Annotated in this window: 66 protein-coding genes and 1 pseudogene; 20 read left to right on the top strand and 47 right to left on the bottom strand. The window is 31.1% G+C overall.

Annotation, left to right across the window (positions count from 1 at the left end; all coding sequences use genetic code 11):
- Positions 1-227 (bottom strand): transposase (locus tag B8978_RS12805; protein WP_084116440.1); only part of this gene is annotated, 227 nt, incomplete at its 3' end.
- Positions 228-301: 74 nt separating this feature from the next.
- On the opposite strand from B8978_RS12805, the gene B8978_RS12810 reads away from it, so the two are divergent.
- The gene (locus tag B8978_RS12810) at positions 302-631 is read left to right on the top strand and encodes a hypothetical protein (RefSeq protein ID WP_084116441.1); all 330 of its coding nucleotides are present in this window, start codon (positions 302-304) and stop codon (positions 629-631) included.
- 106 nt (positions 632-737) lie between these two features.
- Here B8978_RS12810 and B8978_RS12815 read toward each other — a convergent pair whose 3' ends face one another.
- Positions 738-2,258 (bottom strand): sensor histidine kinase, encoded by a 1,521-nt coding sequence (locus B8978_RS12815; protein WP_084116442.1) that lies wholly within the window; start codon positions 2,256-2,258, stop codon positions 738-740.
- Complete coding sequence (locus B8978_RS12820; protein ID WP_084116443.1) at positions 2,255-2,935, bottom strand: response regulator transcription factor; 681 nt, start codon at positions 2,933-2,935, stop codon at positions 2,255-2,257. Before B8978_RS12820 ends, B8978_RS12815 begins: the two co-directional genes overlap by 4 nt.
- A 214-nt stretch (positions 2,936-3,149) precedes the next feature.
- On the opposite strand from B8978_RS12820, the gene B8978_RS12825 reads away from it, so the two are divergent.
- Entirely contained in the window at positions 3,150-3,875 is a 726-nt protein-coding gene (locus tag B8978_RS12825) for a polysaccharide deacetylase family protein (protein ID WP_423236722.1), read from the top strand.
- A 38-nt stretch (positions 3,876-3,913) separates the two neighbouring features.
- Here the strand turns inward: B8978_RS12825 and B8978_RS12830 are convergent, their stop codons facing one another.
- The 6 genes from B8978_RS12830 to B8978_RS12855 form a co-directional block, all read right to left on the bottom strand.
- Complete coding sequence (locus B8978_RS12830; RefSeq protein ID WP_084116444.1) at positions 3,914-4,078, bottom strand: zinc-ribbon domain-containing protein; 165 nt, start codon at positions 4,076-4,078, stop codon at positions 3,914-3,916.
- A 191-nt stretch (positions 4,079-4,269) separates the two neighbouring features.
- Entirely contained in the window at positions 4,270-5,346 is a 1,077-nt protein-coding gene (gene mnmA, locus B8978_RS12835; protein WP_084116445.1) for a tRNA 2-thiouridine(34) synthase MnmA, read from the bottom strand.
- Positions 5,347-5,358: 12 nt separating this feature from the next.
- A complete protein-coding gene (nifS, locus tag B8978_RS12840; protein ID WP_084116446.1) occupies positions 5,359-6,510 on the bottom strand; it encodes a cysteine desulfurase NifS in 1,152 nt (383 codons plus the stop codon).
- A gap of 116 nt (positions 6,511-6,626) precedes the next feature.
- A complete protein-coding gene (gene cysK, locus B8978_RS12845; RefSeq protein ID WP_084116447.1) occupies positions 6,627-7,556 on the bottom strand; it encodes a cysteine synthase A in 930 nt (309 codons plus the stop codon).
- 18 nt (positions 7,557-7,574) lie between these two features.
- The gene (locus B8978_RS12850; protein ID WP_084116448.1) at positions 7,575-8,009 is read right to left on the bottom strand and encodes an RrF2 family transcriptional regulator; all 435 of its coding nucleotides are present in this window, start codon (positions 8,007-8,009) and stop codon (positions 7,575-7,577) included.
- Positions 8,010-8,094: 85 nt separating this feature from the next.
- Positions 8,095-9,285 (bottom strand): YibE/F family protein, encoded by a 1,191-nt coding sequence (locus B8978_RS12855; protein ID WP_084116449.1) that lies wholly within the window; start codon positions 9,283-9,285, stop codon positions 8,095-8,097.
- A gap of 161 nt (positions 9,286-9,446) precedes the next feature.
- Here B8978_RS12855 and B8978_RS12860 point away from each other — a divergent pair, with 161 nt between their 5' ends.
- Positions 9,447-10,022 (top strand): flavin reductase family protein, encoded by a 576-nt coding sequence (locus B8978_RS12860; protein ID WP_084116450.1) that lies wholly within the window; start codon positions 9,447-9,449, stop codon positions 10,020-10,022.
- Positions 10,023-10,058: 36 nt separating this feature from the next.
- Here B8978_RS12860 and B8978_RS12865 read toward each other — a convergent pair whose 3' ends face one another.
- From B8978_RS12865 to B8978_RS12875, 3 genes are all read right to left on the bottom strand, one after another.
- Complete coding sequence (locus B8978_RS12865; RefSeq protein WP_084116451.1) at positions 10,059-11,306, bottom strand: glycosyltransferase family 4 protein; 1,248 nt, start codon at positions 11,304-11,306, stop codon at positions 10,059-10,061.
- A gap of 14 nt (positions 11,307-11,320) precedes the next feature.
- Positions 11,321-12,505, bottom strand: coding sequence for an enoyl-ACP reductase FabV (gene fabV / locus B8978_RS12870; protein ID WP_084116452.1), 1,185 nt, complete (start codon positions 12,503-12,505; stop codon positions 11,321-11,323).
- A gap of 90 nt (positions 12,506-12,595) precedes the next feature.
- A complete protein-coding gene (locus B8978_RS12875) occupies positions 12,596-13,531 on the bottom strand; it encodes an SPFH domain-containing protein (protein ID WP_084116453.1) in 936 nt (311 codons plus the stop codon).
- Positions 13,532-13,942: 411 nt separating this feature from the next.
- Here B8978_RS12875 and B8978_RS12880 point away from each other — a divergent pair, with 411 nt between their 5' ends.
- A complete protein-coding gene (locus tag B8978_RS12880; RefSeq protein WP_084116454.1) occupies positions 13,943-15,853 on the top strand; it encodes an NAD(+) synthase in 1,911 nt (636 codons plus the stop codon).
- A 291-nt stretch (positions 15,854-16,144) separates the two neighbouring features.
- Here the strand turns inward: B8978_RS12880 and B8978_RS12885 are convergent, their stop codons facing one another.
- The 4 genes from B8978_RS12885 to B8978_RS12900 all read right to left on the bottom strand — a co-directional run bounded on the left by B8978_RS12885 (position 16,145) and on the right by B8978_RS12900 (position 18,427).
- Entirely contained in the window at positions 16,145-16,567 is a 423-nt protein-coding gene (locus B8978_RS12885) for a YaaR family protein (RefSeq protein WP_084116455.1), read from the bottom strand.
- A 27-nt stretch (positions 16,568-16,594) separates the two neighbouring features.
- Positions 16,595-17,083, bottom strand: coding sequence for a GAF domain-containing protein (locus tag B8978_RS12890; RefSeq protein WP_423236724.1), 489 nt, complete (start codon positions 17,081-17,083; stop codon positions 16,595-16,597).
- Positions 17,084-17,162: 79 nt separating this feature from the next.
- On the bottom strand, positions 17,163-17,663 hold the full coding sequence (locus tag B8978_RS12895) for a gamma carbonic anhydrase family protein (protein WP_084116457.1): 501 nt from the start codon (positions 17,661-17,663) through the stop codon (positions 17,163-17,165).
- 176 nt (positions 17,664-17,839) lie between these two features.
- Positions 17,840-18,427, bottom strand: coding sequence for a TetR/AcrR family transcriptional regulator (locus B8978_RS12900; protein ID WP_084116458.1), 588 nt, complete (start codon positions 18,425-18,427; stop codon positions 17,840-17,842).
- Positions 18,428-18,682: 255 nt separating this feature from the next.
- Between B8978_RS12900 and B8978_RS12905 the strand changes: the two genes are divergently transcribed.
- From B8978_RS12905 to B8978_RS12920, 3 genes and pseudogenes are all read left to right on the top strand, one after another.
- Positions 18,683-19,258: a nitroreductase family protein gene (locus B8978_RS12905; RefSeq protein ID WP_084116459.1), complete on the top strand. Its 576-nt coding sequence runs from the start codon at positions 18,683-18,685 to the stop codon at positions 19,256-19,258.
- A 119-nt stretch (positions 19,259-19,377) separates the two neighbouring features.
- Positions 19,378-20,067 (top strand): annotated as a pseudogene (locus tag B8978_RS12915) (DsbA family oxidoreductase).
- Between the two features lie 167 nt (positions 20,068-20,234).
- Positions 20,235-20,405 carry a hypothetical protein gene (locus B8978_RS12920; RefSeq protein WP_341435476.1) on the top strand — a complete coding sequence of 57 codons (171 nt, stop codon included), beginning with the start codon at positions 20,235-20,237 and terminating at the stop codon, positions 20,403-20,405.
- Between the two features lie 115 nt (positions 20,406-20,520).
- Here B8978_RS12920 and B8978_RS12925 read toward each other — a convergent pair whose 3' ends face one another.
- The gene (locus B8978_RS12925) at positions 20,521-21,861 is read right to left on the bottom strand and encodes an APC family permease (protein ID WP_084116462.1); all 1,341 of its coding nucleotides are present in this window, start codon (positions 21,859-21,861) and stop codon (positions 20,521-20,523) included.
- A 409-nt stretch (positions 21,862-22,270) separates the two neighbouring features.
- Here B8978_RS12925 and B8978_RS12930 point away from each other — a divergent pair, with 409 nt between their 5' ends.
- Both B8978_RS12930 and B8978_RS12935 read left to right on the top strand, forming a co-directional pair.
- Entirely contained in the window at positions 22,271-22,777 is a 507-nt protein-coding gene (locus B8978_RS12930) for a GNAT family N-acetyltransferase (protein WP_084116463.1), read from the top strand.
- 84 nt (positions 22,778-22,861) lie between these two features.
- Positions 22,862-23,314, top strand: coding sequence for a hypothetical protein (locus B8978_RS12935; RefSeq protein WP_084116464.1), 453 nt, complete (start codon positions 22,862-22,864; stop codon positions 23,312-23,314).
- 431 nt (positions 23,315-23,745) lie between these two features.
- Here the strand turns inward: B8978_RS12935 and B8978_RS12945 are convergent, their stop codons facing one another.
- The 4 genes from B8978_RS12945 to B8978_RS12960 all read right to left on the bottom strand — a co-directional run bounded on the left by B8978_RS12945 (position 23,746) and on the right by B8978_RS12960 (position 27,045).
- Positions 23,746-24,198 carry an NUDIX hydrolase gene (locus B8978_RS12945; protein ID WP_084116466.1) on the bottom strand — a complete coding sequence of 151 codons (453 nt, stop codon included), beginning with the start codon at positions 24,196-24,198 and terminating at the stop codon, positions 23,746-23,748.
- A gap of 215 nt (positions 24,199-24,413) precedes the next feature.
- Positions 24,414-24,623 (bottom strand): (2Fe-2S)-binding protein, encoded by a 210-nt coding sequence (locus tag B8978_RS12950; RefSeq protein ID WP_084116467.1) that lies wholly within the window; start codon positions 24,621-24,623, stop codon positions 24,414-24,416.
- Positions 24,624-24,672: 49 nt separating this feature from the next.
- Positions 24,673-26,547: an anaerobic carbon-monoxide dehydrogenase catalytic subunit gene (gene cooS / locus B8978_RS12955; protein ID WP_084116468.1), complete on the bottom strand. Its 1,875-nt coding sequence runs from the start codon at positions 26,545-26,547 to the stop codon at positions 24,673-24,675.
- Between the two features lie 84 nt (positions 26,548-26,631).
- Positions 26,632-27,045, bottom strand: coding sequence for an Rrf2 family transcriptional regulator (locus B8978_RS12960; RefSeq protein ID WP_084116469.1), 414 nt, complete (start codon positions 27,043-27,045; stop codon positions 26,632-26,634).
- A 292-nt stretch (positions 27,046-27,337) separates the two neighbouring features.
- Here B8978_RS12960 and B8978_RS12965 point away from each other — a divergent pair, with 292 nt between their 5' ends.
- Complete coding sequence (locus tag B8978_RS12965) at positions 27,338-30,286, top strand: vitamin B12-dependent ribonucleotide reductase (RefSeq protein WP_084116470.1); 2,949 nt, start codon at positions 27,338-27,340, stop codon at positions 30,284-30,286.
- 106 nt (positions 30,287-30,392) lie between these two features.
- Here the strand turns inward: B8978_RS12965 and B8978_RS12970 are convergent, their stop codons facing one another.
- The 6 genes from B8978_RS12970 to B8978_RS12995 form a co-directional block, all read right to left on the bottom strand.
- Complete coding sequence (locus B8978_RS12970; RefSeq protein ID WP_084116471.1) at positions 30,393-31,298, bottom strand: PhzF family isomerase; 906 nt, start codon at positions 31,296-31,298, stop codon at positions 30,393-30,395.
- 41 nt (positions 31,299-31,339) lie between these two features.
- Positions 31,340-32,200 carry an EamA family transporter gene (locus tag B8978_RS12975; protein ID WP_084116472.1) on the bottom strand — a complete coding sequence of 287 codons (861 nt, stop codon included), beginning with the start codon at positions 32,198-32,200 and terminating at the stop codon, positions 31,340-31,342.
- Between the two features lie 2 nt (positions 32,201-32,202).
- Positions 32,203-32,625, bottom strand: a complete 423-nt coding sequence (locus tag B8978_RS12980) for a helix-turn-helix domain-containing protein (RefSeq protein WP_084116473.1) — start codon at positions 32,623-32,625, stop codon at positions 32,203-32,205.
- 118 nt (positions 32,626-32,743) lie between these two features.
- Positions 32,744-33,937 carry an MFS transporter gene (locus B8978_RS12985; protein ID WP_084116474.1) on the bottom strand — a complete coding sequence of 398 codons (1,194 nt, stop codon included), beginning with the start codon at positions 33,935-33,937 and terminating at the stop codon, positions 32,744-32,746.
- An 86-nt stretch (positions 33,938-34,023) separates the two neighbouring features.
- Positions 34,024-34,410: a helix-turn-helix domain-containing protein gene (locus tag B8978_RS12990; RefSeq protein WP_084116475.1), complete on the bottom strand. Its 387-nt coding sequence runs from the start codon at positions 34,408-34,410 to the stop codon at positions 34,024-34,026.
- Between the two features lie 142 nt (positions 34,411-34,552).
- Entirely contained in the window at positions 34,553-35,092 is a 540-nt protein-coding gene (locus B8978_RS12995) for a DUF4865 family protein (protein ID WP_084116476.1), read from the bottom strand.
- A gap of 130 nt (positions 35,093-35,222) precedes the next feature.
- On the opposite strand from B8978_RS12995, the gene B8978_RS13000 reads away from it, so the two are divergent.
- Positions 35,223-36,113, top strand: a complete 891-nt coding sequence (locus B8978_RS13000; RefSeq protein ID WP_084116477.1) for a LysR family transcriptional regulator — start codon at positions 35,223-35,225, stop codon at positions 36,111-36,113.
- Here the strand turns inward: B8978_RS13000 and uvsE are convergent.
- From uvsE to B8978_RS13015, 3 genes are all read right to left on the bottom strand, one after another.
- Entirely contained in the window at positions 36,048-37,277 is a 1,230-nt protein-coding gene (uvsE, locus tag B8978_RS13005) for a UV DNA damage repair endonuclease UvsE (RefSeq protein ID WP_242950557.1), read from the bottom strand. The two genes, B8978_RS13000 and uvsE, sit on opposite strands and share 66 nt — an antisense overlap.
- 62 nt (positions 37,278-37,339) lie before the next feature.
- Entirely contained in the window at positions 37,340-37,633 is a 294-nt protein-coding gene (locus B8978_RS13010; RefSeq protein ID WP_084116478.1) for a YciI family protein, read from the bottom strand.
- A complete protein-coding gene (locus B8978_RS13015) occupies positions 37,630-38,238 on the bottom strand; it encodes a flavodoxin family protein (RefSeq protein ID WP_084116479.1) in 609 nt (202 codons plus the stop codon). Before B8978_RS13015 ends, B8978_RS13010 begins: the two co-directional genes overlap by 4 nt.
- A 94-nt stretch (positions 38,239-38,332) precedes the next feature.
- Between B8978_RS13015 and B8978_RS19870 the strand changes: the two genes are divergently transcribed.
- Positions 38,333-38,485 carry a hypothetical protein gene (locus B8978_RS19870; RefSeq protein ID WP_176212697.1) on the top strand — a complete coding sequence of 51 codons (153 nt, stop codon included), beginning with the start codon at positions 38,333-38,335 and terminating at the stop codon, positions 38,483-38,485.
- A gap of 104 nt (positions 38,486-38,589) precedes the next feature.
- Here the strand turns inward: B8978_RS19870 and B8978_RS13020 are convergent, their stop codons facing one another.
- The gene (locus B8978_RS13020; RefSeq protein WP_084116480.1) at positions 38,590-39,234 is read right to left on the bottom strand and encodes an MBL fold metallo-hydrolase; all 645 of its coding nucleotides are present in this window, start codon (positions 39,232-39,234) and stop codon (positions 38,590-38,592) included.
- 52 nt (positions 39,235-39,286) lie between these two features.
- On the bottom strand, positions 39,287-40,717 hold the full coding sequence (locus B8978_RS13025) for an MFS transporter (RefSeq protein ID WP_207651888.1): 1,431 nt from the start codon (positions 40,715-40,717) through the stop codon (positions 39,287-39,289).
- Between the two features lie 138 nt (positions 40,718-40,855).
- Here B8978_RS13025 and B8978_RS13030 point away from each other — a divergent pair, with 138 nt between their 5' ends.
- Positions 40,856-41,455 (top strand): TetR/AcrR family transcriptional regulator, encoded by a 600-nt coding sequence (locus tag B8978_RS13030; RefSeq protein WP_084116481.1) that lies wholly within the window; start codon positions 40,856-40,858, stop codon positions 41,453-41,455.
- A 158-nt stretch (positions 41,456-41,613) separates the two neighbouring features.
- Here the strand turns inward: B8978_RS13030 and B8978_RS13035 are convergent, their stop codons facing one another.
- The 4 genes from B8978_RS13035 to B8978_RS13050 all read right to left on the bottom strand — a co-directional run bounded on the left by B8978_RS13035 (position 41,614) and on the right by B8978_RS13050 (position 44,875).
- Entirely contained in the window at positions 41,614-42,423 is an 810-nt protein-coding gene (locus B8978_RS13035; RefSeq protein WP_084116482.1) for a nitroreductase family protein, read from the bottom strand.
- Between the two features lie 122 nt (positions 42,424-42,545).
- On the bottom strand, positions 42,546-43,124 hold the full coding sequence (locus tag B8978_RS13040; RefSeq protein WP_084116483.1) for a TetR/AcrR family transcriptional regulator: 579 nt from the start codon (positions 43,122-43,124) through the stop codon (positions 42,546-42,548).
- A gap of 184 nt (positions 43,125-43,308) precedes the next feature.
- The gene (locus tag B8978_RS13045) at positions 43,309-43,824 is read right to left on the bottom strand and encodes a GNAT family N-acetyltransferase (protein WP_084116484.1); all 516 of its coding nucleotides are present in this window, start codon (positions 43,822-43,824) and stop codon (positions 43,309-43,311) included.
- Between the two features lie 172 nt (positions 43,825-43,996).
- On the bottom strand, positions 43,997-44,875 hold the full coding sequence (locus tag B8978_RS13050; protein ID WP_084116485.1) for a LysR family transcriptional regulator: 879 nt from the start codon (positions 44,873-44,875) through the stop codon (positions 43,997-43,999).
- A gap of 116 nt (positions 44,876-44,991) precedes the next feature.
- Between B8978_RS13050 and B8978_RS13055 the strand changes: the two genes are divergently transcribed.
- Genes B8978_RS13055 through B8978_RS13060 form a run of 3 tightly spaced genes read left to right on the top strand, consistent with a single transcriptional unit; the run spans position 44,992 to position 45,765 of the window.
- Positions 44,992-45,300 (top strand): tautomerase family protein, encoded by a 309-nt coding sequence (locus B8978_RS13055; protein ID WP_207651889.1) that lies wholly within the window; start codon positions 44,992-44,994, stop codon positions 45,298-45,300.
- Positions 45,257-45,382: a tautomerase family protein gene (locus tag B8978_RS20550; RefSeq protein ID WP_423236723.1), complete on the top strand. Its 126-nt coding sequence runs from the start codon at positions 45,257-45,259 to the stop codon at positions 45,380-45,382. Before B8978_RS13055 ends, B8978_RS20550 begins: the two co-directional genes overlap by 44 nt.
- Positions 45,383-45,420: 38 nt before the next feature.
- Positions 45,421-45,765, top strand: coding sequence for a carboxymuconolactone decarboxylase family protein (locus B8978_RS13060; protein WP_084116486.1), 345 nt, complete (start codon positions 45,421-45,423; stop codon positions 45,763-45,765).
- A gap of 110 nt (positions 45,766-45,875) precedes the next feature.
- On the opposite strand, the gene B8978_RS13065 is transcribed toward B8978_RS13060, so the two are convergent.
- Entirely contained in the window at positions 45,876-46,445 is a 570-nt protein-coding gene (locus B8978_RS13065) for a TetR/AcrR family transcriptional regulator (RefSeq protein WP_084116487.1), read from the bottom strand.
- A gap of 195 nt (positions 46,446-46,640) precedes the next feature.
- Between B8978_RS13065 and B8978_RS13070 the strand changes: the two genes are divergently transcribed.
- Entirely contained in the window at positions 46,641-47,150 is a 510-nt protein-coding gene (locus tag B8978_RS13070) for an HXXEE domain-containing protein (RefSeq protein ID WP_084116488.1), read from the top strand.
- A gap of 107 nt (positions 47,151-47,257) precedes the next feature.
- Here B8978_RS13070 and B8978_RS13075 read toward each other — a convergent pair whose 3' ends face one another.
- A complete protein-coding gene (locus tag B8978_RS13075) occupies positions 47,258-48,022 on the bottom strand; it encodes an SDR family NAD(P)-dependent oxidoreductase (protein ID WP_084116489.1) in 765 nt (254 codons plus the stop codon).
- Positions 48,023-48,249: 227 nt separating this feature from the next.
- Here B8978_RS13075 and B8978_RS13080 point away from each other — a divergent pair, with 227 nt between their 5' ends.
- Positions 48,250-48,672: a MerR family transcriptional regulator gene (locus B8978_RS13080; protein WP_084116490.1), complete on the top strand. Its 423-nt coding sequence runs from the start codon at positions 48,250-48,252 to the stop codon at positions 48,670-48,672.
- Here B8978_RS13080 and B8978_RS13085 read toward each other — a convergent pair.
- The 4 genes from B8978_RS13085 to B8978_RS20555 all read right to left on the bottom strand — a co-directional run bounded on the left by B8978_RS13085 (position 48,617) and on the right by B8978_RS20555 (position 50,761).
- The gene (locus B8978_RS13085; protein WP_242950558.1) at positions 48,617-49,213 is read right to left on the bottom strand and encodes an EFR1 family ferrodoxin; all 597 of its coding nucleotides are present in this window, start codon (positions 49,211-49,213) and stop codon (positions 48,617-48,619) included. The two genes, B8978_RS13080 and B8978_RS13085, sit on opposite strands and share 56 nt — an antisense overlap.
- Before the next feature lie 65 nt (positions 49,214-49,278).
- Entirely contained in the window at positions 49,279-49,770 is a 492-nt protein-coding gene (locus B8978_RS13090; protein ID WP_084116491.1) for a GNAT family N-acetyltransferase, read from the bottom strand.
- Positions 49,763-50,368, bottom strand: a complete 606-nt coding sequence (locus B8978_RS13095) for a DUF1847 domain-containing protein (RefSeq protein WP_084116492.1) — start codon at positions 50,366-50,368, stop codon at positions 49,763-49,765. Before B8978_RS13095 ends, B8978_RS13090 begins: the two co-directional genes overlap by 8 nt.
- Positions 50,369-50,479: 111 nt before the next feature.
- Positions 50,480-50,761: an aspartate/glutamate racemase family protein gene (locus B8978_RS20555; RefSeq protein ID WP_084116493.1), complete on the bottom strand. Its 282-nt coding sequence runs from the start codon at positions 50,759-50,761 to the stop codon at positions 50,480-50,482.
- 378 nt (positions 50,762-51,139) lie between these two features.
- Here B8978_RS20555 and B8978_RS13105 point away from each other — a divergent pair, with 378 nt between their 5' ends.
- Positions 51,140-51,616, top strand: a complete 477-nt coding sequence (locus B8978_RS13105; RefSeq protein WP_084116494.1) for an NUDIX hydrolase — start codon at positions 51,140-51,142, stop codon at positions 51,614-51,616.
- 126 nt (positions 51,617-51,742) lie between these two features.
- On the top strand, positions 51,743-52,366 hold the full coding sequence (locus B8978_RS13110) for a hypothetical protein (RefSeq protein WP_242950559.1): 624 nt from the start codon (positions 51,743-51,745) through the stop codon (positions 52,364-52,366).
- A 410-nt stretch (positions 52,367-52,776) separates the two neighbouring features.
- On the opposite strand, the gene B8978_RS13115 is transcribed toward B8978_RS13110, so the two are convergent.
- The 5 genes from B8978_RS13115 to B8978_RS13135 all read right to left on the bottom strand — a co-directional run bounded on the left by B8978_RS13115 (position 52,777) and on the right by B8978_RS13135 (position 56,370).
- The gene (locus tag B8978_RS13115) at positions 52,777-53,262 is read right to left on the bottom strand and encodes a cysteine hydrolase family protein (protein ID WP_084116495.1); all 486 of its coding nucleotides are present in this window, start codon (positions 53,260-53,262) and stop codon (positions 52,777-52,779) included.
- A gap of 425 nt (positions 53,263-53,687) precedes the next feature.
- Positions 53,688-54,080, bottom strand: coding sequence for a hypothetical protein (locus B8978_RS13120; RefSeq protein ID WP_084116496.1), 393 nt, complete (start codon positions 54,078-54,080; stop codon positions 53,688-53,690).
- A gap of 45 nt (positions 54,081-54,125) precedes the next feature.
- Entirely contained in the window at positions 54,126-54,362 is a 237-nt protein-coding gene (locus B8978_RS13125; RefSeq protein WP_084116497.1) for a hypothetical protein, read from the bottom strand.
- Between the two features lie 285 nt (positions 54,363-54,647).
- A complete protein-coding gene (locus B8978_RS13130; protein ID WP_084116498.1) occupies positions 54,648-55,502 on the bottom strand; it encodes a lipase family protein in 855 nt (284 codons plus the stop codon).
- A gap of 16 nt (positions 55,503-55,518) precedes the next feature.
- Complete coding sequence (locus B8978_RS13135) at positions 55,519-56,370, bottom strand: lipase family protein (RefSeq protein WP_084116499.1); 852 nt, start codon at positions 56,368-56,370, stop codon at positions 55,519-55,521.
- Between the last annotated feature and the right edge of the window lie 94 nt (positions 56,371-56,464).

Here is a 56,464-nt window from a genome sequence, read left to right on the forward strand (position 1 = left end):
ATTAGTTCTTTAAGTTTTCGGTTTTCATCTTCCAATGCTTTTTCTTTAATACTTGATTTATAATCTTTAGGCTCTGTAGCATTAATTACACCAAGTTGATTCTTAAAGGTACATAGAGTGGATGATGTCAATTCATATTTCTTACAGACTTGAGCATGAGTTAAACCATTATTCAACTCATCAACAATCTTAATTTTATCTTCTAGTGTAAACTTTCTTCTAGCCATATTTCTAACCTCCATCGTATATTCTTATATTACCATGCTCGTTAGAAACTGTCGAAGACTGTTATGGGGTCAGAATGAAAGCAAAAAAACTATGTGTTAAGCTCGTTATAATATTAATAATTGTTGCCTTCTGTGTGCCATTACTAAATAGAATTATTTATGGAACTTTCAATGTATATGGCAATCCAAATAGACTTTATATCAATGGCGTGCGTTATACCACTAATGGTCATATATTAACTTTAAAAGATAAGCCTATGATTGAAATTTCTGGAACATTAGATAAACTTACCGGAAAAAGAGTTTATTCTACAGTTCCAAATTATTACAAGATTGGAAATTTAATTTATCTACATTTGTATGGAGATAAATATTTAGGCTATAGTTGGGGTGGAGGTCCATAATGAATTTTATTGTACACAGAACTTTTTCAAAGTAAGGAGTTAAAAGGTTTAGTCTCAACTTTTCAATATACCTCTCCCTCTTGTTTTGTCCATCTGAGTGCAAGTTTCACTTTATTATGTCTAACGAAAAATAGAAATACACTCCTTCTTCGTAATTCTTTACTCCAAAATCACTTTTATGAAGCATTAAAATATTTTTACTTATTGCAAGTCCAAGTCCAGTACCACCTAATTCTCTATTTCTTGACTTGTCGATTTTAAAAAACTTATCCCATATCTTAATTAAATTTTCTTCTTCAATATTTTTCCCAGAATTTTTAACAAACACATATGCCCTATCTACTTCCTTTTTCATTGAAACTTCTATGGTTCCATTTTCATTTGTATGCCTAATTGCATTTGTTATAAAATTTGTGAGTACTTGCTCTATTCTCATTGTGTCTCCAAACACAAGTGTGTCCTTAGCTAAATTTAATTGAACATCAATTTTTTTGTTATTAAAAATATTATAATATTTTTTTACAGTTACATTTATAAGCTTATCAATATAAAATTCTTCACTTTTAAGCTTAAAGTTTCCATTTTCAAGTTGGGCTAAGTCTAACATATCAGATACAAGAATCCCCATTTTTTTTGCTTCATCTATAATTACATCAAGATAATAATTTTTATCATCTTCTTCAAACACATCATCTTTAATTCCTTCTGCATAACCCTCTATTAAACTTATTGGAGTTTTAAGTTCATGAGAAATTCCACCTACAAACTCTCGTCTCATTTTTTCAACATTTCTTTCCTTCTCAATATCACTTTTTAATTTTAAGTTTGCCGATTTTAAGGACTTTAGAGCACCATCTAGATTCTCTGATAAAAAATTTAGAGTTGCTCCAAGACTACCTATCTCATCCTGACTATTAACTACATACTGTTCTGTAAAATCAAAATTTGACATTTTACTGGCAGTTTTATTTAACTTTATTAATGGCTTTGCTATCATATTTGAATATATTATTGATAATAATATTGTAATAATAAACGCCACTATATAAACATATATAAATATTTTTTGTATAACCACAGATGCCTCATTTACTGGTTGCAATGAAGAAACTACAAAAATCATTTCATTTTTCTTTTGGTTTGGTAATACACTTACTATGGTTTTCATATCAGATGTTTTCATATCTAACATTTCATTTTTAAATATATATGTCTTTATTTTCCCACTTCTTTTCAAATCTACAAAAGCACCGGGTGTAGCTAACAGCTCATTCAATGCATTTCTAATGATTCTTTCATTTAACGATTGCTCTCTTAAGTCGTTACTAGAAGCAAATTTTAAATAACCATTTTTATCTAAAATACCAATCCTACTATTGTTACTATCTTGAAAATCTACAATTAATTTAGAGACTGCTTCATCATTTGTAGCCTTATTGTAATCACTTTCAAAATTTTGTGCATTTTTTTCAAGCGTGTTCATCTTCCAACTAGTATAAAATTTTTGGAAGAATAAAGTTTCAAACACTAATATACATGTAGTAAATATCATAAAAAATATTAAACTTATTAAAAGAATCTTCATAGGTATACTTTTATTTATTCTGTTTATTTTTTTTATATTCATTTTTTTACCTCTAACTTATAACCACTTCCTCTTATTGTTGCTATCAGATATGCCTTATTAAGAAGTTTCTCTCGTAATCTTTTAACATGTGTATCTACAGTTCTTGCGTCCCCAAAATAATCCATCCCCCATACACCATCAAGAATTTTATCCCTACTTAAAGCTATACCTTTATTTCTAGCAAGATATAACAACAAATCATATTCTTTAGGTGACAAATATATTTCTTTATCATCTATTAAAACTTCATGACTCAACTCATCTATTATTAATCCATCCAAATTTGTTTTAGGACCATTATGAGTTTGATCTGGATAATATCTTTTTAATAAGGCTTTTACTTTAGCCATTAATACTTTAGGACTAAAAGGTTTGGTTATATAATCATCCGCACCTATTTCATATCCAAGTAATTTATCGTCTTCTTCACTTCTTGCTGTCAATATTATTACTGGCACATCTGAATTTCTTCTTATGTATTTACAAACATCAAAACCATCCATAAACGGCATCATTATATCTAAAATTACTAAACTTACCTTATTGGTATCAAAAATCTTAATTGCTTCCAAACCGTTTTTTGCCATTAATGTAGAGAATTTTTCCTTTCTAAGATAAGCTTCAATTAAATCTCTCATCCTTTCTTCATCTTCTACAACTAAAATACTTTCTTCCATAATCGGTTCTCCTTAACTCTTTAGGATTCTAATTGCTACCATTATATCACAATAAAGTGTTTCAAGTTAACTACACTTTGTTAGTTAATACATATTTAATTTATCTATGTTAATACTATACTTATTAAATAATTTTATTCACAATATAAAGAAATTCCGAATTTAATTATAATTTATTTAAAATGACTTAAATAATAAAAAGGAAGATGAAACAATGTCAAACATGTTCAAACTAAAAAAAGACCTATACATTTTATTTATAGCAGTAAGTTTTAGTATTTTTTCCTATTCTACTTGCTATGCAGAACCCTCTTCACAAGATTCAAATGAAAAGATTGTATATCTGACTTTTGACGATGGTCCTAGTGTTATAACTAATAGTCTACTTGATACCTTAAAAAAATGTAATGTTAAAGCTACCTTTTTTATAGTTGGAAAAGAAGTCGATGGAAGAGAAGACGTGCTTAAAAGAATCTATGATGAAGGTCATAGCATTGGGCTTCATACCTATTCACATGATTTTAAAAAAATTTATAAAAGTGACGATATATTCATAAATGAGATGCTTTTAGATCAAAAAAAGATTTTTGATATTATTGGATATTCTCCAAAAATAATTAGATTTCCAGGAGGTAGTTGTAAACATCTAAATAAAAATTCTCTAGAAAAAATCCATAAAAACAATTTAAAAATTTATGACTGGAATTCAAGTTTAGAAGATGGAGTTAATCCAAATCTTTCAGTGGATGCTTTAATAAAAAACGCAACGAAATGTAGATCTTGTGATTCTAAAATAATTCTACTTATGCATTGTAATTCAAACAATACAAATACCATAAAGGCATTACCTAGAATAGTTGAGTATTACAGATCTTCAGGCTATAAAATAAAGCCATTAACAGATTCAACACCTGAATACTATTATAAATTAAGAAAATAGCTACTGAATAAATCAGTAGCTATCTTAAAACTAATTAACTATCTTCTAAAACCTCTGTTGTTTTGAGATTTTCTTGCTTTTCTACATTCAGGACATCTTACAGGATCGTTTTCAAATCCTTTTTCTTTGTAAAATTCTTGTTCACCTTCAGTGAATACGAATTCTTTACCACAGTCTTTACATACAATTGTTCTATCTGCCATATCAAACATACCTCCTTCTTCAGAATTAGGGATCTAACAAATCATAAAGTACACTTCCTAATAAAGGAGAATGTTCGTTTAGTGATATTAAATCTCTCGATTACAGTTTAATTGTAGCATACATGCATATATAACACAAGAAAAAAATAATTTATTCTAGTACATTGATTTTTCTATAATATTTTAAAAATCTACAATATTTCCTCTATGATTCCCCCACCAATCAACAGATCGTCATCATAAAAAACTACAGATTGACCTTTGGTTATAGCTCTAACTTGATTGTCAAATACAACTTTTACTTTATCATCTCCATATGGATAAATAGTGGCTTCTGTAGCTTTTGCTGAATATCTTATTTTAGATAAAACTTTTAAAGGTTCGTTAAACTTATCAAATGGAATAAAATTCAAATTTCCTGCAATAAGTTGATTTTTAAATATGTCTTCTTCACTACCTAAAACAACTTCATTTCTATCAGGTATTATATCCTTAACAAATACTGGTTTTCCAAGTGCTATACCAAGCCCTTTTCTTTGTCCAATTGTATAATAAACCACTCCCTTATGCTTTCCAAGAACATTTCCTCTACTATCAACAAAATTTCCTGGTTTAACATTTTCAGGCCTTTCCCTTTTTATATATGATCCATGATCATTATCCGGTATAAAGCAAATTTCTTCGCTATCCTTTTTATTATGAACATTTAACCCTATTTCTTTTGCTATTTCCCTTATTCTATCTTTATTATAATCTCCACAAGGCATTAGAATATGTTTCAATTGATGTTGTGTCATATTATACAAAACATACGTCTGGTCCTTTTTATCATCTCTAGATCTTTTTAATAAATATCTGCCATTCTCTTCATAGATATTAGCATAATGACCTGTTGCAATATAATCTGCACCTAGTGTTTTTGCCTTTTTTAAAAATGCATCAAACTTTATAAATTTATTGCATGCTATACAAGGATTTGGTGTCTGCCCCATTAAATACTCATCTATAAATGGTTCTATTACTTTTTCCTTAAATACATCTTTAAAGTTCATCACATAAAATGGTATATCAAGTTTGTACGCAACTCTCCTAGCATCTTCTACTGAAGAAAGCGAACAACATCCACCTTCTCGCTCTTCAAATTGTTCATCCTCAGGCCATACTTGCATTGTTATTCCAATAACATCATATCCTTGTTCTTTTAAAAGATAAGCTGTTACAGAACTGTCAACTCCACCGCTCATTCCAACCACTACTTTTTTATTCATAAGTTCACCTTTTTAACCCTCTTTAATATTATTTATTATATCTTTTAGCATTGTTATTGTATAATTAATCTCTTCTTCAGTAGTCCATTTACCAAAACTAAATCGTATAGAGCTTTTTGCCTTTTTTTCGCTTAGTCCTAATGACATAAGAACATGAGATGGCTCAAGTGAACCTGCTGAACATGCGCTGCCAACTGAAGCACAAATACCACGCAAATCTAGTGCCATAAGCAAAGTTTCTGCTTCTACACCATTAAAACATATGTTTACATTACCAGGTAATCTATTATTCATATCACCATTAAGTTCAGTGTCCTTAATCTTTAAAACCTCTTGTATAAATCTGTCCCTAAGTCCTATTAATCTTATATTTTCATTAGGCATATCCAAATTTGATTTTTCAATTGCCTTTCCAAGTCCTACAATTGCAGCTGTATTTTCCGTACCTGCTCTCTTTGCTCTCTCTTGTTCTCCACCATGAAGATAGTTATCTATTTTTATGCCCTTTTTTATATACAATACACCAATTCCCTTTGGTCCATAAAATTTATGTGCTGACATAGATAACATATCAATTTTCAGTTCTTCCACATCAACTGGAACATGACCAATAGCTTGAACTGCATCTGTATGAAATACTATGTTGTTGTTTTTACAGATTTCTCCTATCTCTCTTATAGGCTCAATACTTCCAATTTCATTATTTGCAAACATAACAGAAACTAAAATTGTTTTAGTCGTAATAGCTCTTTTTATATATTCTAAATTTACTATACCATACTTGTCAACCGGGGCATATGTTATCTTAAATCCAAGTTTTTCTAGGTACCTACATGTATTTAATATTGCAGGATGTTCTATTGTTGAAGTTATTATATGATTACCTTTTTCTCTTTTAGCAATAGCTGTACCAATAAGTGCCCAATTATCACTTTCAGTTCCGCCACTTGTAAAAAACACTTCTTCTCTTTTACAATTTATAGCTTCTGATACTTTTCCTCTTGCTACATCTATTGCCATTTTTACTTCTTTAGAAAATTCTGACACTGATGAAGGGTTACCATAAAACTCAGAGAAATAAGGTTGCATTTCATCAAGAACTTCTTTGTCTATTGGTGTTGTAGCAGAATAATCTAAATATATAATTTTTTTATTTTCATTCATGTTTTCACTACCTTTTTCTTCTACTAAAATAAATAATTACGGCACAAATAAAATTTGTGCCGTAATTATACTATACCCTGCTTCTTTTAAAGAAGCAATATTATTTAAACTTTATTTTAATCAAAAACTGGTGTTGATAGATATCTCTGACCTGTATCAGGAAGTATTACAACTATGTTTTTACCTTTAAATTCTGGTCTTTTTGCAATCTGTATTGCCGCATAAGTTGCTGCTCCTGATGAAATTCCAACTAATAAACCTTCCACTCTTGCTAGTTTCTTAGTCACTTCAAAAGCATCTTCATTTTTTACAGGTACTATTTCATCAACTAAATCCATTTTTAGAACGTCTGGCACAAAACCTGCTCCTATACCTTGAAGTTTGTGTGGTCCCGGTTTTCCACCTTCTAAAACTGGTGAATCACTTGGCTCTACAGCAATTATCTTCACTTTAGGATTTCTTTCTTTCAATACCTTTGCTACACCTGTAAGTGTACCACCAGTACCAACACCTGCAATGAACACATCTACATTTCCATCAGTATCATTCCAAATTTCTTCTGCTGTAGTTTTTTCATGATACGCAGGATTGGATGGATTTTTAAATTGTTGTGGAATAAATGCATTTTTGTGCTCTTCAGCTAACTCTTCAGCTTTTTGTATAGCACCTTTCATTCCATCTGGTCCAGGAGTTAATACTAATTCTGCACCATAAGCCTTTAAAAGTTTTCTTCTTTCAATACTCATTGTTTCAGGCATTGTAAGAATAAGTTTATATCCTTTAGCTACAGCTACAAGTGCAAGACCTACTCCTGTATTACCGCTTGTTGGTTCAATTATAACTGTATCTTTGTTTATTAATCCCTTTTTTTCTGCATCTTCAATCATAGCAAGACCAATTCTGTCCTTTACACTTCCTGCTGGATTAAAATATTCTACCTTTGCAAGTATCTTAGCTTCTAATTTTTCAATTTCTTCATATTTAGAAAGTTCAACTAATGGAGTGTTACCGATTAACTCTGTAACATTTTTATATATTTTTGACATAAAACCACCTCATCATCTTTAAATATAATACATGAAAACATCATTTGCAAGAGTGTTATACTTCATTACTAAATCTTCTAAGGTAATAGAGTCCACAATATCGTTTATACTTTTATTGATTTTATTCCAAACATTATAATTAACACATTGATCCATTCTGTCTTCACTATTTTCATCTGCGTCAACTACACTTAAGTCACCCTCTAATGCTCTTAGAATATCGCCAACATAAATATCACTTGCGGAATTTCCTAAAATATATCCACCTTGAGATCCTTTTTTACCTTGAATGATACCCTTTTTTCTAAGTGAAGCAAAAATTTGCTCTAAGTATCCTTCTGATATATTTTGTCTTTCGCTTATGCTTTTTAGAGTAACACTGTCATTTACAGAATTTAAAGCCAAATCTATCATAGCCTTCAATCCATATCTACCTTTTGTGGAAATTTTCATTTGCTCACCTCTTAATTACTTAGTAATTCTATCTGTTTACTAAGATTATATTATTATTATCTTTATTTGTCAATGATTTTTTATTTTAATTTTCTTGAATTGTCTTTTCTTCTACATTATGCCCATAATCATCCTTTTTAACATTTCTCTTAAAAAGAACTGCTGCCACAACAGCAGTTATGGGTATTGTAAATATTAGTCCAATACTACCTGCAATTGAATTTAACACCGCAGATGCAATTGCATCTTGATCTAAAACCCTATACATTGGCAGATTATATGAATAAACTAACATTATGAGATACATAGAACCTCCTGCATAAGCAAGTATTAAAGTGTTAGCCATTGTTCCCATTATATCTCTACCTATATTCATTCCTGATTTAATAAGTTCCCCTATAGTGCTGCTTGGATTATTTTCTTCTACTTCATTTATAGATGATGCAATTGAAATACTAACATCCATTACCGCACCTAAAGCTCCCATTAAAATTCCTGCAAACATAAGTCCTCTGAAATTAAACTGTGCATTTTGAGCTATGTAAATTGTCATTTGTATTTCTTCATCAGTAAGTCCTGTAAGGTTCAATTTACTGCTAACATATATTCCTATGATTGCTGCTATTAAAACTCCACCAATTGTTCCTATTATAGCCGCTAATGTTTTTTTATTTTTGCCTCCGATTATAAGTAAGTTTATAATACTGATACCAATACATAATATTATTGAGGTACTAGTTGGATTAAAACCTGCTATTATAAGTGGAATTAATATTTTAAGTATAACTACTCCTGTTAAAAACAATGCCAATACGGACTTCAATCCTTTTATACCACCAACAACGCCTAGTAGCACTATAAATACTAATATTAATAAATATAAATATTCATATCTATCGAGTTCATATATGTATGCTGACTTAACAGTACCATTTGCATTTTCAGTTATATTAACAAGAACGTTATCTCCTTTATTTGCGGTTGTCTCACGATATGTTTTGTCGTTAATAAGATTATCCAAAGTCAAAATTTCGCCTTTATGATCTCCTGAAGTAATCTTAACCTTTACTTTACCGTGACTAATTCCATTTTTAGTTTTGCTAGAACTTGAATTGGTTCCTTCCGATATTATTTTACCATGAATGGGTTGGCTTTCATCATTGCTATTGATAAAACCTTTAAGACTAAAAGCTAGGACTATTAATATTAAAACCACTGCTGTAATAATAATTTCTTTCTTTTTTTTATTCACGTTCTTCACCTCTGTAAAATACATCCCCTTAATAATAGTACGGTAGCAAAACAAATTAATCAATACATATTAAAATAATTCATATTAAGTTAACTATACAGACTTGTTTAGTGCACGTATTGTATTTATATATGAATTTGAACTATAATAATATTTGTCTTATTAACCATTAAGGAGAGATTTAAATGAGTAAAGTACAATTTAAAGGCGGAGCAATGTTAAACCCAGTTCCTGTAGTTTTAGTCACTTCCAAAAATTCGCAAGGTAATATAAACGTCTTCACTGTTGCTTGGGCTGGAACTGCATGCACAAAACCTCCAATGTTAACTATTGCAGTTAGACCACAAAGACTATCCTATGATTATATAAAAGATACCATGGAATTTGTAGTTAACCTGCCTTCAGAAGCACTAACAAAAAAGGTTGATTTCTGCGGTGTAAAATCAGGAAAAACCGTAGATAAAATAAAAGAGATGGGTTTTACTCTATCACCTAGTTCTGTAATAGATTGCCCCATAATTGAGGATTGCCCCATTTCCTTAGAATGTAAGGTTAAAAGTATAACACCGCTTGGAACTCACCACTTGTTTTTAGCTGAGATTGTACAAGTACATGTTGATGAAAACCTAATAGATAAAAATGGAAAAATTCATTTTGAAAATGGTAATCTTATTCATTACTGCCATGGTGAATATTATCCAATGATTAAACACTCTATAGGTAAATTTGGATTTTCAGTAAAAAAACATAAAAAAAGCTAACCAAAGATTCTTCTGTAATAACCAGAAGAATCTCTCTTATATTTGCTTATCTTCGTCTTCTGTAGTCTTTTTTTCTTGAAATATTCTTTTGTCAACATCCCAGTCAGTATCTTCTGCTTCTTTTTTAGTCATTTCGTACATCTTCACCGTTAATTTTGCAATTTCACCCCATGTAAACTTGTCTTCAACTAACCTTTGTGCATTACTGATAACATAACTTGAAAGTTCATCATCCTTTAACAGCTCTACTACATTGTCAGTAAGACTTTGCACTAAACCATTAAGCATCTTCATCCCCGTATATTTATGTTGTACAATTTCTCCTAGACCACCTGTATCAGAAACTACTACAGGACATCCTGCCGCCATAGCTTCTAATGCCACTATTCCAAAAGGTTCATATAGCGATGGAAATACAGCTACATTTGCAACTTTATACAATCTGTTTTTATCATAGTCATCCATATACCCTACAAATTGAATTTTATTTCTAAGACCCATTTCTTTAGTTTTAGCCTTTAATTCTTCAGTCATAGGACCTTGTCCTGCTATAACAAATTTTGCTTTTTCATACCTAGATATTATTTGTGGCGCTGCATCTATTAGTAACTGTATTCCTTTTTCAAAAACATGCCTTCCAATAAAAAATATTATTTTTTCATCATCCAATGCATATTGCCTTCTAAATGAAGAAAGATTAAAATCAAAATCATAAGCCTTTGCATTGACACCGTTCGGAATTACCCATACCTTTTCTTCTGAAACATTAAAGGTACTAACAATTTGATTTTTCATATAGTTACTGCATGCAATAATTTTCCAAGATTCATAACTTAAAAGCCATTCAGTTGAGGATATATATTGTTGCATGTCTGTTCTTATTCCATTATTTCTTCCCTGCTCTGTGGCATGAATAGTAGATACCATAGGTACATTAAATGACCATTTCATAGCTTTTGCAGCATATGCTGAAAGCCAATCATGTGCATGAATAATGTCTATTTTACCTAACTTTCTTATAATTCTAATACATTCTTCTATCATTGAAAAATTAAGCTGCATTACCCACTTTGTAAAATCCTCAGTTTCTATTCTATAGGGAGTTATTCTGTGCACAAAAACTCCCTTGTCATTTTCTTCAACTGGTGCCGTACCATCTTCACACGTTATCACATGTACTTCGTTTCCTATTAGTGTTAATGATCTACACAAATTGTACACATGATTAGACAATCCCCCTATATTTTTAGGTGGATATTCCCACGAAAGCATTACTATTCTCATAATAAAACACCCCTTTAAAGTAAATTAAAAATTTCTACCTTTGCGCATGTTTCTTTTTCGTAATCAACATCATCATAACCAAATCCAAATAGCTTAAAAAAATCCTCTCTGAATACATTAATATTAGTAATTTTTTCAACATTGTCCGTTGTTACTTCCTGCCATAATTTTTTAATTTCTTTTTGAACATCTTCTCTCATTTCTCTGTCATCTATTCTTATTCTGCCGCTACTATCTATATTCATCTTGCCCTCATCAAATTGTGAAAACAATCTATGTATCTGCTTAGTTGCGTCTTCGTCTAGTCCCTTTTCTTTCATTACTTTATCAAGTAATGATATATAAAGTGGAACTACAGGTATTGCTGAACTTGATTGTGTTACTAATGCCTTATTTACAGAGATATAAGCATTTCCACCAATTTGCTTTAACTTCAAATTTATATCCAAAGATGAATTTTCCAGATCTTCTTTTGCCACTCCAATGGTTCCACTTCTATATATAGGGTATGTTATTTCTGGTCCAATATAAGAATACGCAATTGTGCATGCCCCTTGTTCAAGAACATCTGCTTTAAGAAGTTGATCTATCCAAATACTCCAATCCTCTCCACCCATAACATTAATGGTTTGTTGTATTTCATCTTTAGTAGCAGGTCCAATCTCAGTATCAAACACTTCAAATGTATGAAAATCTACAGATTTATTTTTAAACGGCTCTCCAATAGGTTTAAGTACAGAATAAGATACTTCTCCAGTTATTGGATGTTTTCTTCTTGGTGAAGCAATACTATAAATGACAAGATCAACTTTTTTAAGATCTTTTTTTATAAGTTCAATTGTCTTTTCTTTAATTTTATTTGAAAAGGCATCTCCATTTATGGTTTTTGCATAATGCTTATCTTTTATAGCACTTTTTTCAAATGCGGCTGTGTTGTACCATCCAGCTGTGCCTGTTTTACTATCAGTGCCTTGTCTATCAAAAATGACGCCAATAGTACTTGCGCCCCAACCAAACGTTGACACTATCCTTGATGATAATCCATACCCTGTGGATGCTCCTATTATAAGTATCCTTTTAAATTTACTACTCACCTTGTTTTCTTTTATATATTCTATCTGCATGTCAACATTTTTTTTACACCCTTCTGGATGAGCAGTCACACAAATAAAATCTCTAAATTTCGGCTTAATCAACATTTTCATCACCTCTTAAATAAGAATATTAATAGTGAAAAATTGCGAAAGTAGAAAAATCCACTTCGCAATTTTAACTAAAAATCTATACTTTTACTTTTTATTTAACATTTCACCTATAGCCGCAATGCTGCCTAATGAAGAAAGTGTTTCATTTGGAAGTATAAGCTTATTAGCTGGATTTTTAGCCATTTCCTTTAGTGCATCAACTTGTTTTAATGCTATAACAGTTTCATTTGTTCCAGATTCTAAAATAGCTTTATTAACCTTTAATATAGCCTTTGACTCTGCTTCTGCTATTGCTTCAATTGCCTTTGCTTTACCTTCAGCTTCAAGTAATTGTGATTCCTTTAAACCTTCTGCTCTTCTAATATTAGATTGCTTATCAGCTTCGGCTTGAAGTATTACTGCCTGCTTTTCTCCTTCTGCTTTAGTAATAGCACTTTGTCTTTCTCCCTCTGCTTGTAATATTTTTGCCCTTTTTTCTCTTTCTGCCTTCATCTGAGTTTCCATACTAATTCTAATGTCTTCAGGTGGTATTATGTTTTTGATTTCAACTGATAATATTTCTATTCCAAATTTTGATGTTACTTCTTCAACATTTTTTAATATTTCTTTATTAATTTCATGTCTTTTTGATAATATCTCATCTAGAGTCATTGATCCTACTGCATTTCTCATTTGAATAGTTGCAGTATACACAATACCTGCTTTAAAATTCTCGATATTATAAACTGCATCTCTTGAATTCTTTACAACGTACGAACATACATTATCTATTGATATCTTTACATTATCTAACGTAATAACAGACTGAGGTTCAATATCAATATATGCAATTTTCATTGATACCCTTCTTCTAACATAGTCTACAAAAGGGATAATAAAATGCCAACCTGGTTCAAGAGTTTTCCTATATTCACCAAACCTTTCAACAACAAAAAGATATCCTGTGCTTACAACCCTTATGCTGGAGACTATAAAAATTAATACTACAACTATAACAACAATTAATACTATTATTCCCATACAACTCACTCCTTATTTATTTTTAGATTTTATCTTATTTTATCATAATTTCCTATTTTTTTCTATGAATCTATTTATATTCAAAGCTAACCGTAAAATCCCCCACCTGAATGCAAGTTTAAGTTTATTTATAACTCTTTGTTGAATATAATAAGCACTTTATGCTAATCTATTATAAAGATGGATTTGTTACGTAATATAAAGAAATTGCGAAGTACCCTGTTAAAGATTTTTACTCTACTACGTGAATAAAAAGGTGAAAGATTGCCAGAGGCTTTCTTTAATCTTTTTATCTAGCTTTAGCTATGATAAAATTCTTTAGTTTTTGCTTCGCAATGTATAACTATTATTCATCTACCTATTACAAATGTATATTAATATTAACATATATAAAGAACTGGAGTGAAAAATATGATAGACTCATTTATAAAAGTATCAGCAGCATGTCCAAAAACTAAAGTAGCCGATATAGATTTCAACTTAATTAATATAGAAAAGTGCATAGATGCTGCTTTAAATGAAAGTTCAAAATTTATAGTTTTTCCTGAACTTTCAATCACATCTTACACATGTTCTGATTTATTTCATCAACAAATATTAATAGAAAAAGCTTATATTGCCTTAGAATCCCTTTGTCACTTCTCGGAAAACAAAGATATATTAATTGCATTAGGTGCTCCTTTATTAGAAAATTATAGTTTATACAATTGTGCATATATAATATTTAATGGAAAAATACTTGGTATTGTTCCAAAAAGCTTCTTGCCTAATTATTCAGAGTTTTATGAAAAGAGATGGTTTACTGAAGGTATTGGTATGGTAGATAAGACCATAGATTTGTATTTTCAAAAAGAAATACCTTTTGGTACTGATTTAATTTTTAAAGCTGGAAAATTTAAAGTTGGAATTGAAATTTGTGAAGATTTATGGGTTACAATCCCACCAAGTTCTTATTTAAGTTTATCTGGTGCTAATGTAATTGGTAATCTTTCAGCTTCAAACGAGACTGTAAGCAAAGCTGATTACAGAAAAGCTTTAGTTTCAAATCAAAGTGCTAGATGTATATCTTCCTATGTATATTCATCAGCTGGAGTTAGTGAGTCCTCCACAGATTTGCTTTTCAGTGGTCACCTGTTAATTGCTGAAAATGGATCAATAAGATATGAAAATGAAAGATTTCAAAGAGAAAATGATGTTATTACAACTATTATAGATCTTGATAAATTAGATAATGAACGATCAAAAAATATAAGTTTTAGAGATAACACAAAATTGTGTCCTTATAAGACAAGATTTATAAATTTCCATTTTAATGATGTTAACATTGGAGAATTTAATGTGGAAATTGATAAACATCCTTTTGTTCCTTCAAACAAGGCTGAAAGAGATTATAGATGTAAGGAGATTTTTAACATTCAATCTTCAGCTCTTGCAAAAAGATTTGAGCACACTGGTTTAAAAAAAGCAGTTATCGGTATTTCTGGAGGTCTCGATTCAACTCTAGCTCTTCTAGTTATAATAAAAACATTTGATCTTTTAAATATACCTAGAAAAAATATCATAACCGTAACTATGCCTGGTTTTGGAACTACGGATAGAACATATACAAATGCCATAAGTCTTTGTAAAAATTTGTCCACTGATTTGCGTGAGATTAACATTGTTAATGCCTGTCTTCAACATTTTAAGGACATTGGTCATCCAGTAGATAAACATGATGTTACTTACGAAAATGTTCAAGCAAGAGAAAGAACTCAGATACTTATGGATATAGCAAATAAAGAAGGTGGTCTTCTAGTGGGAACTGGCGATTTATCTGAGCTTGCACTAGGTTGGTGTACATACAATGGGGATCATATGTCTATGTACTCAGTAAATTGTTCTATACCGAAAACCTTAGTTAAATATCTAGTTAAATACGTTGCTGATAAAGAGGCAGATAAAGTCACCTCTGAAACTTTAATTGACATACTAAATACACCAATTAGTCCCGAACTTTTACCAAAAGATAAAGAAGGGAACATAGCTCAAAAAACAGAAGATTTAGTTGGCCCATATGAACTTCATGATTTCTTTCTCTATTACTTTATGAGACATGGTGCTAAAAAAGAAAAAATACTGTATCTCTCAAAAATAGCTTTTAAAGGTGTGTATAGCGATGAAACCATTTCAAAATGGCTAGACAAATTTATTAAAAGATTTTTCATGCAACAGTTTAAGCGTTCAGCATTACCTGATGGTCCAAAGGTTGGTTCTGTAAGCCTTTCTCCAAGGGGTGACTGGAGAATGCCATCTGATGCTTCTTTTAATTCTTGGATCTAGAAATGAAGTTTATATTCATTGCATTAAGAGATTGCGAAGTATTGACTAAAGAATTTTTATCTTATACGTGAGAAAAGTAGTAAAATTAATTTATACATCTTAGTATTTAAAGATAACTCAAATATGTATTTTAACCGCAGGTTGTGTTTTTACGCGTAGCCTGCGGTGTTAATATTATGGTTAATATTGTAATAAATACTTATGCATTGAACACCACGACCTTCGGTGAAAAAAATCAAGTATAATATACTTCAGTTACTTCGCAATTTATAACTACTATGACTAATCTTATTATTTATATATATCCACAATTAGCCCTGAAATTTCATCTATTGTTGCGGCTACATTTATCTTTTCCTTTTCATCACTTAATAGCATTTTTGTAAGTTCGTCAAGCTTATTATCAATTACATCAACTGTTATAAAATATTGAGTCTGCCAAAAGCTTACATCCTTTTTAACTGAATACATGTTTTGCAAAACTGATGTAAGGTATTCTTTTATCATACTTTTATATGCCTTAACATCTGCGTAACATTTAGTTATTGAAAGTCTATTACCTCTTTTTTTAATTTTATCCTGCATTTGTTTTAACTGCTCATCGGATTTTTGTTCTCTAGCAAAATTAAAACTTTGAGAGAAGTCCTTCTTTATAGCATTTTGCTTTTTTTCCCTTGTAACTGGCGAACTATTACTCAGCCTAGATATCTCCATAAATTCCACCTCTCAAATCATTATCGGTTATTCCCAATTACATTGCAACAAGATATCAACAAATTTTCTAAAGTACTCTTCTTCTAACTCCTTAAACCTGCCTACAGTAGGACTGTCAATATCTAATACTCCTTTTAAATTTCCATTAACTATTATAGGCACTACAATTTCAGAATTACTAGCACTATCGCAGGCTATATGTCCTTCAAAGTCATGTACATTTTCAATCCTCATAACCTTTTTACTTTCAGCTGCAGTTCCACAAACACCTTTGCCTAATTTTATTCTGTTGCAAGCTGGTCGTCCTTGAAATGGTCCTAATACTAGCTCATCTCTATAAGTCAAATAAAATCCAGCCCAATTTATATCATCTACCATTGCTTTTATTATTGCAGAGGCATTGCTCAAATTAGCTATTAAATTTTCCTCATCGCTTATTTGTCCTTTTAACATAAGTAGCATAGTATCATAATTATCAATTACATTTTCGCTTTTAAAGTTATTTTCAGCCATAATTTACCTCATTATTATTAAAATTTTCTTTAACAACATACTATCACAAATATTCTATAGAGGACAATACTTAGTGGCATTATTAATATTCCTTACTTATCTCTATATAATGTTTTGCACTTTCTTTTATTTCTTGTTTTTCTTCTTCAGTAAGATTTCTGATAACTTTTGCAGGTCTTCCCATACAAAGTACTCCAGATGGTATTTTTTTATTTTCAGTAACAAGGCTTCCTGCACCTATAAGAGTACCTTCACCTATTTCTGCATTATCAAGTATTGTACTTCCCATACCTATAAGTGAATTATCTCCAATCTTACAGCCATGTAATATGGACCCGTGACCAACAGTTACATACTTTCCTATTTTTATTTGGTTTTCATACTGACTTACATGCAAAACACAATTATCTTGAACATTACTACCTTCACCAATATATATCTTGTTAACATCACCTCTTATTACAGCTCCAAACCAGACACTACATTCTTTTTCTATAAAAACCTGTCCAATAATATCTGCGTCCTTTGCAATAAAGGCCTTACTATCTATTTTAGGCTCACTTCCACGAAATTTATATATCAAATTTATCATCTACCTTTCATATATAACAACGTTTTATGTTTCTCACTTATATCTATAATAAGATTATACTATTATTCAATAATTTCTTCTATCTTAATGCAACAGCCCCTTATCTTTGTTCCTTTATTAAACATTAAAATAAGCTTAAATTAATTTAAAATGTTCATTTACGATTCCTATGAAATGAACATTTTAATACCAGGCATTACAAAAGTAAGTATATCTTCCGATAGTTCTGAAACAGTAATAATTTTCCCTTTGCTATACCAGTAGCTAGTGGCACCATATAATGAATTACTGATCATTATGGCTAATAATTTTAGCTTCTCTTGCTCAATGATACCAAAGCTAGCAGTGTTAGTTAGCATTATAGCTATAAGTTCTTGAAGTTTATCCTGTATATTATTATCCATAAAAGAAGAAATTGATTTATAAACTTTATTGCAGTGATTATTTATATCCTCATGATAATTGCATAAAGCGATTATTACAACATTTAATGTATCTTTATTTAACTGTATATTAGGTTGAAGTGTACTAGATATAGTTGAACTGAAGGCTTCTGAAAGCAAGTTATCTAGGAGAGCATATTTATCATTAAAATGAGCATAAAAGGTTGCTCTGTTTATAGAAGCTCTCTCTGCTATATCTTTAACTGTTATTGATTCAAAAATTTTTTCACTTGCTAATGAAAGAAATGCTTCTTGTATCAAAACACGAGTTCTGGCAGCTCTTGGATCAATTTTTTTAGTTTGAACTGTCATTTTACATCCCTCCTTGTCTAACTAAACATATTTCCATCATTTTTATTTTTCTGTTAGGTTAACTAACAGAACTGAGATTTTGTTGGTTGAATTGTTTTGTTATCTATATTATCATCATAACATGCAGCTGCTATTTTGACAACACATGTTGTGTAAGCAAACAATATTATAACTTCAAACTATAAGAGATACTGTGGACATCTCATGAAGTTTTATGCTTGAGCAACAATTATTTATTAACCGGAGGTATATTTTATGAAATCAATAGAAACGAATGAAGTATTAAAGGTAATAAAAAGCAGACGGAGTGTTAGATTTTATAAACAAGAGCAAATAAGTCAAGCTGAATTAGATTTGATAATTGAAGCTGGAGTTTACGCTCCAACTGCATCAAATAATCAGCCATGGCATTTTACTATTATACAAAGTAAAGAAATGCTTCAGTATATTAATAAAAAATCAAAAGATTTAATGTCAAAGTCCGGTATAGAAGCAGCTGAAAAGGCCGCTTCAAATCCTAACTTTGAGCCAACCTATAATGCACCTACATTGATTATAGTATCCTGCAGAAAAGATGCTACTAGTAATTTTGGCAGTGAAGATTGTGCGGCTGCAACACAGAATATGCTTATTGCTGCAGAGAGTATGAATATTGGATCTGTTTGGCTAGGAATAGTGGGATTGTTATTTAGTCAGAAGGAAGAGGCTATCAAATTGGGAATACCTGAAGGCTATCAGCCCTCTTATGGAGTAGCTTTGGGCTATAAGGGAAAAGAAACAGAACAGATTGCTCTAAAAAGAAGTATGGATGTTGTAAACTATATTAGCTAGCTTAAATGACGTTAAATTTGGCCTTTACAACTATTGTAAATTTCCCCCATATGGGATTAAAGTGTGGGTGAAAATAATAAGATGATTTTGTAAATTAAAAAAATCAGGAGAGGATGATAATGAAAATAAAAATAGATATTTGGTCTGATTTTGCATGTCCATTTTGTTTTATTGGCAAGAAAAGAATTGAACAGGCATTAAAGCAGTTTATAGATTGAGATAAAGTAGAAGTTAAATACCGCAGCTTCCAGCTGGAGCCAAATGCTGATGCAAACATCAAGATTGACATTAAAGAGTTAGCTCAAAATCGCGGTATGACCGTTAAAAAATTGAAGTTATCCATTGCTCATTTGGTAGAAAAGGCAAAGGAGGTTGGATTGGATTTGCAATATGATACCATGATTAATGCGAATACTTTTGACAGCCACCGGCTAGTCCATTATGCCACCACGAAGGGAAAAGAAGCTGAGATTATAGATTCTCTGTTACGAGCTTGCCTATCGGATTCATTGAATATCTCCGACCTAGAGGTACTTGTTTCTTTAGCCGGTGAAGTTGGGCTCAATAAAGCAGAAGTTGCCGCAATATTGGAATCGGATGCATACGTTGATCAGGTGTTTGCAGACATAGAGCAGGGCCAACGATTGAACATTACCGGTGTACCGTTCTTTGTATTCAATGATAAGTATACTATCTCTGGTGCTCAGTCTGAGCAAGTGTTCTTAAATGTATTGTCCATGATTTCAAAGGAAGAACGTGAAATAAATAATTTTCAAATGGCAAGTAAATCAAAGAGTGAAGGCAATTGAACAGATGGATTCTGCAGTGTATAGTTGAAGGCTAAATTAATAAACCTACTTATAGAGGTTGTTGCACTAAGAGAGGCTGTCACACTAAAAAATTAGTGTGACAGTTTTTTTGCATAAAAATAAATCTCCCACTCGGAAGAGTGAAAGATTTATAGTAAAATTAATATATGACCAAACATATTAATTCATACAAAAATTATACTTTAAACGGTGGAAACTATCAATTAAAACTTCCACTAAATATAGACTACATTATTCCAGATAATGATTCGGTGCGTTTGCTAAGTCAATTTGTAGAAAAGATGGATTTAACAGATTTATATTCGACTTATTCCTGATTAAGGGAAAATCAGGCTATGCCTCGTCAGATGCTGAAGTGAGATAGGTGAAATACTAAGAAAAACGCTGCCGCGTTAACATATTTTTTTATGCTAATGCCACAGACCCCTACATCTAACTTATCATATTATTTTCCGTTTCTCTTTTAATTCTTGAATATAAATAAAATGGAACTCCTAATAATATTAATATAAATCCATACAATACAGTTTCAGCTCCTGAGCCATATATTGCCCAAGTTGCATAAGCAAAACCTATAAGTGGAACAATGGAATTTTTTACAAATTTAAATACATTCATATTTTTTTCTCTTTTCACAAGAAGTATTATTTCAGCTGCAGTCGTAGAAGCATACATTGGCAGATTAGCTAGGGCTGCTAGAAGTATTATAAAATTAAATGCAGATAAAAGAGATTTATTATAATTCATAAGTAATAAAATATTTACAAGTACCGCACATATTATTAGTGATCCATACGGTGTTTTATACTTAGGATGTACTTTTGCAAATACCTTTGGAAATACCTTGTCTACTCCAGCTGCATATGACATCCTTGCAGTAGAAAGTATCCATCCAACTGTAGTTCCAAGTACACTTATAACACAACCAACTAGTATTATGCTTGTTATTTTCTTTCCTAAATATATAGCTAATATGTCTACAATAGGTGACTGACTAGCTGCTAATTGTTTATGTGGCATTGCACCCATAGAAAATAAGTTTATAAACATATATAAAAATAGTACTATTAGCATTCCATATATGGTACTTTTCTTAACGTTTTTTTCTGGATCTTTTATCTCACCTGCCGCTACTGAAGCTGTTTCAAAACCTATAAACGCCCAAAGGGTAGATGCTGCTGCTGTAGGTATTGTGCTTATTCCCATTCCACTTGGAAAAGCTGGCTTTAAATAAGAAATATGAAAATTAAATGCAGTTATTATTATAAAAAATATAAACAACAATATTTCAAATACTGTTATTATAGTTTGAACCATTCCAGCTTTTTTTACCCCTAAAATGTTTATAAATGTAAATATCCAAAGAATAGCACTTGTATAAATAAACGCTGCTGTATGATTTGTGTTAAGTATTGGGAAAATGCTAGCTGAATAACTTGCTACAGCTGTTAAGATAGCTGCATTTCCTATCCATCCACCATTCCAGTAAAGCCATGCATTTATAAACCCCATAAAATCTCCAAAGGCCATTTTAGAATATTCATATGGTCCTCCTGTTTTGGGTATCTTAGAGCCTAAATTAGCAAATGACATTGCTAAAAAAATTGATCCTATTCCCGTTATAAGCCATGCTAACATAGTGGCTCCAGGGCCTGATTTTGTTGCTAACGTTGCAGGTAACATAAAAATACCTGAACCCATCATATTTCCAGCAACTAATGCAGTTGCAATAAATAATCCTAATTCTTTTTTAAGTCCTTTTTTATTCTCCATTTTTTTCTCCTAAAGTTATAATTATGAGTGTTTTTTTATATTTATCCTAGATACTTTAGCATAGCACTTTTTTACTGTCAACACTGTGCCTTCAGTAAAATGCAAATAGAAATGTATATTTATTAATTGTATCTCATAATTACAACAATATTTTTACCACTTAATCTTTATATTTAAAATTATGATAATTTTAACGGGCTGAAATTATCATAATGAGAATATTTAATTTTATACAATTTATAACACAAAAAAGATAGGCCAATTTAATCACAACGGATTCCGTTTTGATGTTCAAAACAAAAAAATATCATAAAAATTAACTTAAAAACATAATTGTTTGTGGAATATAATTACATTATAATATTAGTATAGATACGCAATTTATGGCTTATAAAAGGGGGATAAAAGTATGGATATTAATATTAAAGAACTATCAGATGAATTATTTTTAACTACCGCTAAAATGATTACGGAGTTAATGAATTATCATAGAAAATTAAATAATGCTCCTAAAGAATATTGGCAGACAGATGAACAATCCAAAGAAACTTTGCAATATTGGAGAGAAAAAGGAACTGTTTACAATGTATTTTTAGATAATTCCCCCGTTGGTTTTTTCTATGTAAGATTTGGCGGACAAAATGTCGCATGGTTAGAAGATATATTTATATTAGAGCAGTATAGAGATAATGGTATAGGTAAATTTGCTATACAAAAATTAGATGAATTGATGGTGGAAAACAAAGTTGTTGCAATGTTTGTAGATGTTATACCACGAAACACAAGTGCTATAAAGTTATATAGAGAATGTGGATTTGACCATTTAAATTTAATTCAGTTGAGAAAAAACTATGATAAAAAATTAGACAAGAATGACGATATAGAATTATTAGGATTTAATTTTAAAAAATATTAATAGATGACTTACTTAAATTTAAACATAAACTAAAGTACGAAGTTTGCAATGCAGATATTGAGATGAACTCCTATTACAAGAACATTGAAACTGCTGAATATAGATAAGTTCAGTTGTTTCCTCAATAATATAAGGAAAAAAGGACATGGGAAGGACTATTTAGAGCAGGAAAGACCTCACTTCCCCACTTATGTAGTAGTAACTGTAGACGCATACTCACGATATGCCTTTAGAACTGATATAGCATTTGATTATAATATTACAGCAGACGATATTGAAAGAGATGTTGAACTTCTTAAAGAAAACCATCTTTATAACTTTGCACAGAAAAATGCTCGATACAGGTATTCTTACTATGGTGTGGCTGATGATGGCGAAGTAAAAGAAAATGAAGATGATGACCTCATAAATAACAATAACCTACAGTTAAGAAAGTATTACATTGATGGCTTTCATGTAAATACCACATATACAGCCTATGCACAGTATTGGCTCGTTAATCGAATGTTAAATGTTGATAAGATACTATGTATGTGATGAAGATAAGTCTCTCATAGCCTCTATAATGCGTGTATATGCTATGGTAGTTGATAGGTTGCATGAATGGCAGGAGTGCTTTATAATGTAGATATGAGGGCTATAAACATCTATTTAATCAGATACGAAGGAGAGCCTCTATACTTAGACCTCTTGTGTCTGGTCGTGGTGAGGGAAAGAGTTATATATATTCTAACTTCAACCCCAAGTATGCACACTATATGCTAACCATATTAAGGACATATCTAAATTTCTGTGAAACATTTAAATACAAGAAGGAAGATGTAGCCACTGCTATGTTACTTGGTATAGCAGATAAGCCATTTACATTGGAGAATATAATTTATTTTAAATAACAGAAGTGCGAGGTAGTAGGTTCTTCGCACTTTTCATAGTTCATGTAAATTATAAGAAAGTATTTAATTTTGTTATTAAAACATATTCGATTTTATTCTATTATCAAGTTCAAAAAGAGCAATTTTATTGGTTTGCCAATATAACAACTCATTTGCTTTCTCGTATGTAACCCAACTATATTCAGTATGTTCTGATGATAATTTTACAGACTTTGAGTCTACATTTACTGCAAAACAATATTCAGGTAAAACAAATGTGTCTGCTGACCAATACTGCCTATGTTTTTCAGAAATGCAATCAGCAGGTACATAAAATGTTGATGTTAATTGATAAAAATGAAGTGTCTGTTCAAGATTTGCTTCCTCAAATGATTCTCGACTGGCCGCCTCCAATGGAGTTTCTTTGTCCTCTCCACCCCCTGCAATAAATTGCCAATAAAGAGCATCACTTCTCTTAAAAATACAGTATTCTGGTTTCCCGTCTGTTATTTTATATGGTATAACTAATACTTGCATAGGTGCTCTCAAAATAATCCCTCCCCCTCTCTACATCAAATTGATATTTACAATGATGTAGGCTCATACATTATAGTGTAATTATATTCCATGTTCAATTCTACGGAAAGAAAAACAGCAATAATTCTTGTGAATATTACTGCTGTTTTTATGATATTTTCTATGCAATTTTATTGTTTTGCACCTTAAAACGGAATCCGTTGACTTAATTAGCCTATCTTTTTTGTTTAGTCCTCATTAACCAATAAATCTTGTATTTTAGGAGTACATCTTCTTCCACCACAACCACCGGAACCAGCGCCAGTTGCTTTTTGTACTTCTTCAAGTGTTTTTGAGCCATTTCTAATAGCTTCTTTTATTTTCGCTCTGCTTATACTTTTACAAATACAAACCTTAGTTAATTTATCCATAATTTCTTTACTTGCATTATTCTCCATAATTTCTCCCCTCTCATATACTATTTTCCCATTATACCATATCAATTATTTATATATTTAAGCTTTTTCTTCTATCTAATATTATTGCTTCTAACTCGTCTGCAGCTTTTACTACGTCTTCTTCAACAATAAGTTTTCCGCCTGTTATATTAACCAAATCTTCTTCAAGTGTTTTTGTAACAACCTTACTACCATCAATAAATGGTGAAATAGCAACATGAAGAGGAAGTCCAAGTGTTAATCCAAAAGCGGCATCTGCAAGCGCCTGTTCTTCTAACCATTGTGGTGCTGAAAGTACTAATGGAAGCTGTGGAATGTCGATATTAAGTTCACTTGCAAGTTCAACTGCAACCATTTCAAGTCTTCCTATAGCAAGACATGGTCCAAAATTAAGTACTGGTGGAATTCCTAAGGATTCACATACTGCTTTTAAATTATCTCCTGCAAGATTTGCAGCAGATCTTGACATAAGTCCAACATTCTCAAGTCCACCTGATGAACATCCTGCTGAAAGAACTATTATATCTCTTTTAATAAGTTCCTTTGTAAGTTCTACAGTAAATACATCATGACCTTTTGCTGTAAGGTTAGAGCAACCAACTACGCCTGCTACACCTTTTATTTTGCCTTCTGCAATAAGCTTAATTAACGGTTTATAAGTTCCACCTAAGAAGTCTCTTAATGAGCCTTCACTTACTCCAGTAACAACATCGTCGTAACCGTGGTCTTTAGGTATATCTATTTTAACTGTCTTTCTTCTTCTCTTGTAACTGTTTAATGCTTCATCTATTAACATTTCACTTATTTCTTCAGCTTTGTCCATATCAAATCTTATATAATCGGCATTTTTCTTTTTTGCAACATCATCAATACATATCATCTTGACATTATATTTTTCAGCTACAGTTTCAATTCCTGGTATTGTACAGTTAAATTCTGATATAACAATATCAATTCCACCTGTTGAAAGCACTGCTTCACTAGTATAGTTGTTTCCTGCATGACCAGAGAAAACTTCTTCATAATGTTCTCCCCTAAGTTGTAAATCTTGGCCAACACATGTACATCCAACTAGTCTAAAGCCTTTTGCTCCAGCTTCTATTGCTCTTTTCTTTACATCCTCATCTATAAGTCTGTCCTGTAGATGTGCAATATCAGAATGTTGATGACCTGTTACCATTATGTTTATATAATCTTCATCTATAACTCTAAATCCAACTTTTGCTTCTCTAATCTTTGGTTCCCCTAACATAACATCATTTAATAAATTTGTTAGCATAAGTCCATATATTCCTGTTGAAACTCCAAGGTTTAGTGCATTTATAAGCATATCAACTGGATCACTGTTTAAGTTTGTTGAAGTTTTAACTATTGCATCAAAAACTTCTGATTTTGCTCCTCCTGGAAGTATACCAACTGATTCCCAATTTGCATATCTGGGTGAATATGCAAGCTTTTTAACAAGATCCATCTTTTCAAATCTTGGCTTATATAAATCAGCTATAACAGCTTCTGCTACTTTAACTGCCTTCTTATTTATATCATTTTCCTCAATTTCAAAAACATGTGCAAGCCTATTTAATGTTTCAGGGCTTTTTATTTTTAAACTGCCTTCTCCATTTCCTATTTTCTTTAAGTTCCAAGCAGTATTTTCAACAACATGAAGGTAACAAGCTGTTCCTGCTGCAATAGCTCTTAAAAAGTTTCTGGCAACTATTGTATCTGCATCTGCTCCACATACACCTCTAGGGGATTTAGGTGTAATTCTACAAGGTCCATTTGAGCATAGCTTACAACAGACACCTTCCTTACCAAACTTACATTTAGGATTTTGTTTTTCTACTCTGTTAAAGGATGTTTCAAGTTCCTCCTTTGTTCCTAAGTAATTACACAACTTACAATCTGCTGATTCACACATTGACATCTTTCTTCCTCCTTAAAAATTTCTAAAGTATACTATTTTGGTACACTTTTATGTAAAGTAGAGCATATGCTCCACTATAAAACCTTACCAAGCACCATTTTTCAGACCTTCAAAGTTTATAGCTTCTAATTCTTTAATAAGTTTTGACTGCACTTCATATAGGGCCATGTGTATTGCACAATTATCACCTTTTCCAGCAGAACAAGTCTCCTTATCGTACAAACATCTATTTATGCATATTGGTCCTTCAATAACCTCTATTACTATTTTCAAATTAATGTCTTTTGGGGCTTTATTAAGTGAATATCCACCATTTACGCCTCTATAGGACTTTATTACTCCACCCTGCGTTAATTTCCTCAAAAGCTTCAATAAAAATCTTATAGGTATATTTCCTAATTCACTTATTGTGTTTGCGTCAAGAATCTCTCTATCTGGATTTTTTACCATAATTAATATTGCTCTTATTGCATAATCACTTTCCTGAGTAATATTCATTTTATCCCACCCTATGTAGAATACTATACCTTTTAAGTACATTTTTTATATTATACGTTTGTTATTGATTTGTCAATATAAAAATTCTATTTTTTGTTAAATTCAAAATTCTATTTTTTATTAAATTATATAGTAATAAAGACCTCTTTGAAGTTAATCTGAGTCAGACCTATATTAATCTTATTTTATGTCGAATTAAAAAATTGTATTTGTTTAAAATAATCACTATAATACTACATATAGGCTTTTTGTTTTAATCAACAACTACATATAGTGTATAAGGAGGATTAATATGAACCACATAAATCAATTATTTAAAAGAATTTATACTAAAGAATTAGCCAATAATAATGATAAAAGTGTATATGATTTGTTTAAATGGAAAAAAACAGACGTATTTATGAAAGATTATAAAACAGGTAAAGTATTAGTTGATATGAAAGATCTTGAGTTTCCAGAGAACTATTCTCAAAATTCTTGTGACATAATCGCATCTAAATATTTTAGAAAAGCTGGAATCAAAGAAGAACCTCATTACGAAAACAGTCTAAAAATGGTAGCCCATAGGCTTGTTAATTTTTGGCGAGAAGCTTTAAAAGATGAAGGCTTAATAGAAACTGAGGAGGAAGCTTCTATTTTTTATGATGAAATGGTTTTTGCATTTTTAAATCAAATGTATGCTCCAAATTCCCCACAATGGTTTAACACAGGTATTGCAGCTGCTTATGGTATAAAAGGTTCAAAGCAAGGCAATTATTACTATGATGAAAAACAAGGTAAAGTTGTTTTATCTGAAGATACATATACAAGGACTCAGGCTTCTGCTTGTTTTATAATTTCTATAGAAGATAAACTTTTAGGTAGCCATTCCATATCAGAACAATATATAACAGAAACAAAACTGTTTAAAGGTGGCTCTGGAACCGGAACAAACTTTTCAACTATAAGAGCCAAGGGTGAAAAATTGTCAGGCGGTGGATATTCCTCAGGACTAATGAGTTTTTTAAAGGGTTTTGATAGAAATGCCGGCGCGATAAAATCTGGTGGTACCACAAGAAGAGCTGCTAAAATGCTTTGCCTTGATATTGATCATCCAGAAATATTTGATTACATTACTTGGAAAGCAAAAGAGGAAGAAAAAGTACGAGATTTAGGTAAAATGGGTTATGATATGAGTTTTGAAGGTGATGCTTATGAAACTGTATCTGGTCAAAATGGTAACAATTCCGTTATGTTTTCAAATGAATTTATGAATAAAGTTAAAAATCTTCCTAATGATGAGGATTCAACTATTGAACTTAAAGGAAGAATTGATAAAACTGTAAACACTAAAGTTAAAGTAAAAGATTTGTGGGATGCCTTTAATAAATCTGCTTGGGAATGTGCAGATCCAGCACCTCTTTTTAGAGATACCTTAAATGCATGGCATACATGTCCAAGTGGTGAAGATGGAAACTATGGCTCTAATCATAATAAAATAAATTCAACTAATCCATGTGGAGAGTATGCATTTTTAGATGATACTTCCTGTAATCTTGCTTCAATAAATATATATAAATTTTATAACAATAAAACCAACCACTTTGATTTAGATGGTTATCTACATATAATTGGCCTAGTTCAATTATTATTAGAGGCGTCTATACATTGGGGACAATTTCCAACAGAGGATGTGGCAAGAAGGACTTATCTGTTTAGAACAACTGGTCTTGGGATTTCAAACCTTGCTTCACTTTTAATGGTAAAGGGTTATCCATATGATTCTGAGAAAGCTAGAGCTCTTGCTTCCTCTCTTATTGGAATACTTACAGCTAGATCCTATTATGTGTCTGCACTAATGGCTGAGAAAGTTGGATGTTTTGCAAAATATACTATTAATAAAAACAGCATGAACACAGTAATACGTAATCATGCGAGAGCTGCAGGGGCTTTAGATAGTAATTATGAAAACTTAAGTTACAATCCAATTAAGGTTAATCACAAGCTATTAAAAGAAGAACATCTTGAAGATATTAGCTTAGCTTTGAAAAATACCTTTAAAGCTGCACTAGAATATGGTGAAAAATTTGGATATAGGAATGCTCAAGTTTCGGTTATCGCGCCAACTGGAACAATTTCATTTGCAATGGACTGCGGCTCCACATCAATAGAACCATTTTTTAGCCACGTTATATATAAAAAATTGTCTGGCGGAGGGTTTATGACAATAATAAACCCAGTTATAAATGAGACGCTTAATAATCTAGGATACACTCATGAAGAAATTCAAGATATTTTGGATTATATTTTAAGAAAAGAAACAGTTCAAGATGGTGAATATTCTTATGAAAAGATATTGGATGGAAAATTAGAAGGCGCTCCTCATTTAAAGGAAGAACATCTAGCGATTTTTGATTGTGCCAATAAATGCGGTAGTGGTGAAAGATATATTGCCCCTAGTGGCCATGTTTTAATGGTTGCATGTATTGTACCTCTTATATCTGGATCTATATCAAAAACTGTTAACTTACCCAAAAACGCCACTATAGATGACTTTAAAAATGTAGTCTTAAAAGCTTGGGAACTTGGTGTTAAAGGAATTACACTGTATAGAGATTCATCTAAGGCAAGTCAACCTTTAAACACCACCCTTGAGGAGAATTCTGATGGTGACTTAGAGAATTTAACTTATGCTGCTCTTTTAAAAACAGTTAAGCATTTAAAAATTTCTTCTCCAAAACTTAGCAGAGTAAAACCTATTGGTATTAGGCGTGGAACTACACACCCTGCTCAAATAGCTGATGTTAAAATATACACAACAGTAAACAGAGATGAGAATGGAAACATAAATGAAATATATATAACTACGGATAGAGAAGGAACTATAATTACAGGGCTATTAAATTCACTTTCAAAATCTATTTCCGTTATGCTTCAATATCACGTTCCACCTCAAGATATATCACGGATGCTCAAAGGCCAAAAATATGAACCTTATGGTTTTGTTCAAAAACATCCTTATATTAAATATGTTTCATCTATTTCTGATTTAATAAGTAAAATCATAGATATTGAATTGGATGATTTTTCAAGTTGCCAGGTTAAACCTGAAGATTATTCTTCACTGGATACTGCACAAAATGATCCAAATCTAGAACGAGTTTATGATTCAACTTGCTCTAATTGTTCTTCTACAAGAATGGTTAGAAATGGAACTTGCATGGTTTGCATGGACTGCGGAACAACAACTGGATGCAGCTAAAAGATTTATTAAAATAGAATTTAAAATCACTATTTATTATTCCAAAATAAGTAGTGATTTTTTTCATTTGTATTTTTCTGTTTCCCTTTATAAATAAATCTATATATTATATTGTTATTTCCGACTGGAATACAATCACAGCACTTCCAGAAACCTTAACTTCAACAGGTTCTTTATCTTCAATTTTCACCTCAACTTCAATAATACCTGGTCGTCTTATAGCTTCACCTTGCTTAGCCTTAAATTTAAACACAGAATTATTGTGTTTAACAAGATTATGGTGGACTAAATATGCACCTAAGGGACCATTGGCATTTCCCGTTACTGGATCTTCATTAATGCCTATTGCAGGTGCAAACATTCTTCCGTGTATTAAGATATCCTTCTCATTTGAATCAACGGCAAAAACATAATATCCATTACATTCAATAACTTCGCTTAACTTAGAAAGTGCATTATAATCTGGCTGTAAAGTATTTAAAATTTCAATACTTTTGATTCCCACCATAACCTTAGAATGCCCTGTTGATACAATTTGAATTTCATAGTTTTCCAGTAAATCACTATCTTTTATATTAAGTGCTGCTAAAAGTTCTTCTTTATTTGTGCCATCAATACTAGGTCCAAATTCAATTTTTCCCTGCGTCATAATAATTTTATAATCTTCATTTTCCTTTATTATATCAACTGGTAAAATCCCCGCACCAGTTTTATGATAAAACCTTACCGTATCGAACCCATTTTTAATAGCTCTCACATAATGTGCAGCAATAGTGGCATGCCCACAAATTGGCACTTCATTTGTTGGAGTGAAAAACCGTACATGAACATCATACTCATTACTATTTGAAGAAAAGATAAAGGCTGTCTCGGAATTATTAAGTTCCCTAGCTATTTTTTGCATTTCACAATCAGTTAATCCATCTGCATTTGTTATTACTCCTGCTGGATTTCCTGTGAATTTTTCTTTTGTAAAGGAATCAACTTGATATAAATCATATTTTCTTGTCATAATTTTCCTCCTATATATTGTGAATTATTAGTATATTATCCTCAAAACAATAATAACATTGTTCCTAATATAACTAGCATCAATCCAATAAAAGCTTTACGCGAAAGTCTTTCTCCAAGAAAAATACGTGAGAATGCAATGGAAACAACAATACTCAATTGATCAATAGGCACTACCATACTAGCTCTACCAGTTTGTAATGCGTGGTAATAACACAGCCATGAAAAGCCAGTTGCAATACCAGATAATATTATAAACACCCAACTTTTCATATCAATATTTTTTATCATAACATGTTTTTTCTGAATAAAAACAATTACCCAAGCCATAATCAACACTACAATAGTACGAATTGCTGTTCCTAAATTTGATTCTACTCCTTGTATGCCTATTTTACCAAGTATAGACGTTAAGGATGCAAACACAGCAGAAAGGACCGCATAAAAAAGCCACATTTTCCCTTTACCATCATATTTCTCTGATTTTTTTCTTTGTATCATAAAATATGTTCCACTGGCAAATACAACAACCCCTAGACACATTAAAGGAGTGGGCGTTTCCCCTAAAAACAAAAAAGCCAAAATAATGGTTAGAATTGCACTGCTCTTATCAATAGGCGTGATTTTATTTACATCACCAAGTTGTAAGGCTTTAAAATAACATAACCAGGATGCACCGGTAGCACATCCTGATAAAATTAAGAAAATAAGGGTATAAGTAGATATAGTAGTAATTGTATGCTGTGATCCTACAATGAAAACTATTATCCAAGAAAACAAAAGAACAACAACCGTTCGTATTGCGGTAGACAGATTAGAATCCGTATTTTTTATTCCTATTTTAGCCAAAATAGCAGTCATACCAGCGAATAGCGCTGAGCCTAAGGCATATATAATCCACATTTTCATGCCTCCCTTAAACCCCAGAAAATCTTAAACTCCAATTTTTCAACTTCTCTTTGTTGCTTATAGCTAATACGAAGTGAAGTGTTTTGTGGAATTTTAATGTCCTTATCAAGTTCTTTTAGTACAAGCTTAATATTATTATCATTTCCTTTTATAGCTACTATAGCTTCTCCAATTTTATCAAACAAAAAACCTGGAGCACCAGCTATATCTTTAGAAACTATATATAAATCATTCTGATTTATGTAATTAGTAGAGTCACCAGCTGAAATCCATTTAATCAATGCCTCTTTACTAAATCTCCATTCACGTCCAATTTTCCTAGCAGGGATGTGTTCTTCTCGGAGTAATTTTATGAGAGTTTTCTCACTTACGCCTAAAAATTCACATGCTTGTTCAAGATTCAAAATATCATTGTTCATAAAACAATCCTCCATTTTTAAATTCAAAAACATTATACTGCTAAGTATAAGTTAATTCAATAATAACTGAATTAAAATGCAGTTTAGCTGTAGATGATATCTATTTAGCATCAAATATTCATCTCCGTTTTGCACCTAAAATATGAATTGTTGCTGCTATTGCCTGGAATACTATGCCAACAGCGCACACTCCAAGCCATCCAAATCTTCCCCAGAAAAATGTTCCTAGCCAAGAACCTAATGCACCACCACAAAAATAAAAAGTCATATATACAGCATTATTTCGACTACGAGCTGTAGCATCTAACGTATTTATACGAGCTTGATTTGAAATTTGCCCCGATTGAATTCCTAAATCCAATAATATTACTCCAATAATAAGTCCCCACATTTTATATCCAAAAGTTAAAAAACAAATATATGACAAGAATGAAAGTATAATAGCTATGGTTAAAGTGAATCTAGAGCTTCTTTTGTCTGCAATTCTTCCTACTACAGAAGCCGCCAAAGCACCTACAATACCAGCCAATCCAAACATTCCAGCAGCTTCAGCTCCTAAATTGTAATATGGTGATTTAAGTAAAAAGGATAGTGTTGTCCAAAATATACTGAATGTCCCAAACATCATTGCACCAATTAATGAAGCTTCCATTAAAACTGGTTGGTTTTTTAGCAACCCAATTAATGATTTAAGCAATTTTTTATAACTCATGGAAGAATCTGGCGCAGATTTTGGAAGCCATAGTTTGAATGCTAAAATTAGTAAGATCATCATTCCAGCAGCTATACGATATACAATTTGCCATCCTAATATTGACCCTATAATTCCACTAAATACACGTGATAATAATATTCCAATTAGTAGTCCACTCATTACACTACCAATTACCTTACCTCTTTCTGCTGGTTTTGCTAGATGTGCAGCTAATGGTACAATCAGCATTGGAGTAATGGAAGTCAATCCAACTAGTAGAGAACTCAATACTAGCCACCATATGTTAAAAGAGATTGATATAAAAATTAAAGCTATTGCAGAACAAAATAACATTATCATTATTAAGCGTCTACGTTCTTTAATATCTCCAAGCGGAACTAGAAAAATTAATCCTATTGCATAACCAATTTGAATTAGCATCGCTGCAATTCCAATTATAGAAGATGATACATTGAAGAATTTAGAAATCTGTTCTAGTAAAGGTTGCGCATAATATAAGTTTGCTGCACTAGCAGCACAAGCAATTGACATCAACCCAATTAGAAAATGACTTAATTCAAATTTGTTCTCTATAGTTATATCTGTTTTTTGATACATAAATATCAAGCCTCCAATTATTATTTTTTATATTATCCTTAACGTAAACGTTAAATAATAGGCAAAAAAGTACAGGCTTATACCTGTTACTTATTTTCATTATTTTTAATAATAGCTTCTATCCTACAAACATTTTTCTCGCACTCAATTTTAAAGACATTTAACTCATCTATTTTCTTCTCAGCTCTTGCAATATGACTCTTTAAAATTTGTATTACTTGCCGTTTTCCATCTAAAAGCCGGCCATCTGTAAAATACAAATCTATAACTTCACCAATCTCATCCAAAGTAAGCCCTAAATCTTTAAGCAGCTGAATCTTCTTTAGACGCTTAATATCGTCATTTTCAAACACTCGAAGTTGTCCCATCACTCTATTATCTCTATCTCCTAATAATCCAAGTTCTTCATAGTATCTGATTGTCCTAGTTGTCAAATTTGTAAGTTTAGCAATTTCACCTATTTTATAGCTCATATAATTTGCACCTCTATTTAACGTTAACGTTAAGTGTATATTATCATTTACTTTTGAGTTCGTCAACTATTGCAACCTAATTATTTCTGTATAATGGAAATCGGCTCTATTATCTTGATATTAAAATTATCCATTTATACTTTTATTGAGATATATGGAGTATATCATAAATTATTCCTTCTTCTAATTTTACTTTACTTAATTCATCTGTAAAATAAAACACATGATATTTCCATTTATCTGGATTGTAAATAACTATATATTCTTTATATTCATTATTAATGATATTTTTTTCTATTATATCTTTTAAATTATTGAGACTTTCTTGCGGCTGTATTTCTCTTACTATTTCAACTGAATATTTACTCTCTTTAATTTTATGTGTTGTTCTATCAATTAATGGTATTCCAATATTTATTTTTTGCCAACCAAAAGAAGTTATTATATTGTCATAAAAGCCATTAAATAAGAACTTATTTAATCCATTACTATCTTTCCAAACATATAATGGACAATAACTATTTTGCAAGTTCTTCTTTGATCCCTTTGTTGTTATTAGATACATTTTAAACTTCAATTCCTCAAATCCATCTGTTTTATATCCGTTGTTTTTCACTCTATCCTTTATTATATTCATATCATAATCACTAGGTAATATAATCTTATATTGCATTGCTATCATTTATTTTCATCCTCCCATTAATTTTTATATTTATAGTTTAATTCTTTATAAAAAAATTGTATAATACTTATAAATTATATCTAATATCACTATTACTGATATTAATAGGGCTGATGAGAGGTTTTATAATATGGAAATTAACGATTTGAGAATATTTCAGACAGTTGCTTATGAAAAGTCTATATCCAAAGCTGCCTTAAAACTTGGCTATGCACAATCAAATATAACCATGAGAATTAAATTACTTGAAAATGATTTAAATACTACTTTATTCATAAGAAATAATAAAGGTACTACAATTACATCTAACGGTGAAAAGTTACTTGAATATACAGATAAAATTCTTGAACTAATCAATAAAATTAATGATGAGTTTCTTCCCTCTAAAACCGCTCTTTCTTTTAAAATCGGAGCAACTCAAACTATTTCCGCCTCTATTTTGCCTAAATTATTTTCTTTATTTCATGAACAAAACCCAGAAATATCCTTGGTTCTAAAAACAGACAAACAAAAATTTATTTTTGATATGATTATAAATAGTGAATTAGACGGCGCTTTCGTATCTGGTAAATTTGTATCCTCTAAAGTTAAAGAACTTTTTACTTTTAAAGAAGAACTTGCACTAATATCCTCTGTAAAGATCAACGATATTAACAACTTACATGTTCCAATAATTATCAATTCAGATACTAATTGCCCTTATCGTAAACTCTTACAAAAGTGGTTACTTCATAATAGCTTGGAGCCTACTACAATTATTGAATTTGATTCGTTGGAATCCATTGTTAATGGTATCTCTGAAGGTTTAGGAATATCTCTTTTACCCAAGAGTATTTTACACAAGAACAAAAATTTATTTATGTATGACTTAAAAGACAAATTTAATAAATTAGAGATTAGATTTATAGTTAATAAAGATTTACAAATAAACGCTTTAACTAAAAGTTTTGTCAATCTAACTCTTAGGGTACTTACTGATATAAGAGTGGACACTGTGAGTTGTGTAAAATACAATAAATAATATTATCTTTCCTGGATTCCTTAAAAGCTCCTTAAAACTTTCTTTTTCCTTTAATGTAACTTTGTCCTTTACATATCCATAGACATGTTGTGCTGTATTTGTAAAACTACCTTCATCAAAAGAACTGTTTAAACATTCGTCTATGTATATATATACTTCCCTCATGGGAACCTTTGAATTTATTAAGCTACTACATTTTTTATAATATGAATAATTTTTTTCCATTATACAATATTTATACTTTGCCCACTGTCCTGTCCTTATAGACACTTCCAAATCTTCTCTAAGCGCACACACAGCCTTTATTGCAGATATTTCTTTATCTTTAACCTCAAGCATTACATCAGCATCTAAATCCTTAATGCTTTCCATATAACTCAAAAATTTTTTTGTATTTATTGATTTTGAATGTGCTCCACCTCTCTTCTGAATATCCTGATCAGAATAATGAAGTTTCACAGGTCCATCTTCTACCTTCCATGTGCTTTTTACGCCGCTTATAATATCTTTCCATTCTAATGAGCAGCTATTAAGCTTATGATGAAGATTATCAAACACAGCTGGGATTCCAAGTTCCCTGCAAATTCCAAGTACTTCCTCTATTGTATAACTCTTATCATCATTTTCAATAACTAATCTGTTTTTTAACGACTGTGACAGCTTATTAAAATTAGCTTTAAATGTTTCCATAGCATAAGTCTTATTCCCATATACACCTCCAACATGGAGAACAATTTTATTTTTGTAATCTACCTCCATTGAATCTAAAACTCTACAATGATACTCCAAATCCGCTATACTTTTTTTAGCTACTTCTTCCCGTGGAGAATTTAAAACAGTATATTGTCCCGGATGCATTGATACTCTTATATCATTAGCTTTAATAATTTTTCCGCACTCAAGCAGTTCCTTTTTAAAAGTTTTCCACCATTTTATATTATTAACTGGATGGCTTCCAAAAGGTATAATATCAGAACTTATTCTAAACATATATATACCATTTCGTAAGTTCCATTTGAGTATACTAATTAAATCCTTTAGGTTACTATTTACACATTCATTAAAAGTGTTCTCATTAAAGTTTTTCAGCATGAAACTTCTTGAAGTTTTATATGGTATAGAAATGGGCGTGCATGCATATCCAATTCTACTTTTTTTAGCCAATTAATCTCACCGCCTTCTTAACTCCTGCTACACAATTGGGCGATCCTTTTTCACCCAAACTTTCAATTAAAATTATCATCTGATAGTATCAACAAATTCCATTCATAAACCTCAACTCTATACAGACCTCTTTCAATTATAGGGTCTTTTTCAGCAATCATTTTTGCTTCTTCTAAATTTTCAGCTTTAAATATAATCATTCCACCACTAGCATTGTCGAAGCCTCCTCCAACAAAATATCTTTCAGTGGCGATAGCATTTAGATACTTTACATGATCTTCAAAATCTGTTTTCGTAGTTTCCAATCCATCATTTTTATAATCAATTCTTACAAATAAATTATCTCCTTTTTTCATATTTCTTCTGCCCCTATTCTTTTAATTATGAATGCCAAATTTTGTGCAAAGTTTATAATATAGGATTTTCCTTTTTTATCTTTTTCAATATCGCCTTTGTCCACCCCAACTCCAATATTCCAGTATGTAGAGCTCGGTATAATCATCTCATTCACAAGATAAAAATCAATTAAGCAATTTATAGTTGTTAGTTGCCCAGATTCTCCGCCTACCGCAATGGGAGCTCCTATTTTCTTTGACAACGTATGTTTATTGTTATAGGAAACATATGTTAATCTTTGTAGAAAAGCCATAAGTAGCGATGTTGGCATACCTACATAAACAGGACTCCCAACAACCAAACCTTCATTTTTTAAAATCTTAGCATAAATACTATTAAAATCATCGTTTTGAATGCATTTGTTAATCCCCACACATTTATCACAATTTGTACAATGATTTATCTTTTTTCCAGCTAAACTAATTAATTCTGTGGTAACATTATTTTTTTGTAATTGAGAATCCAATATTGATAATAATAATTCAGTATTGCCATTTTTTCTTGGAGAACCTGAAATCATTAGTACACCCACTACTATTCCTCCTACAATTAAGTTTTTAATCATCTTCTACACCGAATGTATGTTCTCATTCAGAATAACACATATGTTTATAATTGTAAATAATCTAGAGAACATTATTGGATTGGCGAAAATAGGTATGACCAACTTATATATTCCATACTCAAACAGGAATGGATTAAGTAATAGTAGTGTCGGATACCCTTACAATTGTACTTCTTTTACTGTTAGATCAGAAATGTTAAAAACTTTGCCTGTGAAAGAAGTTAGTATAGTTTTAGAAGTAAAGTGAAATTTGCACTCAGGTGGAATTTGGGTTTTGATTCCATCTGAGTGTTAGCTCAACTAAAATCCAGCGCGTAAGAGCCGTTAACTTCAATTTTGGTAAAGCAAATCTTAGTTATATTTAAGAACAACAATCCCAGAATAATCATTAATATTTGCTTGGTTTAGCTCAAGTACATCATACTCTTTTACTTTAAGCCCTGAAGCTGATATAAATTTATCAACCTTGGCAAACAAGAGACCAAATATGCCCAATGCTTTCGTCCTGTAGTGCATCGGTATAACCACTTTAGGTTTTAACTGTTTCATTACATTAACTGCATCAATTGAATCAATTGTTGCTCTCCCCCCAACAGGAATAAGCAGTATGTCTACATTACCTATTTCCTTCACGAGGTTAGAATCTAGAGTATGTCCAAGATCACCACAATGACAAATATTTATTCCATCGACGTTAAAATTGTATATTGTATTTTTCCCTCTCTTAGCTCCTGAAGCTTTATCATGAAATGTCTGTACGCCCTTTATTTCAATTCCATCCTTTGAAAAGTTGCCTAATTCATTTACATGCATAAAACTACCTTTCACTGCCTTTATATTATTATGATCACCGTGATTATGACTTGTAGATACTATATTAGCTTCAACTTCAGGTAACTTATATCCTAGCATATTATGAAATGGATCTGTTAATACCTTAGTTCCATCTTTAGAGGTTATCATAAAACATGATTGTCCAAACCATTTAATTTTCATTTAAATTATCCTCCTTTAAATATTTAATTTTCTACATTTTGCCCAAATTAACTTAAGATGTTGTCTTAGCTGAACCAGCAATTCTTTCAAGTTTCCTATCAAAAATTGTTATGAATAGTGCTAGTATGCTGACTACTATCATGATAACAGCAATGACATGTAGCCCGGAATCAACAACCTTAGTGCGGAATACTACACCTATTATAGCTGAGGAAGCAATAGATCCTATATACCCAAAAGTTCGGAAAAGCCCTGCAGCTGTAGCAATCTGATCACCAGATACTTGAGTGTATAGAGCAATCTGATTGCTGCTGGCTGTTGTACCCATAGTAATACCAAAAATAAGAGTGATAATAAGAATATAAATTATTGGTGTACTTGCCGTCAAGATTAATACTCCAGCAGATGCCAAAATTGAAGATACAGCGCATACGATTAAAGGACCACGCACCAAATTACGTTTGGAAATTGGACCTAATACCACTGCAGAAACTATGCTCATAGGTAATAAAAGCAGTCCAGCTTCCGAGGATGGTATTCCGTGAGCTGCCTCTAGCCACTCAGTAACACCATAAAGCACTGTATAAATACATAATGTGATTAATGCAAAACGTAAATAGGTACGAGTAAGTGGTCCATTCTTTCCAAGCAAACGTATATCAATGAATGGGTGCTTCGCCCTCAATTCCCACCAAACTAAAGCCACACCGAAAACAACTGTCAAACCAAGAGTTATCCAATTAATCTTAGGTAATGAAAACAAGAATACGAGAAGAGAAGTTATCATCACAGCAAATTCAATAATTCCAATAACATCTATACGTGATAATATATCAAAAACTGTTTTTCCACTTTGAGTTGATATATTATCTTTAGGAATCCATAATGCAGCCATGACAAGTGCAACAAGCGCTACAGGTATATTAATCATAAATGTTGAGCGCCACCCCATAGTGCCTACTAACACTCCTCCAATTGGCAGTCCTAACACGGATGTCACTACTCCAGCAATTTGAAGAGAACCTAATACGTTACCAGGTGGCTGAGACATTCCAGCAGCTTCTGCCCGTTTGCGAATTAGTAACATAGCCGATGGATAGGCAGTTGAAGTTCCAATACCAATGAGAATTCTCGCTACGAGCAGCATTGATAAATTTTTTCCTATACCACCTAATAAACCTCCCAGTAATATCATAATTATTCCAGTCAAAAATACACGTCGAGGCCCAAACTCCTCTGATAGCTTTCCAGAAGTAGGCTGAGCTATAGAGCTAGCTAGGTAAAGTACCGTAACTAATATTGTTGTTTTTGCCACTGAAATATGCATAAATAAAGCTATTGGCACTAATGCTGTAGCAATCATAGAGCTATTAATTGGGTTAAGTGTAGAGCCCATATAGAGCGGTGCCACGAACTTCCAAGAGAATGGATTTTCCTTTGACATAAGCAATTTACTCCTTTTCATATCTAGTACAAAGAACATTTCATCCCCAGTACAGATTTACTTTACAACTCCTCCACAGTATGATAAGATAACTGGAGACGTCTCCATATAATATAACAGGAGAACTCCCCGTTTGTCAAGAGCAACTTCATAATAAAATTTTAGGAGATGATTATAATGAACAATTCAAATACACCCCCAATTCGCTCTGAACGTCGTGATGCGGCTGAGAATCGTCAGCGAATATTGGATGCAGCTATTAATCTGTTTAAACAAAATGGTGTCGAACAAGTTAGCATGAATCAAATTGCCAATGAAGCACATGTGGGTTCAGGAACCCTTTACCGCCGTTACAGAAACAAAAGTGAACTATGTCTTGATTTAATAAAAGATACCGTTGATTTATTTTTTGATAATATTGGAACTTATTTAGAGCAAAATCAATCTATACCACCAAGTGAACGGTTAAAAGGAGTTCTAAGTTTATTTATCTGTTTTAGGGAAAAAAAGTCACAATTACTTATAGGAGTGGAATACTCTTCATCAATCAATCAACTCAGTGCTAGAATGCAGAGTCCTATATTTAACGAATTGCATCAACTATTTGTGGGACTGTTTAATGAAATGAATGCCATTGAGCAGAATCATTTTGATAGTGTCTTTAGAGCAGATATGTTATTAACAGCTCTAAGCAAAGATTACTATTCATTTGAAAGAGAAGTACGTTGCTATTCGCCAGAAATGATTTTAGAACAACTTTCTTTACTATTTATATAGCTTTAATTCTTAATATTTATTTACCTTGCTGCCTAATGAATTATGTAATTACCTATCCATATTAAAATGAGAATAAACCTTGCCATTTACAAGCAAATGATAAGGTTTATTTATTCTTTCCATTACATATAGTTCAAGAATGATTCAAACATGGTGCATTAATGCTTTTCATAAAAAGAAGCCGATAATGGTTGTCTTTCTGTAAATCTTTTAAAACTATGCTTAGGATATCCTACCATTACAACTCCTGTTATTTTCTTTTTTTCTGGGATATTAAAAAGTTTGTACATTGGAGAATTATCACTACAAGCACAAATTTCAAATATTCCTGCCCAGCATGATCCAAGCCCAAGAGATGGAGCATATAATTCTAGATAAGATAATGAGAGAATTGAATTTTCTCTACCATTACGAAAATCTTCGTCAGCTAAAGTTAAAATTATACTAGGTGCATCTCTTAAGATAGTGTCAATTTTATTATTTCTATATCCACTAATCATTCCTGCCAATGCTTTACTCAACGTTTCACTATGCTCAAACCAGTTAATGCATTCTTCAACCGCTAATTCAATTGTTTTTTTATCATCTACTATTAGATATGATATACCTTGTGAATTACTTGCCGTTGGAGCTAAATGAGCAACTTCAACGAGCTGCAACAACTTTTCCCTTTCAACTGCTATGTTCTTATATGAACGGATAGAGCGTCGTAATCTAATGAATTTCTCTGCTTCTTCTGGATTTAATTTTTTGATTTCTCCTATTTCACTTTGCATAGCTAATGGCGATTTCTTATTATCTATAGCTTCTTTTGGGCATACAGCTACGCAATGACCACATTCTAAACATGCATTAGGATTTACTTCTTTGGGGCCGGTAGCTTCTAGTTTTAGTACTCCTGTTGGACATTCCACCACGCACATTCCACATTTTATACATTTTTCTTCATTTACAGTTATTAAACTCATTTTTCTTCACTCCTTATTAATTTTTTATTTTAAGTCATGTCCAATGCTTCAAAATAAAGGTATAACATCAAAAGGATACAAGTAGGTTTTTGAGAACATTCATTCTAATTAGCGTAAAAAAATTATTTATTCAATAAATCCATAAAAAAATCTGCTATACCATGCAATTTTTCTTTGCTGGCTGAGATTCTTAACTGTACACGAATTCCAAGCAAAGTATTTTGAAATATTTCCGATAAAACTTTAGAATCATAATTACTGGAAATTTCACCAGTTTGTTGCCCTTTTCTAACAAGATCAGCAAAAAGTTGTTCAGTTTGCATAAATGTCCTTTCTACTCTTTCTTTTATCTCTTTGTCCATAAGAGCCATCTCTGTTGCTGAATTTACAGTTAAACAACCCCACTGCTTATCTTCATATCCTTCAATTATAAAATCAAATATAAATTGTATAGCTTGTTTTGCTGTTTCTGCATGTAAGATTCTAGCCTGCATTTTGTTTTTTATTAATTCTTCGTAAAAATCCATTGATTTTAAAAATAATGTATGCTTATCACCAAATGTATCATATAAACTTCTACGATGAATTCCCATATGCTCTACTAAATCGTTCAAAGATGTCTTTTCATAGCCTTGTTTCCAAAATAATTCCATTGCCTTCTGAAGAACTACATTTTCATCAAATTCCCTACTTCGTCCCATTAATTTCTCTCCTTTATGAAATTAATAATAACATTTTGAGAACGAACGGTCAAGAATTATTTATATATTTATAATGCCTATATTTTTTCACATTAGGTAATGGGAATAAATGGTATTCTCGAACTCTAGTTGTCCTAAAAAATAGTTTTCATATTCGAAATTTGTAAGTATTAATCTATAACTTTTACAACTCTAAACTATACAAATATGATTCCATGATAATGTCAGTACCAATTTTTTTGAATTTTGACTCACCAACGATGTTAAAACCTAATTTTCTCATAATAGCATTGGAAGCCTCATTTTTTTTATTAACTGATGCTGTAATTTTTTTTGCACTACGAGATTTTGCATAATCAATCATGCCTTGTAACGTTTCTGTTCCATAACCATTTCGCCAAAACTTCATATGAACACAATAACCCAAGTCATAAGTTGACCCATCTTCACTTGCTACAAAGCTACAAGTTCCGATACGTTCTCCTGTAGCTAAACATTCTGAAATCAAATAGCAACATTCTTCATCTTCTTCCAACGTTTCGTACACTTTACGGTATTCTTCATCCATATTTTCTATTGATGGATCTGGCATATATTTCCCCATTTCAGGGTCATTCCATATACTTATTATAAAGTCTAAATCTGCTTTTTCATAATTTCTAAGATTTAAACGCTCCGTTTTAATTCCTTCTATTTTCATTTTTGTTACTCCTTCCATAAATCACTATTTTGTCTATTACTAACTTTTATACCTGATTTTATTATAGCATATTTTATAAATGCATTATTGCTTGTGATATGAACTTCGTATATTTCTGTATGAATGAGCTGTATCAGCCTTACATCTAAGTAAATGAAACCTTATACCAATTTTAATTTTGATTAAGTAAAATTTCTTCCTTCAAAATTTCTAAAAATAACTTTTTTGTAGAAGACATATAGTGATTCTTGGCTTGTTGCAAAATGCCAATTTCAATATATGGATTAACAATATTAACTGGAATTTTCACAAAGTTTTTAGATAACTGTAAGGATGAAATTATTACTCCTATACCAGAAAGTTTTTCTACAAATGAAGGAATTGAAGATATTTGACTAATAGAATAACAAAATGGCCTATTAGGAAGCTTCAAAAGTTCCTCTTCTAATCTAATACTATACAAGCAATTTTTTCCGCCAATGATGAGAGGGTATTCTAACAATTTATCTATAGAAATTGATTTTTTTTTAGCAAATGGATGATTATTAGCAACAATAAAAGATATTTTTTCGTTATAAATAGGTTCAAATTTCAAATTGTATCCACTGCTGCTTGAGCAAATAGCAAAGTCCATAGAATTATTAAATACAGCGGTTGATAGCGAATCTGTATTTCCAACAATAAAATTACAGGTGATATTAGGTTTATATTCAGCAAATTTTTTAAGCACTTTGGGTAGAATACTAACTGTAAGAGTTTCTATTATTCCTATGTTTAAAACACCTATTTCTTCCTTTTGCAAAAATTTTGCTTGTTCTAATACAAAATTCCAATGCTTAATAAGTTCATCAACTTCTTCTGCAAATATTTTTCCAGCAGGAGTCAATTCTGCATCCCATCCTCTGTCAAAAAGTTTAATGCCTAATTCTTCTTCTAAACGCTGAACCTGATTAGTTATAGTGGATTGAGCATAATGCAGTTTAATTGCTGCATTTGAAAAAGTTCTTTCTTGAATAATAGTACGAAAAGTAATAAGTTCTTTTAAATCCATTTCTAGCACTCCATCTTCATCTATAAATTTAATAATTTTAATTAATTAATTCAATTATACAAATGAAAATATTTATTGTAAACTTAAAATATCAAACAAAAGGAGGCCATTGCGAAATGCCATTTGTTAGAGTAAATTATAACGAAGAAAAATATAATAAGAAACAATTACCTTTAATTAGTAAAAATATATTAAATTCACTCATTGAGGAATTTAATGTTCCTCCAAAAGATTATTTTCAAGTTTTTGATTCTCACAAAAAAGAAGAAATATTCTATGATAAGAATTATCTTATTAGTAAAAACAGAACTGATGGTGTTCTATATATTCAAATTACATGTGGCGCAGGAAGAACTAAGGAACAAAAAAAAAGCGTTATATATGAGCATTGCAGACAAGCTATTTACAAATTGCAAAATCCCTAAGGAAAATGTATTCATAATGCTTATAGAAACTGAATTAGAAGACTGGTCATTTGGTGAAGGTATAGCACAAATGATTAAATAATTAACATTTAATAAAATTTAGAAAGAAGGAAATGTATAATGAAGAATAAAGCAATAATCTCCACAGCAAAGAAAACTCTAGGTGACTTTGCTCCAACTTTTGTAAAATACACTGATGAAGTTCTTTTTGGTGATTCATGGAGAAGAGAAGAACTATCACTGAGAGATAGAAGTATTATAACAATATCAGCACTCGTAGCTGGACAACATATAGACCAATTAGAATATCATATAAATCTTGCTAAAGAAAATGGAGTAAAAGAAGATGAAATAATTGAGATTATAACTCATCTTGCCTTTTATGTCGGATGGCCAAGAGCTGCATCAGCTTTTCAAATTGTAAAAAGGAGTACTTTAAGTAATATCAAAAATATGAATCTTTAAGTATTTCTTTTTCTATTTTAGGTGAAGATTTTTTACGGAAAGGGTATACAAATTATTGGTAATTTAATACATTTGTTGATTTTATTCATTATCCTTTAATTATGATATTATTATTGGCATGGATAGGCAAACACTTCTGCTAATCTTAAAAAAATCTCAGTATGATTAGTCAATTCTTCATATCCATCATTTTGCAAACACCATTTAATTGCAGTCATAACAAGTGCTGCATATAACTCTGACAAATAATCTAAAATATCATGGGACTTTTTATTCTTTGTTTTATACTGATCATAAAAACTTCTTTTTAAAAAACCAGACATATCATCATATAAATGAATCGTATCTGTATTAATGGTATAAAGAGCTAAAATTTCTTCTCGTTTAGCAGATAGTATCCGATATAAAGGTTTTATAACCATAAGAGCGTCTTCTACATTAACACATTCAAATCGATTTTTCACTCCAGCTATTAGTGAGTCAAATACTTCATTGCAAAGAGTTTCTGCCAGCTGATATTTATCTGTGTAATGCTTATAGAATGTAGAGCGGTTAATCAACGCCCTGTCCAATATATCTTGCACTGTTATTTTGTTAAAGTCTTTTTGCCTTAGTAAATAAATAAAAGATTCTTCTATATTTTTTTTTGTCTTTATAACACGCAAATCATTTTCATTCATATGTAACTCCTCCATACGATTATTTTAAAATATTTTATATAGATAAGCAACACTTTGTATTATTTTTGTAGTTTAAGTGCATAAACATTTAGATATTGATGTTTGAAACATTAAAGTAACTGAGTAAAATAAATATAGAGGTTTGTGAAATAAGAAAATAAAGATTGTTGGTAACTTACAAAGGAGGAATGAAAAATGAATGAATTAAAATGGTTTGCATGGTTGTTTCCATTATTATTTATTGTACACGATATGGAAGAAATTATTATGGCAAAACACTGGTGCAAAAAGAATTTAAAACAATATGTCCGCCTACCTATAACACCCTTTGGAGGCACAAAAAGTACAGCTGGATGTGCAATTGGTGTTTATGAAGAATTGATTTTATGGCTTATAGCTGCTATGATTGGTAACATTACTGGATTTTATGGTTTGTGGTACGGTTTACTCGTGGCAAATATCGTGCATCTAATTTTATTGCATATCATATTATTACCATTGTCCTACCGTCATTATGTTCCCGGTGAAATATCAGCATGGCTGACAGTTATTCCATGCTTGTATATTTTAAAACTTGCCCAGAATATCTTGGGGTACTCTGTTATTGGAATTACTATTTGGGTGACGATAGGGATTGGCTTTGGTTTAGTAAACATGAAGATATTGCATAAATACATTAATAAATTGTCCAAATTAGTGGAATGATTATATTTTAATAAAGAATAGGGGATTAACTTACAACGTTACATCCCCTACAATTCTCTCAGGAAAATCCTTCTTGCTTATTTAATATTTGAGGTGATTGCTTTTTACTATAATAACATACCACCAGATGCTTCAATACGTTGACCGGTAACCCATCCCATTTCATCCGTACATAGACTAGCAACAACACCTCCAATATCAGAAGCTTCTCCAATTCTTCCGAGTGCAGCATAAGAACCAATAGTATCTTTCAAATCTGGATTTTTAATATAAGTATCTCCACTAAATTCAGTGTTAACAGCTCCAGGAGCTATAGTATTCGCTCTTATACCTCTAGCTCCTAATTCTTTAGCCAAATATCTAGTAAAGACTTCTACTGCACCTTTTGCAGCAGCATAAAGTCCAGAACCTGGGAATGTAAAACGAGTTAATCCTGTTGAAGTGTTCACAATTCCACCTTTATCAGCAATAAGCGGAATTAGTTTCTGAGTTAAAAAGAAAACTCCTTTAAAGTGTACATTAACTATTTTATCAAATTCCTCTTCTGTAACTTCTAAAATAGGAGTGTGACTTGAGATCCCAGCATTATTAATTAAAAAATCAAACTGCTCTTTATTCCATTTATCCTTTAAAACATCTGATAACTTAGATGCAAAGGAATCAAAGAAAGATATATTACTTACATCTAGCTGAATAGCAGCAGCTTTACCACCATTTACTTCAATTTCTTTTACAACTTCATCTGCTTTTTCTTTTTGATTATTGTAAGTGATAATTACATCTATCCCCTTTTTAGCTAATGATATCGCAGAATCTCTGCCAATTCCACGACTTCCACCTGTAACTAATGCAATTTTACTATTTGGGTTCATAAAAACCTCTCCTTTAAATATTTATTAACCATTTAGAAATTAATATCTCATTATTTATACTGCCACTTATATTTCAAAGATAGTATTTCCTTAATCATCAATTTTAATTTTACCAAAGAAGATATAAGTCACTTGAAATTTAATTTCCTATGATTTATACTCATGTTAATACCTAGAGATATATCTAGGTCAAGCTTTTTTTATAAATTTTAAAGGGGATTTTAAAATTGACTTATACAATAAAAGATATATCAAAAATGTTTGGAATTTCTATATATACAATTCGTTTCTATGACAAAGAAGGACTTCTACCATTTGTCATGAGAAATAAATCAGGAAACAGAGTTTTTACTGAATCAGACGTGAGTCTATTTAGAACAATTTGTTGTCTAAAGAATACTGGCATGCAACTTAAGGATATAAAAAAGTATATTGATTTCTGCATGGAAGGTCCTAGCACCATAGACTCACGAAAAAAATTACTTTTGGAACATAAAGAAGCAATTTTAGGACAAATAAGTAATCTCAATGAAAATTTAGACCTTATTCGTTCAAAAATAGAAAAGTATGCATCTCCCAACGCAGTCCAAATTATTAACGAAGAAAGAAAAAAAGTTCATGATGAAAAGCGTGAAAATAACTTGCTATAGTACAAGTATTTTCTACGGTAAAATTCTTTTCAAATTGATCATCATAAAATAATTTTTCAGTTATTATTCTAAGGCCATCTGTAATAAAAGAATGTTTTTTAATATATTTCTTTTCTCCCTGAATATCTTTATCTATTTTTTCTAAGTTCTCTTCTATCTTTTTCTTAGGTTCCTTTTCTAGTTCCTTATTTATATCAAACCTAGGAAGATAATTATCAATCATAACTATTTCATTAATATAAGAAAATTCAATTCCATTTCTATTCCCTATTTCTAAAAGGTGTCTTGTTGCTGCCCCTGCATACATTCCATAAGTTGCTATTCCAAAAATATATTTACTTTTAAATCTTGCTTTATTTAAAAACTTTTCAACAATTTTAGGAACTCCGCTATTGTAAATTGGAAATACAATTCCAATTTTTTCGTCTTCAAAATCATATTTACCTTCTTTTATTAATTTAGGAATTGAATAATAATCACTTCCAAGACTTTTTGCCACATATAGACTATTTCCTGTTGCTGTGAAATATAAAATTTTCATAATATCCTCCTTAAATCCTAACATTGCAATTATAACGTTTATTTGAATATAGTATCTATATTTGATTACACATCAAATATCTGAACATTGCAATCTAAATCATCAAGTTTTTCTTTTGATTCTATATATTTAATACCTTGCTTCTCATAAAATTTTATCCAAAAGTTCACTGCTGTTTTATTAGTTGATATTTGTACAATTCTATATTTTCCTTTACATTCATCTAATAAAATTCTAATTGCAGCACTACCTATTCCCTTATTCCTAAAATTCTTTAATATAAATAATTCATGAACAACATAATCAATATCTTTTGGAACGTATTTTCCCGTATTAAAAAGAACAAAACCTGCCACTTCACCTTGATAAGTTATAAAATAAGGAGTTAAATCCTCTGATTTAAAATATAAATCTAAACCATCATATTCAAATCTTCCATCCTCATTAATTTTCAAATCGTCTGCAAATTCTGATAAATCATGTAAATATATGCTCATTAAATTCTCTAGCTTTACTTTTGAGACTACTGTTACTCTTTCTAGTTTTGCTTTATTCACTTTTAGGAAATAGCCTGTCTTTATAGTATGAATCTGATTGATATATTGCTCCTAATGGATTATGTGCTAAAACTCTATCTTTCACTGCAAAAACAGTTATTGGAGCTTTTGAATATTTTATAAATAACGAATCATGTCCAACACATAATCCTAAAATAATATTTAAATCTGTTTTAGCTACATTTAAGAAATTGGCTTGGCCGATTGGATTGCACATTGGCACATTTGAATGTATATTAATAAAATCTTTTGATATAGCTCCATTTTTACATATTATAGAATTTACGGTAAATCCATTGTAGCTAAGAATTTTGCTTAAAATCTTAGCTTTATTAGATAGTCCAATGCAAAAGGCAATTCCTATATTATCATATTGACATCTTCTCGCAAAATCTATTGTTTCTTCTAATCTTGTCTTTTCACCATACCCATCACTTACAACCAATGCTGATGCTTTAGCAATTTTAGCATTTTCTTCATCTTTATATATTTCTTTAATTCTATCCATTTTATCATCAAGACTTGGACAATTTTGGGGTGCTTTATCTAATTCTTTTTTGTTGCAAGCATGAATTGAACATAACGCACAATTATACATACTACTCCTTCTTTCATATTAGTATTTACTCTTACCTAAACATGATATTTTAGATATACTATGACATAAATTCTTCTTTCAAAATTGAATAACTATAATCAAGTATTCCTTCTATAATTTATATCCAATAGAATATAAAGCCGCTTGTTCTGCATGGATTAATGTAGTATCAAACAATGGTGTTTTTGTATCTTTTTGTTGAATTTGATTTGCTACTTTATGCATTGTATTGGTACATATTACTATGAATTCCGCACCGGCTTTTTCTAATATCTGAGCAGCTTCTGATAAAATATGTGCACTTTTCCACCAATCAACCCAATTGTTTTCATTTCCACTACTCCCTCCAGTTTTTCTTCGTCTTACATTACTATTATGAATCACTTGTAACATAAATTTCAAGTGTATACATTTATTTTAAGCTCTATTGAGAATACTATTTCTCGCTGCCTCCATGTAAGTTCCTCTTCCATCTGACACGACATTTAGTGCAAGTGGCTGATTTTTCGTGTCCAAACACCACACTAGAGACTGTTCCTTGTTGGGCTAGTTATCTTCCTTAAACCGTAAAGCATTGTTGCTTCTCTTACAATTTTTATTGATACTATATTAATTCTTTTAGCAGGAGTATTATTATTTTCTGCTACTATTACTCACTTTACTATTTACCTAATTTTTCAATTAATGTGTTATAATAAATTTATGGAATACGTTCGTAATTGTAATTTATTATGAAGTAAAAATATTTTATGTAATGAACAGGAGGCATTTATGGAAGAGCAAGATTTATCATTTATAACCAGTCAAGGCAGATTTAATTATAGGGTTGGAGCAATTATTATTAGAGATAATAAATTACTCATGGTTAAAAATGATAGTGCACCTTATTATTATTCAGTTGGTGGAAGAGTAAAATTAAATGAAACATCTGAAAAAGCTGTTATTCGTGAGGCATTTGAGGAGACAGGTGTAAAATTTGAAATTGATAGATTAGCCTTTATACATGAGCACTTTTTTTGTGAGGAAATAACAAGAGAGCATTATCATGAAATCGCCTTTTCCTATTTAATGAAAGCAAATACCAACATGAATTTTGAATGTAACAGCTTTGGGGAACAAGGCTCAAAAGAACATTTACACTGGTTGCCTATTGAAGATTTAAATGAATATCACTTATTTCCTGAGTTTTTTAAGACTAAATTATTAAGAAGCATTACTGGTATTGAACACATTATTTCAAATGGATAGAATTACATGTTATATACATAAATTTTAGTTTGGAAATTTCTTAAAGGTTTCATTATTTATAACTTTTACAACTGTGCAACTTTGTAAAAACATGTAAATCAATAATGATATTAAAAGGGGAATCTTATGGAGAATTTTATGATTGGAATGTATGGTAAATACGATAATATAAAATTTAATAGAGACTTTAGAGAAAACTTTTATGGGATAGAAGCGTGTCTTTTTGAAGATGAAATGGATATAGAAAAACTAATTAACAAAACTGAAAGAAAAGGCATTAAATTTGGTATACACTTTCCTTTAAGGTCAGGAATATCAAATTTAAGAGACACGCAGTTTTTATCATTAGATGCAAAAACAAGAGAAAATGCTTATAAGTATATTGAAGGAGAATTAAATTATATCAACAAGAAGGGACTTAACCCAGAATATATCCTGTTTCATTATCCTAAACCAGTTATTTTGAAAAATGATTTCGATATGAGTAACTGGAGGTTTACAGATAAAAGTGAATATACATATGAGTCAGACTATCCAACTAACGAATTTAAGAAATACAGTGAAAATCTCTTTTCTTGGTTATCGGAAAAAAGTCTTGAATATAATTTTATTCCTGTATTAGAATTTGATGCGTTAAATAAGTATGTTTGTGAGGATAACTTTCTTGAAAACTTATTAGAAAAATACAAAACAATAAAGATATGCTTAGATACAGGGAGACTTCATTTACAAAGGAAAATAAGAATGTAAAAATAATGTTTGAACATAGGTCAGATTTAATAAGTGATAACGAATTAGATAGTTGTTATTCTTGGATTAGTTCCATATTAGAATAAGTGAATTAGTTCAGAATATTCTTTAAATGACGAAGTGCTTTCTTTAATAAATAAGTACTTTGCATTAATTATAAGTAAACCATTAATCCCTAACTCTAAATCATTGCAATGCTTAAACTAAAAAGGTTCTCCTTCACTTATGAGCTCTTTTCTACTTCAAGATTGAACTTCTTTAACCTATTAAATTGCACTACCTTGCTCAGCCGCACCGGTTCTCCGTAACAGTTATACCGTAGAATTTATAAATTAGAAACCAATAGGGATATCAACTCCTTGATATCCCTATAACTTATATTATAGCTGAATTTAATCTATCCTCTTGTATTAACAATTGCCAAGCATATATGAAATAACTTCAAAAGAAATCAAAGCTCTATTATAATAGATATCCATCAAACCACTTGGATGACAGGCAAAGATACCGTGCTGAAGCATAGCAGCTCCAAAGTTCCTCTCTATAGCACCATTATATGTTGCTAATACACAATACTCAGCAGCATTGCCACACAGTACAACAAAGTCAATATTTTTTTCTTTTAATATTTCCTCCAAATTCGTTTTCCAAAAGCTATTACTATATACCTTCAAAACTTCCACATCACTATCCTGTGTCATCAACTCTTCTACATTTTGAAATGTGTCATCATTACCACCTTCGATATCCCTAATAACTATCACGGGTTTACCAGCTTTTCTAAATAATGATGCTGCCTCATTTATATATTCAAAGGTATTATGATATTCTTTTTCCTCTTTTCTATGACCTATAAAAGCTTCTTGGACATCAATTATTAATAATGCAATATTCATTTTACATTTCCTCCTAATTTTATTTTAAATTTAGGCATAAAAATACCCGGATGAAATAACGATTTCTCCCGGGTAATCATTATAAAAACATTCCATTACTAAACTTCTAATAAGCCATGCCGGGAGTCATGCTTAAGTTTGTTATAATATTTAAATTCATCATAATACACCACTCCCTTCGAACAATTTATATTATAATTATACATTTGGGCATATATCCTGTCAACCTTCTGTATATACTTTTTTAGCTTATGCTGCTACTCAAATTTGTCATTTCTCTTACAAACCTAGTCATATCAATGATTTTAAAGAAAGCCTACGTTATTTATGGCACGGTTCACCGTATTTACTACAAGTGAGATTTTTCCATTTTATTCTTGTGCATATATTCTACATAATTATGGTATAATTCTATCGCTCATTTTTTACAAATACTTTTCATACAGTATTCGGCTAATTTTCTCAGCGCTTTCATCAACAAATCTATCCATCTCTTCTTCTTTTAAATATGTATATTCTCTTTCCAAATTTTCTCTTTTACCACTATAAAAATCTGTTATATACTTTCTCCTATTTTCAAATGCATCATTACTAAAAAAGCCCATATAATTATTAATGAATCCAACAGCGTTCTTATAAATTGAAAAAGAACTGAAATTGGGATTTCTCTTAATATACAGAAAGTCAAGGTCATACCAATCTTTCTTTAATGTCCATATCCACTCTGTCCAGTCTTTATCATACAAAGATTTAAATTTATCTTTACATGGGCGAACTATTTCATCTGCCCACATAATATCAGTTAATAAATGAGTCAAATAACCGAGATAAAAAGATCTCTGTTCATTGTTGTATTTTTTTCTCTATTCTACTGTAAAAAACTGTTCTACATATTCGTTTAAATGAATATCTTTCAACCCATCGGCATCTGTTGTTTTAAAATGCGAAACATCACCACTTGGAGTAAAAACTGACCAATCCTCATTCGGTATCCCACTATCAGGTGCTATATTTCCAACTACGAACTCTGTAGTTGAAAGATTAAATGTTACTTTCAGCAATTTGTCTGCAATTCGTAGATGTACCATCCAAGAAGCCATTTGAATCCTCCTTTTAATAGATTAAAATAATCAATTTAGCAAATTACTATTTTATTATCTGTTACTCAAATTTCTTTGTAACTTTATTATATAATATATTTTGCAAAAGCCACATTACTTATGATACGGTTCTCCGTAACTATTTAATCGGATACTCTAAAAAGAGACATCTCTAGTTTTTGATGTCTCTTAAAAAATTGAATATGTTTAAGAGTAGTGTTGATTTCTTATATAATAAAGGGGTTATACTTATTAATTTCGAGAGTCTACCTGATATTCTGCGGCTTACGGCCCATCTCCACTATTCTCACTACATAATCCTTTAAATGGAACACATTCTCCTGTATCAGGACAAAAACCTGGGGTTTCATAGCATAATGTTTTTGCAAAGCCAGGATTCTTTTTGCTGAGATTCCTAAAATAGCAGTCAATCTCATGATTGCGAACAGGTAAACTGTTCAGTTGGAAAGAGAGCGGAACCTTCGTGTCTACGTGCCGATAGAATAATCCGTCCTTTGTAAACGGAGCAGGATACGCTCGATCTGGCAAAGTAGGAATAATGTCATGGACATTAAAAATACGAATACTATTCTTTACCGTTTGGTTGAACCGGGAAGTAAAGTCAGGGTCTCCAGTACGAGGGCTACCATAAGTATACACGGCAGGATGCTTAAACCCGGTGTTAATGGCAATGTCCAAAGTAGCTAACACGGCCACAGCTGCTCCTAAACTGTGTCCTGCAACAAATAGTCTTTTTGTTGTAGAAAGCCTGTTTAATTCTCTGATCAATTCGTTTCTTGTTGATTGATAAATACATGTAAACCCACGATGGGTTTTTCCTGCATTTGTGACAAAAGGATATGGTACTTGATATAAGTCTTGGTCTGACTCATTGTCCTTAAATGTTCGGGTTCCTCTTAAAGCTATTACTATTTCATCTGGTGATTCTGCAATAAAACCAAATACTTCTGCTTCTGGCTCCTCAACGCCGGCAAGGGCGCAAATAGTATATTGAAGTTCAAAGCCCTTTGGTAAAATAAGCGGTTCCTTTTCAAAAAGTTGATATGACTGAAAGATCATGGCAGCAAGAAATATCGCATCTTCACTGTTAAAAATATACTTTATGTTTGAGTTTTTCATCTCTGCAGCTCCTTTCTCATATACAAGGCTTCGGACACTTACACGTTCCTTGAAACGAAATACACATTTCCATATTGGGACAAAAGCCCGGATTTTCACAGCATAATGCTTTTGCAAAATCAAGATTCATGTTGCTGAGATTTTTAAAATAGCATCCAATCGCATCATTACGCGTCGTGTCATTCAGTTGAAAAGAGATGGGATACTTTGTTTTAACATGTTGATAGTATAATCCTTCCTTTGTAAAAGGAGGCGGATACTTTTGAGCTGGGAACGTAGGAAAAGAGTCATGAATATTAACAATTCGTATACTATTCTTAACCTCTTTGTTGAATCGGCAAGCAAATATATGATCTCCGACACGAGGACTACCATAAGTATACACGATAGGATTTTTAAACCCAGTATTAACTGCAATATCTAAAGCAGCCAATGTTGCTAAAGCTCCGCCGTAGTTGTGCCCAGTAACAAACAGTCTTTTTGATGTAGATAGTTTGTTCAACTCTCTGATTAAATTGTTTCTTGTTGATTTATAAATACATGTGAATCCACGTGAGGTTTTCCCTGCATTTCTAACAAAAGGATAGCGTACTTGAAATATGTCATAAGCTGCTAACAGATCCGCAGGATATGCAGCGTATCCTCTAAAGGTTATAATGATTTGATCTTGTGACTCAGCAATAAAACCAAATAATAATTTCGTAGGATTCTCTACATTAGCTAAAGCATGAATGGTATACAAAAGCTTAAAGCCTTTTGGTAAGACAAGCTTTCCCTCTTGAAAGAATGTATATGTCTGATAGCTCATAGCTGCAAGTATTATCGCATCTTCACTATTAAAAATATTCTCTTTGTCTGAGATAACCATATATACACTTCCTTATATATAAATGTTTTTTACTTTATACTATGAAAAAAAACTGAAATTGTTTATAACTTATGCAGTTGAGATAAAAGATGTA

It is taken from the genome of Clostridium acidisoli DSM 12555, from assembly GCF_900176305.1.
In the GTDB taxonomy this organism is placed as follows: Bacteria; Bacillota; Clostridia; order Clostridiales; family Clostridiaceae; genus Clostridium_I; species Clostridium_I acidisoli.

What these genes read in the sequence shown, in the direction of transcription:
- B8978_RS12810 (WP_084116441.1), top strand. Translation starts at nt 302, where the DNA reads ATGAAAGCAAAAAAACTATGTGTTAAGCTCGTTATAATATTAATAATT.
- B8978_RS12815 (WP_084116442.1), bottom strand. Translation starts at nt 2,258, where the DNA reads ATGAATATAAAAAAAATAAACAGAATAAATAAAAGTATACCTATGAAG.
- B8978_RS12820 (WP_084116443.1), bottom strand. Translation starts at nt 2,935, where the DNA reads ATGGAAGAAAGTATTTTAGTTGTAGAAGATGAAGAAAGGATGAGAGAT.
- B8978_RS12825 (WP_423236722.1), top strand. Translation starts at nt 3,150, where the DNA reads ATGTCAAACATGTTCAAACTAAAAAAAGACCTATACATTTTATTTATA.
- B8978_RS12830 (WP_084116444.1), bottom strand. Translation starts at nt 4,078, where the DNA reads ATGGCAGATAGAACAATTGTATGTAAAGACTGTGGTAAAGAATTCGTA.
- mnmA (WP_084116445.1), bottom strand. Translation starts at nt 5,346, where the DNA reads ATGAATAAAAAAGTAGTGGTTGGAATGAGCGGTGGAGTTGACAGTTCT.
- nifS (WP_084116446.1), bottom strand. Translation starts at nt 6,510, where the DNA reads ATGAATGAAAATAAAAAAATTATATATTTAGATTATTCTGCTACAACA.
- cysK (WP_084116447.1), bottom strand. Translation starts at nt 7,556, where the DNA reads ATGTCAAAAATATATAAAAATGTTACAGAGTTAATCGGTAACACTCCA.
- B8978_RS12850 (WP_084116448.1), bottom strand. Translation starts at nt 8,009, where the DNA reads ATGAAAATTTCCACAAAAGGTAGATATGGATTGAAGGCTATGATAGAT.
- B8978_RS12855 (WP_084116449.1), bottom strand. Translation starts at nt 9,285, where the DNA reads ATGTATTTTACAGAGGTGAAGAACGTGAATAAAAAAAAGAAAGAAATT.
- B8978_RS12860 (WP_084116450.1), top strand. Translation starts at nt 9,447, where the DNA reads ATGAGTAAAGTACAATTTAAAGGCGGAGCAATGTTAAACCCAGTTCCT.
- B8978_RS12865 (WP_084116451.1), bottom strand. Translation starts at nt 11,306, where the DNA reads ATGAGAATAGTAATGCTTTCGTGGGAATATCCACCTAAAAATATAGGG.
- fabV (WP_084116452.1), bottom strand. Translation starts at nt 12,505, where the DNA reads ATGTTGATTAAGCCGAAATTTAGAGATTTTATTTGTGTGACTGCTCAT.
- B8978_RS12875 (WP_084116453.1), bottom strand. Translation starts at nt 13,531, where the DNA reads ATGGGAATAATAGTATTAATTGTTGTTATAGTTGTAGTATTAATTTTT.
- B8978_RS12880 (WP_084116454.1), top strand. Translation starts at nt 13,943, where the DNA reads ATGATAGACTCATTTATAAAAGTATCAGCAGCATGTCCAAAAACTAAA.
- B8978_RS12885 (WP_084116455.1), bottom strand. Translation starts at nt 16,567, where the DNA reads ATGGAGATATCTAGGCTGAGTAATAGTTCGCCAGTTACAAGGGAAAAA.
- B8978_RS12900 (WP_084116458.1), bottom strand. Translation starts at nt 18,427, where the DNA reads ATGACAGTTCAAACTAAAAAAATTGATCCAAGAGCTGCCAGAACTCGT.
- B8978_RS12905 (WP_084116459.1), top strand. Translation starts at nt 18,683, where the DNA reads ATGAAATCAATAGAAACGAATGAAGTATTAAAGGTAATAAAAAGCAGA.
- B8978_RS12920 (WP_341435476.1), top strand. Translation starts at nt 20,235, where the DNA reads ATGACCAAACATATTAATTCATACAAAAATTATACTTTAAACGGTGGA.
- B8978_RS12925 (WP_084116462.1), bottom strand. Translation starts at nt 21,861, where the DNA reads ATGGAGAATAAAAAAGGACTTAAAAAAGAATTAGGATTATTTATTGCA.
- B8978_RS12930 (WP_084116463.1), top strand. Translation starts at nt 22,271, where the DNA reads ATGGATATTAATATTAAAGAACTATCAGATGAATTATTTTTAACTACC.
- B8978_RS12950 (WP_084116467.1), bottom strand. Translation starts at nt 24,623, where the DNA reads ATGGAGAATAATGCAAGTAAAGAAATTATGGATAAATTAACTAAGGTT.
- cooS (WP_084116468.1), bottom strand. Translation starts at nt 26,547, where the DNA reads ATGTCAATGTGTGAATCAGCAGATTGTAAGTTGTGTAATTACTTAGGA.
- B8978_RS12960 (WP_084116469.1), bottom strand. Translation starts at nt 27,045, where the DNA reads ATGAATATTACTCAGGAAAGTGATTATGCAATAAGAGCAATATTAATT.
- B8978_RS12965 (WP_084116470.1), top strand. Translation starts at nt 27,338, where the DNA reads ATGAACCACATAAATCAATTATTTAAAAGAATTTATACTAAAGAATTA.
- B8978_RS12970 (WP_084116471.1), bottom strand. Translation starts at nt 31,298, where the DNA reads ATGACAAGAAAATATGATTTATATCAAGTTGATTCCTTTACAAAAGAA.
- B8978_RS12975 (WP_084116472.1), bottom strand. Translation starts at nt 32,200, where the DNA reads ATGTGGATTATATATGCCTTAGGCTCAGCGCTATTCGCTGGTATGACT.
- B8978_RS12980 (WP_084116473.1), bottom strand. Translation starts at nt 32,625, where the DNA reads ATGAACAATGATATTTTGAATCTTGAACAAGCATGTGAATTTTTAGGC.
- B8978_RS12985 (WP_084116474.1), bottom strand. Translation starts at nt 33,937, where the DNA reads ATGTATCAAAAAACAGATATAACTATAGAGAACAAATTTGAATTAAGT.
- B8978_RS12990 (WP_084116475.1), bottom strand. Translation starts at nt 34,410, where the DNA reads ATGAGCTATAAAATAGGTGAAATTGCTAAACTTACAAATTTGACAACT.
- B8978_RS12995 (WP_084116476.1), bottom strand. Translation starts at nt 35,092, where the DNA reads ATGATAGCAATGCAATATAAGATTATATTACCTAGTGATTATGATATG.
- B8978_RS13000 (WP_084116477.1), top strand. Translation starts at nt 35,223, where the DNA reads ATGGAAATTAACGATTTGAGAATATTTCAGACAGTTGCTTATGAAAAG.
- B8978_RS13010 (WP_084116478.1), bottom strand. Translation starts at nt 37,633, where the DNA reads ATGAAAAAAGGAGATAATTTATTTGTAAGAATTGATTATAAAAATGAT.
- B8978_RS13015 (WP_084116479.1), bottom strand. Translation starts at nt 38,238, where the DNA reads ATGATTAAAAACTTAATTGTAGGAGGAATAGTAGTGGGTGTACTAATG.
- B8978_RS19870 (WP_176212697.1), top strand. Translation starts at nt 38,333, where the DNA reads ATGACCAACTTATATATTCCATACTCAAACAGGAATGGATTAAGTAAT.
- B8978_RS13020 (WP_084116480.1), bottom strand. Translation starts at nt 39,234, where the DNA reads ATGAAAATTAAATGGTTTGGACAATCATGTTTTATGATAACCTCTAAA.
- B8978_RS13025 (WP_207651888.1), bottom strand. Translation starts at nt 40,717, where the DNA reads ATGTTCTTTGTACTAGATATGAAAAGGAGTAAATTGCTTATGTCAAAG.
- B8978_RS13030 (WP_084116481.1), top strand. Translation starts at nt 40,856, where the DNA reads ATGAACAATTCAAATACACCCCCAATTCGCTCTGAACGTCGTGATGCG.
- B8978_RS13035 (WP_084116482.1), bottom strand. Translation starts at nt 42,423, where the DNA reads ATGAGTTTAATAACTGTAAATGAAGAAAAATGTATAAAATGTGGAATG.
- B8978_RS13040 (WP_084116483.1), bottom strand. Translation starts at nt 43,124, where the DNA reads ATGGGACGAAGTAGGGAATTTGATGAAAATGTAGTTCTTCAGAAGGCA.
- B8978_RS13045 (WP_084116484.1), bottom strand. Translation starts at nt 43,824, where the DNA reads ATGAAAATAGAAGGAATTAAAACGGAGCGTTTAAATCTTAGAAATTAT.
- B8978_RS13050 (WP_084116485.1), bottom strand. Translation starts at nt 44,875, where the DNA reads ATGGATTTAAAAGAACTTATTACTTTTCGTACTATTATTCAAGAAAGA.
- B8978_RS13055 (WP_207651889.1), top strand. Translation starts at nt 44,992, where the DNA reads ATGCCATTTGTTAGAGTAAATTATAACGAAGAAAAATATAATAAGAAA.
- B8978_RS20550 (WP_423236723.1), top strand. Translation starts at nt 45,257, where the DNA reads ATGAGCATTGCAGACAAGCTATTTACAAATTGCAAAATCCCTAAGGAA.
- B8978_RS13060 (WP_084116486.1), top strand. Translation starts at nt 45,421, where the DNA reads ATGAAGAATAAAGCAATAATCTCCACAGCAAAGAAAACTCTAGGTGAC.
- B8978_RS13065 (WP_084116487.1), bottom strand. Translation starts at nt 46,445, where the DNA reads ATGAATGAAAATGATTTGCGTGTTATAAAGACAAAAAAAAATATAGAA.
- B8978_RS13070 (WP_084116488.1), top strand. Translation starts at nt 46,641, where the DNA reads ATGAATGAATTAAAATGGTTTGCATGGTTGTTTCCATTATTATTTATT.
- B8978_RS13075 (WP_084116489.1), bottom strand. Translation starts at nt 48,022, where the DNA reads ATGAACCCAAATAGTAAAATTGCATTAGTTACAGGTGGAAGTCGTGGA.
- B8978_RS13085 (WP_242950558.1), bottom strand. Translation starts at nt 49,213, where the DNA reads ATGAAAATTTTATATTTCACAGCAACAGGAAATAGTCTATATGTGGCA.
- B8978_RS13095 (WP_084116492.1), bottom strand. Translation starts at nt 50,368, where the DNA reads ATGTATAATTGTGCGTTATGTTCAATTCATGCTTGCAACAAAAAAGAA.
- B8978_RS20555 (WP_084116493.1), bottom strand. Translation starts at nt 50,761, where the DNA reads ATGTTACAAGTGATTCATAATAGTAATGTAAGACGAAGAAAAACTGGA.
- B8978_RS13105 (WP_084116494.1), top strand. Translation starts at nt 51,140, where the DNA reads ATGGAAGAGCAAGATTTATCATTTATAACCAGTCAAGGCAGATTTAAT.
- B8978_RS13110 (WP_242950559.1), top strand. Translation starts at nt 51,743, where the DNA reads ATGGAGAATTTTATGATTGGAATGTATGGTAAATACGATAATATAAAA.
- B8978_RS13115 (WP_084116495.1), bottom strand. Translation starts at nt 53,262, where the DNA reads ATGAATATTGCATTATTAATAATTGATGTCCAAGAAGCTTTTATAGGT.
- B8978_RS13125 (WP_084116497.1), bottom strand. Translation starts at nt 54,362, where the DNA reads ATGGCTTCTTGGATGGTACATCTACGAATTGCAGACAAATTGCTGAAA.
- B8978_RS13130 (WP_084116498.1), bottom strand. Translation starts at nt 55,502, where the DNA reads ATGAAAAACTCAAACATAAAGTATATTTTTAACAGTGAAGATGCGATA.
- B8978_RS13135 (WP_084116499.1), bottom strand. Translation starts at nt 56,370, where the DNA reads ATGGTTATCTCAGACAAAGAGAATATTTTTAATAGTGAAGATGCGATA.